Annotated in this window: 49 protein-coding genes and 2 pseudogenes (1 of these 51 running past the window's edge); 18 read left to right on the top strand and 33 right to left on the bottom strand. The window is 59.2% G+C overall.

The window, feature by feature from the left end:
• The 5 genes in view from JN524_RS18835 to JN524_RS18815 are tightly spaced (at most 21 nt apart) and all read right to left on the bottom strand, a layout consistent with a single transcriptional unit that may run on beyond the window.
• Window positions 1–365: the 5' portion of a polysaccharide biosynthesis/export family protein gene (locus tag JN524_RS18835; RefSeq protein WP_098964572.1), read on the bottom strand. It extends 661 nt beyond the left edge of the window; only the first 365 of its 1026 coding nucleotides appear in the window; its start codon is at window positions 363–365; the stop codon falls past the left edge of the window.
• 21 nt (window positions 366–386) lie between these two features.
• Entirely contained in the window at window positions 387–1034 is a 648-nt protein-coding gene (locus JN524_RS18830; protein ID WP_007961335.1) for a CpsD/CapB family tyrosine-protein kinase, read from the bottom strand.
• Entirely contained in the window at window positions 1034–1780 is a 747-nt protein-coding gene (locus JN524_RS18825) for a sugar transferase (protein ID WP_135296168.1), read from the bottom strand. The genes JN524_RS18830 and JN524_RS18825 overlap by 1 nt, the downstream gene beginning before the upstream one ends.
• 18 nt (window positions 1781–1798) lie before the next feature.
• Window positions 1799–2836, bottom strand: coding sequence for an NAD-dependent epimerase (locus JN524_RS18820; protein WP_041066280.1), 1038 nt, complete (start codon window positions 2834–2836; stop codon window positions 1799–1801).
• Complete coding sequence (locus JN524_RS18815) at window positions 2833–4185, bottom strand: UDP-glucose dehydrogenase family protein (protein ID WP_096796216.1); 1353 nt, start codon at window positions 4183–4185, stop codon at window positions 2833–2835. The genes JN524_RS18820 and JN524_RS18815 overlap by 4 nt, the downstream gene beginning before the upstream one ends.
• A 389-nt stretch (window positions 4186–4574) precedes the next feature.
• Between JN524_RS18815 and JN524_RS18810 the strand changes: the two genes are divergently transcribed.
• The 7 genes from JN524_RS18810 (at window position 4575) to JN524_RS18780 (ending at window position 11912) form a co-directional block, all read left to right on the top strand.
• Window positions 4575–6272, top strand: coding sequence for a sulfatase-like hydrolase/transferase (locus JN524_RS18810; RefSeq protein ID WP_202370309.1), 1698 nt, complete (start codon window positions 4575–4577; stop codon window positions 6270–6272).
• A gap of 195 nt (window positions 6273–6467) precedes the next feature.
• Complete coding sequence (locus JN524_RS18805) at window positions 6468–7121, top strand: ABC transporter ATP-binding protein (RefSeq protein WP_202370308.1); 654 nt, start codon at window positions 6468–6470, stop codon at window positions 7119–7121.
• On the top strand, window positions 7118–9589 hold the full coding sequence (locus JN524_RS18800; protein WP_202370307.1) for an FtsX-like permease family protein: 2472 nt from the start codon (window positions 7118–7120) through the stop codon (window positions 9587–9589). The genes JN524_RS18805 and JN524_RS18800 overlap by 4 nt, the downstream gene beginning before the upstream one ends.
• Window positions 9579–10649, top strand: a complete 1071-nt coding sequence (locus tag JN524_RS18795; protein WP_202370306.1) for a lipocalin-like domain-containing protein — start codon at window positions 9579–9581, stop codon at window positions 10647–10649. The genes JN524_RS18800 and JN524_RS18795 overlap by 11 nt, the downstream gene beginning before the upstream one ends.
• Before the next feature lie 156 nt (window positions 10650–10805).
• Window positions 10806–11048, top strand: a complete 243-nt coding sequence (locus tag JN524_RS18790; RefSeq protein ID WP_097088770.1) for a hypothetical protein — start codon at window positions 10806–10808, stop codon at window positions 11046–11048.
• Window positions 11049–11059: 11 nt separating this feature from the next.
• Window positions 11060–11242 carry a hypothetical protein gene (locus JN524_RS18785; protein WP_202370305.1) on the top strand — a complete coding sequence of 61 codons (183 nt, stop codon included), beginning with the start codon at window positions 11060–11062 and terminating at the stop codon, window positions 11240–11242.
• Window positions 11243–11327: 85 nt separating this feature from the next.
• Complete coding sequence (locus JN524_RS18780; protein ID WP_202370304.1) at window positions 11328–11912, top strand: hypothetical protein; 585 nt, start codon at window positions 11328–11330, stop codon at window positions 11910–11912.
• A gap of 329 nt (window positions 11913–12241) precedes the next feature.
• Here the strand turns inward: JN524_RS18780 and JN524_RS18775 are convergent, their stop codons facing one another.
• Window positions 12242–13048, bottom strand: coding sequence for a glycosyltransferase family 2 protein (locus JN524_RS18775; RefSeq protein WP_202370303.1), 807 nt, complete (start codon window positions 13046–13048; stop codon window positions 12242–12244).
• A gap of 205 nt (window positions 13049–13253) precedes the next feature.
• On the opposite strand from JN524_RS18775, the gene JN524_RS18770 reads away from it, so the two are divergent.
• Window positions 13254–14066, top strand: coding sequence for a VanW family protein (locus JN524_RS18770; protein WP_202370302.1), 813 nt, complete (start codon window positions 13254–13256; stop codon window positions 14064–14066).
• Between the two features lie 38 nt (window positions 14067–14104).
• Here the strand turns inward: JN524_RS18770 and JN524_RS18765 are convergent, their stop codons facing one another.
• The 10 genes and pseudogenes from JN524_RS18765 to JN524_RS18720 all read right to left on the bottom strand — a co-directional run bounded on the left by JN524_RS18765 (window position 14105) and on the right by JN524_RS18720 (window position 28725).
• On the bottom strand, window positions 14105–14602 hold the full coding sequence (locus tag JN524_RS18765; protein ID WP_202370301.1) for a hypothetical protein: 498 nt from the start codon (window positions 14600–14602) through the stop codon (window positions 14105–14107).
• Window positions 14595–14987 (bottom strand): Imm50 family immunity protein, encoded by a 393-nt coding sequence (locus JN524_RS18760; protein WP_202370300.1) that lies wholly within the window; start codon window positions 14985–14987, stop codon window positions 14595–14597. Before JN524_RS18760 ends, JN524_RS18765 begins: the two co-directional genes overlap by 8 nt.
• A gap of 958 nt (window positions 14988–15945) precedes the next feature.
• The gene (locus tag JN524_RS18755; protein ID WP_202370299.1) at window positions 15946–16257 is read right to left on the bottom strand and encodes a hypothetical protein; all 312 of its coding nucleotides are present in this window, start codon (window positions 16255–16257) and stop codon (window positions 15946–15948) included.
• A 321-nt stretch (window positions 16258–16578) separates the two neighbouring features.
• Entirely contained in the window at window positions 16579–16965 is a 387-nt protein-coding gene (locus JN524_RS18750; RefSeq protein WP_202370298.1) for a hypothetical protein, read from the bottom strand.
• 401 nt (window positions 16966–17366) lie between these two features.
• Window positions 17367–19761, bottom strand: a pseudogene (locus JN524_RS18745) (RHS repeat-associated core domain-containing protein); the annotation flags it as partial.
• Window positions 19762–19988: 227 nt separating this feature from the next.
• The gene (locus JN524_RS18740) at window positions 19989–20396 is read right to left on the bottom strand and encodes a hypothetical protein (RefSeq protein WP_202370297.1); all 408 of its coding nucleotides are present in this window, start codon (window positions 20394–20396) and stop codon (window positions 19989–19991) included.
• Complete coding sequence (locus tag JN524_RS18735) at window positions 20393–25309, bottom strand: RHS repeat-associated core domain-containing protein (protein ID WP_237403119.1); 4917 nt, start codon at window positions 25307–25309, stop codon at window positions 20393–20395. Before JN524_RS18735 ends, JN524_RS18740 begins: the two co-directional genes overlap by 4 nt.
• Window positions 25306–26046: a DUF4123 domain-containing protein gene (locus JN524_RS18730; RefSeq protein ID WP_202370296.1), complete on the bottom strand. Its 741-nt coding sequence runs from the start codon at window positions 26044–26046 to the stop codon at window positions 25306–25308. Before JN524_RS18730 ends, JN524_RS18735 begins: the two co-directional genes overlap by 4 nt.
• Window positions 26036–28078 carry a type VI secretion system Vgr family protein gene (gene tssI / locus JN524_RS18725; RefSeq protein WP_202370295.1) on the bottom strand — a complete coding sequence of 681 codons (2043 nt, stop codon included), beginning with the start codon at window positions 28076–28078 and terminating at the stop codon, window positions 26036–26038. Before tssI ends, JN524_RS18730 begins: the two co-directional genes overlap by 11 nt.
• Before the next feature lie 131 nt (window positions 28079–28209).
• Window positions 28210–28725: an Hcp family type VI secretion system effector gene (locus JN524_RS18720; protein ID WP_003226246.1), complete on the bottom strand. Its 516-nt coding sequence runs from the start codon at window positions 28723–28725 to the stop codon at window positions 28210–28212.
• A 407-nt stretch (window positions 28726–29132) separates the two neighbouring features.
• Between JN524_RS18720 and JN524_RS18715 the strand changes: the two genes are divergently transcribed.
• Window positions 29133–29810 carry a type 1 glutamine amidotransferase domain-containing protein gene (locus JN524_RS18715; protein WP_202370294.1) on the top strand — a complete coding sequence of 226 codons (678 nt, stop codon included), beginning with the start codon at window positions 29133–29135 and terminating at the stop codon, window positions 29808–29810.
• Between the two features lie 93 nt (window positions 29811–29903).
• On the opposite strand, the gene hglS is transcribed toward JN524_RS18715, so the two are convergent.
• The 6 genes from hglS to JN524_RS18685 all read right to left on the bottom strand — a co-directional run bounded on the left by hglS (window position 29904) and on the right by JN524_RS18685 (window position 37750).
• Window positions 29904–31283, bottom strand: a complete 1380-nt coding sequence (hglS, locus tag JN524_RS18710) for a 2-oxoadipate dioxygenase/decarboxylase HglS (RefSeq protein ID WP_202370293.1) — start codon at window positions 31281–31283, stop codon at window positions 29904–29906.
• Between the two features lie 88 nt (window positions 31284–31371).
• The gene (gene glcF / locus JN524_RS18705) at window positions 31372–32592 is read right to left on the bottom strand and encodes a glycolate oxidase subunit GlcF (protein WP_202370292.1); all 1221 of its coding nucleotides are present in this window, start codon (window positions 32590–32592) and stop codon (window positions 31372–31374) included.
• 2 nt (window positions 32593–32594) lie between these two features.
• Window positions 32595–33644, bottom strand: coding sequence for a glycolate oxidase subunit GlcE (gene glcE / locus JN524_RS18700; RefSeq protein ID WP_202370291.1), 1050 nt, complete (start codon window positions 33642–33644; stop codon window positions 32595–32597).
• Window positions 33644–35143 (bottom strand): glycolate oxidase subunit GlcD, encoded by a 1500-nt coding sequence (glcD, locus tag JN524_RS18695; RefSeq protein ID WP_202370290.1) that lies wholly within the window; start codon window positions 35141–35143, stop codon window positions 33644–33646. Before glcD ends, glcE begins: the two co-directional genes overlap by 1 nt.
• A gap of 207 nt (window positions 35144–35350) precedes the next feature.
• A complete protein-coding gene (locus JN524_RS18690; protein ID WP_027611631.1) occupies window positions 35351–36277 on the bottom strand; it encodes an alpha/beta fold hydrolase in 927 nt (308 codons plus the stop codon).
• 21 nt (window positions 36278–36298) lie between these two features.
• Window positions 36299–37750, bottom strand: a complete 1452-nt coding sequence (locus tag JN524_RS18685) for a flavin-containing monooxygenase (protein WP_202370289.1) — start codon at window positions 37748–37750, stop codon at window positions 36299–36301.
• 190 nt (window positions 37751–37940) lie between these two features.
• Between JN524_RS18685 and JN524_RS18680 the strand changes: the two genes are divergently transcribed.
• Both JN524_RS18680 and JN524_RS18675 read left to right on the top strand, forming a co-directional pair.
• Window positions 37941–39014, top strand: a complete 1074-nt coding sequence (locus JN524_RS18680) for a diguanylate cyclase (RefSeq protein ID WP_202370288.1) — start codon at window positions 37941–37943, stop codon at window positions 39012–39014.
• 126 nt (window positions 39015–39140) lie between these two features.
• Window positions 39141–40376 (top strand): M20/M25/M40 family metallo-hydrolase, encoded by a 1236-nt coding sequence (locus JN524_RS18675; RefSeq protein ID WP_202370287.1) that lies wholly within the window; start codon window positions 39141–39143, stop codon window positions 40374–40376.
• 282 nt (window positions 40377–40658) lie between these two features.
• Here the strand turns inward: JN524_RS18675 and JN524_RS18670 are convergent, their stop codons facing one another.
• The 8 genes from JN524_RS18670 to JN524_RS18635 all read right to left on the bottom strand — a co-directional run bounded on the left by JN524_RS18670 (window position 40659) and on the right by JN524_RS18635 (window position 48947).
• Window positions 40659–41528: an isocitrate lyase/PEP mutase family protein gene (locus tag JN524_RS18670; protein WP_007968750.1), complete on the bottom strand. Its 870-nt coding sequence runs from the start codon at window positions 41526–41528 to the stop codon at window positions 40659–40661.
• A gap of 185 nt (window positions 41529–41713) precedes the next feature.
• On the bottom strand, window positions 41714–42748 hold the full coding sequence (gene astA, locus JN524_RS18665) for an arginine N-succinyltransferase (protein ID WP_202370286.1): 1035 nt from the start codon (window positions 42746–42748) through the stop codon (window positions 41714–41716).
• 61 nt (window positions 42749–42809) lie between these two features.
• The gene (locus JN524_RS18660; protein WP_202370285.1) at window positions 42810–43826 is read right to left on the bottom strand and encodes an arginine N-succinyltransferase; all 1017 of its coding nucleotides are present in this window, start codon (window positions 43824–43826) and stop codon (window positions 42810–42812) included.
• 119 nt (window positions 43827–43945) lie between these two features.
• Complete coding sequence (locus JN524_RS18655) at window positions 43946–45295, bottom strand: APC family permease (protein WP_027611637.1); 1350 nt, start codon at window positions 45293–45295, stop codon at window positions 43946–43948.
• A gap of 86 nt (window positions 45296–45381) precedes the next feature.
• Entirely contained in the window at window positions 45382–46134 is a 753-nt protein-coding gene (locus JN524_RS18650; RefSeq protein ID WP_134786759.1) for an N-formylglutamate amidohydrolase, read from the bottom strand.
• Window positions 46118–47449 carry a glutamine synthetase gene (locus JN524_RS18645; RefSeq protein WP_202370284.1) on the bottom strand — a complete coding sequence of 444 codons (1332 nt, stop codon included), beginning with the start codon at window positions 47447–47449 and terminating at the stop codon, window positions 46118–46120. Before JN524_RS18645 ends, JN524_RS18650 begins: the two co-directional genes overlap by 17 nt.
• Window positions 47446–48090 (bottom strand): isochorismatase family cysteine hydrolase, encoded by a 645-nt coding sequence (locus JN524_RS18640; protein WP_202370283.1) that lies wholly within the window; start codon window positions 48088–48090, stop codon window positions 47446–47448. Before JN524_RS18640 ends, JN524_RS18645 begins: the two co-directional genes overlap by 4 nt.
• Before the next feature lie 2 nt (window positions 48091–48092).
• On the bottom strand, window positions 48093–48947 hold the full coding sequence (locus JN524_RS18635; RefSeq protein WP_202370282.1) for a MurR/RpiR family transcriptional regulator: 855 nt from the start codon (window positions 48945–48947) through the stop codon (window positions 48093–48095).
• Window positions 48948–49259: 312 nt separating this feature from the next.
• On the opposite strand from JN524_RS18635, the gene JN524_RS18630 reads away from it, so the two are divergent.
• Both JN524_RS18630 and cobF read left to right on the top strand, forming a co-directional pair.
• Window positions 49260–49850 (top strand): histidine phosphatase family protein, encoded by a 591-nt coding sequence (locus tag JN524_RS18630; RefSeq protein WP_202370486.1) that lies wholly within the window; start codon window positions 49260–49262, stop codon window positions 49848–49850.
• Window positions 49850–50605 (top strand): precorrin-6A synthase (deacetylating), encoded by a 756-nt coding sequence (cobF, locus tag JN524_RS18625; protein WP_202370281.1) that lies wholly within the window; start codon window positions 49850–49852, stop codon window positions 50603–50605. The genes JN524_RS18630 and cobF overlap by 1 nt, the downstream gene beginning before the upstream one ends.
• Window positions 50606–50739: 134 nt before the next feature.
• Here cobF and ftrA read toward each other — a convergent pair whose 3' ends face one another.
• Window positions 50740–51714: a transcriptional regulator FtrA gene (gene ftrA, locus JN524_RS18620; RefSeq protein WP_202370280.1), complete on the bottom strand. Its 975-nt coding sequence runs from the start codon at window positions 51712–51714 to the stop codon at window positions 50740–50742.
• A 102-nt stretch (window positions 51715–51816) separates the two neighbouring features.
• Here ftrA and JN524_RS18615 point away from each other — a divergent pair, with 102 nt between their 5' ends.
• From JN524_RS18615 to JN524_RS18600, 4 genes and pseudogenes are all read left to right on the top strand, one after another.
• Window positions 51817–52245: a rhodanese-like domain-containing protein gene (locus tag JN524_RS18615; protein ID WP_134786754.1), complete on the top strand. Its 429-nt coding sequence runs from the start codon at window positions 51817–51819 to the stop codon at window positions 52243–52245.
• A gap of 317 nt (window positions 52246–52562) precedes the next feature.
• Entirely contained in the window at window positions 52563–53342 is a 780-nt protein-coding gene (locus JN524_RS18610; protein WP_003226194.1) for an ABC transporter substrate-binding protein, read from the top strand.
• A 199-nt stretch (window positions 53343–53541) separates the two neighbouring features.
• Window positions 53542–54654: a M14 family metallopeptidase gene (locus tag JN524_RS18605; RefSeq protein WP_202370279.1), complete on the top strand. Its 1113-nt coding sequence runs from the start codon at window positions 53542–53544 to the stop codon at window positions 54652–54654.
• Window positions 54655–54827: 173 nt separating this feature from the next.
• Window positions 54828–55545: pseudogene (locus JN524_RS18600) on the top strand (alpha/beta hydrolase).
• A 3-nt stretch (window positions 55546–55548) separates the two neighbouring features.
• On the opposite strand, the gene JN524_RS18595 reads toward JN524_RS18600, so the two are convergent.
• A complete protein-coding gene (locus JN524_RS18595; protein WP_027611648.1) occupies window positions 55549–56115 on the bottom strand; it encodes a hypothetical protein in 567 nt (188 codons plus the stop codon).
• Window positions 56116–56200: 85 nt separating this feature from the next.
• Window positions 56201–56983, bottom strand: coding sequence for a hypothetical protein (locus JN524_RS18590; protein WP_202370278.1), 783 nt, complete (start codon window positions 56981–56983; stop codon window positions 56201–56203).
• Between the two features lie 131 nt (window positions 56984–57114).
• On the opposite strand from JN524_RS18590, the gene JN524_RS18585 reads away from it, so the two are divergent.
• Window positions 57115–57651 (top strand): chalcone isomerase family protein, encoded by a 537-nt coding sequence (locus JN524_RS18585; protein WP_202370277.1) that lies wholly within the window; start codon window positions 57115–57117, stop codon window positions 57649–57651.
• Window positions 57652–57671: the final 20 nt, after the last annotated feature.

Below are 57671 nucleotides of genomic sequence, written 5' to 3'. Positions count from 1 at the left end.
ATTTCATCGCGTGCCTCGTCGGCAGTCAGACCGGCGATTTTCACCGAGGTGTTGGCGCCTGGCAGGTTGATGGTGCCGTCGGGCAGCACCAACTGGTTGCCGTTGAGCTGGCTGGCGGCGGTGAAGTTCAGGCCGATCTGGTCACCCGACTGCACGCGGTAGGCGTCCGAACCGCTGGTGCTGATGTGGAAGATCACATCCAGCACGTCTTGCGGACGCAGGGTCTGTTCGACCTTGGGCATGTCGGTGGCCTGGGCATTGGCCGGGGTGGCGGTGAGAATGTTCACCGGCATGTTCTGGGTTTCGGAAGTGCTGGAGCAGCCTGCAAGCGGCAGCATCAGCAGAACCAGTATCTTGGCGTTCATGGCGTCATCCTTCGCGTTTGCTTACAGGTTTTTGTAGAGCCACTTGGGCATGTAGTACTTGCGCCGGTTGAATACGCTGCCGACCACTTTCGCGCCGGCCTGGGTCAGGCGTTGCACGGCGGCCTGGGCGACTTCCCAGCGGGTGTCTTCGGCGCGGACCACGAACACCACGCCATCGACCTGAGTGGCGAGCACCAGCGTGTCGGCGGCGGAATACACCGCGTCGCCGTCGATCACCACGAAACGGTACTGGGTGCCCAAGCGGTCGAGCAGCGGGCTCAGGCGCTCGGCGGTCAGGTGTTCGAGGGTGCGGATCGGTCGGCCATTGGGCAGCACATGAAACGGCAGGCTCGAGACCTGCACCACGCAGTCCTGCAACAGCGGCGGGTTGTCCGGGTTGAACAGCAGGTCGCGCAGGCCACGCTCCTTGCCCAGGTTCAATTGCTGCGTGAGGTTGCCTGCCGACTGACTGGCATCGACCAGCAACACCTGGCCGCTGCTCATCTGCGCCAGTTGGCTGGCAAGCGCCAGCGCGCTGGTGGTGGTGCCCGCGCCGGGGTTGGCGGCGGTCAGGAACAGGATCCGCAGATCCAGATCCAGCACGGTCGAAATCAGGTTCGATTCGCTGGGGTTGGCAATGCTCAGGCTTTTGTTGGTTGAACCGTCCATTAGCTTGCTCCGTGGCCGCTGAATACTTTGAAGGGGGTTTTCAACAAGATCTTCAGATCAAGCAAAAGGCTTTGCTCGGCGATATAGCTGAGGTCCAACTCAACGCGCTGGTCGAAGTCGATGTTGCTGCGCCCGGAGATCTGCCACAGGCCGGTCATGCCGGGGTAGATGCTCAGGCGCGCAAGGTGGTTGTCCTTGTAGCGGTAGGCGTTGAACGAGGTCGGCCGCGGGCCGACCAGGCGCATGTCCCCGCTGACCACGTTGAACAGGTTGGGCAGTTCATCGAGGCTGGTACGCCGCAGGAAACCGCCGATGCCGGTGATGCGTGGATCCTTGTCGATCTTGAAGTCGATGGCGTCGACCCCGTGCTTGTTGAGGTGGCGCAGCGATTCCTTCAGCTCTTCGGCGTTGCAGACCATGGTGCGGAACTTGTACATGCCGAAGGTGCGGCCGCGATAACCGGTGCGTTTCTGCACGAACATCACCGGTCCCGGGCTGGTGAATTTGATGGCCAGCGCCAGGCCCAGCAGCAGCGGCGAAAACACCACCAGAATCAGCAGCGCACCGAAGCAGGCCAATACCCGGTTGGTGCGTGACAGCGTCCATGGCCGGCCACCGTCGCGGCCGGTCAACCAGCCACGGCCCTGCATGTGGATGGCGGAATCGAGGCGCATTCGGTGCTCGGGATCCATGCGCTTGTCGCGGCGCATCTGATTGATCGGTACACCTTGTTCATGTCCAGTCATGGGGTCCTCCGCTGATGTTCAGCCGCGAGCGGCGCGTGGGCGATAGGCAGTGGGGTAGTAGTCGCGAAACCAGGCGATGAAACGCCCCAGTCCTTCATCCAGCTCGATCCGGGGCTGGAACCCGGTGGCCTGGGCCAGATCATCGGTCTCGGCACAGGTGTTGAGCACATCGCCCGGTTGCAGGGGCAAAAGCTCGACAATGGCTTTCTGGCCGAGGTGTTTTTCCATCAGTGCCAGATAGGTTTTCAGCTCCACCGGGTGGTGGCCGCCGATGTTGAACAGGCACCACGGCGCCATGCTGCTGCCCGCGTCGGGATGTTCACGATCCCACTCCGGGTGGTTGTGCGGCGGATGGTCGGTGAGGCGCGCGATGCTTTCGACGATGTCGTCTATATAAGTGAAATCGCGCTGGTGCTCGCCGTAGTTGAACAGCTTCAGCGGCGTGCCTTCGGTGATCGCCCGAGCGAACTGGATCGGCGACATGTCGGGCCGACCCCATGGCCCGTACACGGTGAAAAAGCGCAGACCGGTGCAGGGAATGCCGAACAGATGGCTGTAACTGTGGGCCATCAGCTCGTTGGCTTTTTTGGTCGCGGCGTACAGCGACAGCGGATGATTCACCCCGTCATGCACCGAGTACGGCGTGTGCTGGTTGGCGCCATACACCGAGCTCGACGAGGCGTAGATCAAGTGCTCCACCGGATGGTGCCGGCAGCCTTCGAGAATATTCAGGAAACCGCAGAGGTTACTGTCGAGGTAGGCCTTCGGATTTTCCAGCGAGTAGCGCACCCCGGCCTGCGCCGCGAGGTGGATCACCACTTGCGGTTGCTCGCGGACAAACAGCGCTTCAATCGCGGCGGCATCGGCCAGATCGATCCGCGCCAGCGGGAAATGCCCGACCTGATCGCGCACCCATTGCACCCGATCGTGTTTCAGTTGCGGGTCGTAATAGCCGTTGAAGTTATCCAGGCCGACCACCGCATGCCCGTCGCGCATCAGCCGCAACACGCAATGGGCGCCAATGAAGCCGGCTGCGCCGGTGACCAGGATTTTCATGGGCGCAGTCCTTCCGGAGCGATGTGGCGCAGGCCGATGCCGCTGTAATGCAAACCGGCGGCGGCCACGTGTTCCGGGTTGTAGAGGTTGCGACCGTCGACAATCACTTTCGAGCGCAGCTTGCTCGCCAGCAACTCGAAATCCACCACGCGAAAATTTTTCCATTCGGTGCAGATCACCAGCGCATCGGCATCTTCCAGGGTGTCGTCGCGGGTGGCGCACAGGTGCAGGTCGTTGCGATAGCCGTACAGGCGCCGGCATTCTGACATGGCTTCCGGATCGTAGGCCTGCACGCTGGCGCCTTCGGCCCACAGCGCGTCCATCAGGTAGCGGCTGGGGGCTTCGCGCATGTCATCGGTATTGGGTTTGAACGCCAGGCCCCAAATCGCAATCGACTTGCCGGCCAGACCCTGCGGAAACTGCGCCTTGAGTTTGCCGAAGAGGATGTGCCGCTGGCTGTCGTTGACGTCGGTGACGCTGCGCAGCAATTTCAGCGGCATGCCGTTGTGTTCGGCGGTGTGCAGCAGGGCGCGCAGATCCTTGGGGAAGCATGAACCGCCGAAGCCGCAACCGGGATAAATGAAGTGGTAGCCGATGCGCGGGTCGGAGCCGATGCCTTTGCGCACCGCTTCGATGTCGGCGCCGAGCAGTTCGGTGAGGTTGGCCAGTTCGTTCATGAAGCTGATGCGCGTGGCGAGCATCGCGTTGGCCGCGTACTTCGTCAGCTCGGCGCTGCGGTTGTCCATGAACATCAGTTTTTCGTGGTTACGGCAGAACGGCGCGTACAGCTCGCTCATCTGCTCGCGGGCTTCGTCATCGCGGGTGCCGACGATGATCCGGTCCGGGCGCATGCAATCGGCGAGGGCGCTGCCTTCCTTGAGGAATTCGGGGTTGGACACCACGCGGACCTTGAGGGCACTTTTGCCGCGACGCAGCAACTCTTCGCTGGCCTTGGCGGCGACCTGGTCCGCTGTGCCGACCGGCACCGTGGACTTGATGATCAGGGTGCGATCGGCCTCCATGTGCGAGGCGATCTCCCGAGCCACGTTCAGCACGTGGGTCAGGTCGGCGGAACCGTCTTCATCGGCCGGCGTGCCCACGGCGATGAAAATCAGCTCGGCATGCTCCACCGCGTCGCTGGCCTGGGTGCTAAAGAGCAAGCGGCCGGCCTTGATGTTTTCTTCGAGGGTGCTGGAAAGACCTGGCTCACTAATAGGTGGCACAGCTTGTTGCAGTTGCTTGATCTTGTTGGGGTCAATATCGACACATAAAACCCGATGCCCTACATCTGCAAGTGCGGCGGCTTGAATTAATCCGACATAGCCGGTGCCAAATACGCTCACGTCCATCTGCGCACCCTCGATAGAGCGAAAAGAAGAAGTTCGGAAGAAGACTGTAAAAGGGGTATAGCGCAGGGTTTGGAAAGCGTGTCAGCAAAATGACATGTTGCACCTGTATAACACTTGAGCGCTTTTTGGCGATTGGCCATCAAGTCATTGCTGCGATTGGATTTGTTGTTTTTTTGCAGATTTGTTCAGATTTCAAATAAGCGATAAACGGTTGTAAGTCTTTAATTTAAAGGCTTCTAGCGTTTTGTGTGTGTCAGATTTGAGTCACCGGTTTTTTGACGCTTTCTAAAGAAAACAGTCAATTCTTGCGCTTTGATGGCTGGGTGCTAGTGTCAGGTTCTGACCGACAAACCTTTGACTCCCTGCCGTTTTGCACGAGCGGTATCGCCATGTTCAGATATGCCAAAGAAGTACTTTTAATTGTTTATTTGCTGCTTTATTCCGAATATTACGTTGATCGGTTAAATGCTATCGGCGTCGGTTTTGCTGTACTTCTTTTTGGCGCGATGTTTTTGGCGCTTACTTTAGCGTTATATCTAACGGCTTATATTCGTCAGGCTCTCATTCGCCACTTATTCGCAATAACACTGTTTGTCTCGGCGGTGTTTTTCGATGTCTATACCCGGGTCACCGCGGATTACCTGAGCTACAGCAGTTTTGTCTCGCTGGTGTACTCCGGCGGCTTCATTCAGGAGGCCGCCTACCAGTATCGCGACGCGATCATTCATGGCGCGCTCAGTGGTCTGCTGTTGCTGTTCGGCATCGGTCTGAAACCGCGCCATGCACTGGTGGTGCCCAACGCGTTGCGTGTGGCGGCGCCGGTGTGTGGTGTGCTGCTATTGAGCGCGGTGTTGTTCCTGCGGGCGGGCGAGGGCGCGCGCGGTTTGCCGATCATGTACACGCCGCTGGCCTATCTGAACCTGTTCGCTTATGAAGCGCTGCACAACACGGTCGGCCCGCGCGAGCCGGTGACGCTGGCGCGCAACGCAGTGGCGATCAATCACGACATCGTGCTGATCATCGACGAAAGCATTTCCGGCAATTACCTGGACATCAACGCGCCGTTCGGAGTGCACAGCAACCTTAATCAGGCGCATCCGGGCGTCGACATTTTCAACTACGGCTACGCCGCATCCATCGCCAATTGCAGCGCCGACACCAACGTCACGTTGCGCTACGGCGGCACCCGCGACGATTACATGCGCATCAACAGCACGCTGCCGTCGATCTGGCAGTACGCGAAAAAGGCCGGGTTGCGCACGGTGTACATCGACGCTCAGCGCACCGGCGGCAATCTGCAGAACCTGATGACCGACACCGAGAAAAAAGACATCGACGAATTCGTCCAGTTTGACCAGACCAGCGTGCGTGACCGCGACATGGCTGCCGCCGCCAAGCTGATCGAATTGCTCAACGATGATCAGCCGGAGTTGGTGGTGATCAACAAGGTCGGCGCGCATTTCCCGGTGCACGACAAATACCCCGACGCCTTCATGGCCTACCGTCCGACCTTGCCGCGCGGGCAATTCACCGAAGTCGCCGACACCGGCAAACGCGACGGTTTCAACGGCCAGCCGGATGACTGGGTGCTGTACCGCAACGCCTACAAGAACACCGTGCTGTGGAATGTCGGCGAGTTCTTCGCCCGGGTATTTGCCCAGGCCAATTTGCACAACGCGCTGCTGATCTACACCTCCGATCACGGCCAGGACCTGCATGAACGCGGCAACCCCGGGCTTAATACCCACTGCGGTGGCGATCCGGTGGAGGAAGAAGGGCTGGTGCCACTGGTGGTGATTCAGGGCGATCAGCTGCACGGGCCGGACTGGGCGCAAGCGTTGCCGGCGAACAAGGACCGCTCCAGCCACTACAACATTTTTCCGACGCTGCTGCAGTTGATGGGTTATGACCTGGCGGGAGTCGAGGCGCTGTACGGCAAACCGTTGACGCTGCCGACAGCGGACGACTTCACCTTCAACTACCGCTTCAATGCGCGGCTGGGGGCCAAGCCTGAGTGGAAGCACATTGATCTGAAGACCATCGTCACGCCGGGTGCGGCGGCGACCAGTGTGGCGACCGGGGAGTGAGATTTGTGCCGGTTTCACTGGCCTCATCGCTGGCAAGCCAGCTCCCACAGTGTTTTGGGGTGTATTCAGTATTTGTGGACAACCTCAATCCCTGTGGGAGCTGGCTTGCCAGCGATGGGGCCAGTGCAAACACCACTGATCTGCTGAGGCCGGTATCCGCTATCCTTGCCCCACACTGACCCAACGGATGGCGGCATGCTTCAGGTTCAAGGCGTGTTCAAAAGTTACCTCACCCCCCAAGGCCCGCTCCCGGTGCTGCAAGGCGTCGACCTAACGCTCGAAGCCGGCAGCAGTCTGGCGCTGATGGGCGAATCCGGCAGCGGCAAAAGCACCTTGCTGCACCTGATTGCCGGCCTCGACAAGGTTGATCGCGGCAGCATCCACAGCGGCGAGCATCGGCTGGAGCAGATGAACGAAGCGCAACTGGCCGACTGGCGCCGCACGGAAATCGGTCTGGTGTTCCAGCAGTTCAACCTGATCGGCAGCCTGCGGGTCGAGGACAATCTGGCGTTCCAGGCGCGCCTGGCCGGGCGCCATGAGCCGCGCTGGCAAGCGCATCTGGTGCAGCGTCTGGGGCTGGGCGAGTTGCTCAAGCGTTATCCCGAACAACTGTCGGGCGGCCAGCAGCAGCGGGTCGCGCTGGCCCGGGCCTTGGCGTCGCGGCCGAAACTGCTGCTGGCCGACGAACCCACCGGCAGCCTCGACGAAGCCACCAGCGACGAAGTGCTGCGCCTGTTGCTGGAACTGCTCGACGACACGCCGACCACGCTGCTGATGGTCACGCACAGCCCACGCGTGGCGGCGCGACTGGTGCAGCGGGTGGTGTTGTCCAGCGGCCGTCTGACGTGAACGTATTCTGGCAAACCCTGCGTGCGTTGCTCAGCCACTGGCGGCGGCATCCGGTGCAGTTCTTCAGTGTGCTGACCGGGTTGTGGCTGGCGACCAGTCTGCTGACCGGGGTCGAGGCACTGAACAGTCAGGCCCGCGACAGTTACGCCCGGGCCAGTCAGATGATCGGCGGCGAACCCCAGGCCAGTCTGGCCACACCGAGCGGTGCGACGTTCACCGAGCAGTGGTTCATCGATCTGCGCCGCGCAGGCTGGCCGGTGTCGCCGCTGCTGCAGGGCCGTTTGGTTCTCAAGGATCACCCGGATCAGCGCCTGCAACTGATGGGCATCGAACCGGTGTCGCTGCCGACGGACGCTGCGGTGGCCGGGCAGGCGATGCCGATCGAGCGCATCGTCGCGTTCTTCTCGCCGCCGGGCAGCACGTGGATTTCACCGGAAACCCTGCACGCCTTGGGCCTGACCGAAGGCGCCACGCCGCAAACCGCCAGCGGCCAGACGCTGCCGCCGCTGCACGCGCAAAAGGACATGGCGCCTGGCGTGTTGCTGGTCGACATCGGCGTCGCGCAAACCCTGCTCGATCAGCCCGGACAACTGTCACGCCTGTTATTGCCCAAGGATTTTCATGCCGAACTGCCGGCCGCGTTCAATGGTCGGTTGCAGCTTAAAAGCAGCGCCGAGGAAAACAATCTTTCGCGCCTGACCGAGAGCTTTCACCTCAACCTCGACGCCTTGGGCTTTCTCTCGTTTCTGGTCGGACTGTTCATCGTGCACGCGGCCATCGGTCTGGCGCTGGAGCAGCGTCGTGGCCTGCTGCGCACCTTGCGTGCCTGTGGGGTCAGTGCACGGATGCTGATCGGCAGTCTGATCGTCGAACTGGGTGTGCTGGCGCTGGTTGGCGGCGTGTTCGGGGTCATCAGTGGTTACTGGCTGGCGAGCGTGTTGCTGCCGGATGTCGCCGCCAGTCTGCGCGGTCTGTATGGCGCGGAAGTGGCGGGGCAGTTGCGCCTGAGTCCGTGGTGGTGGTTCAGCGGTATCGGTTTGAGCCTGTTCGGCGCGTTGCTGGCCGGTGCCAACAGTCTGCTGCGGGCGGTACGCTTGCCGCTGTTGGCGGTGGCGGATCCGCAGGCCTGGCATCAGCAACATGCGCGCTGGTTGCGCCGTCAGGGTTGGCTGGCGGCGGTGCTGGGACTGATCGCGCTGCTGGCGCTGGTCTGGGGCGACAGTCTGAGCAGTGGTTTTGTGTTGATGGCCGGGTTGCTGCTCGGCGCTGCGCTGGCGTTGCCGGTGGTGCTCAGCGCAGTGCTTACTCCTTTGCTCGGGCGCAGTCGTTCGGTGCTCGGTCAGTGGTTTCTCGCCGATTGCCGCCAGCAACTGCCGGCACTCAGCCTGGCGCTGATGGCGTTGCTGCTGGCGCTGTCGGCCAATATCGGCGCCGGCAGCATGACCGCCGGTTTTCGCCAGACCTTCGACGACTGGCTCGAACAACGCCTCAGTGCCGAGCTGTACCTCAACCCGGTCAATCCGGCGCAATCGCGCGAGATGTACACCTGGCTCAAACAACAGCCGAACGTCAGGGCGGTGCTGCCCAACTGGCAAGTCGCGGTCACCCTGCAAGGCTGGCCGGCGGATGTCTTCGGGGTGATCGATCATCCTTATTACCGGCAGCACTGGCCGTTGCTCGAGGCGATTGCCGGAGATCCGTGGGCGCATCTGGCGAACGACGATTCAGTGATGCTCAGCGAACAACTGGCACGACGGCTGAAGGTGCGGGCGGGGGATCATTTGAACGTGCCGACACCGGGCGGGGCGTGGTCACCGCGGATCGTCGGGATCTACGCCGACTACGGCAATCCCAAGGGGCACGTGTTGGTCAACAGCAATCATTTGCTGCGGTTGTGGCCGTCACTGACGCCGAACCGTTTCAACCTGCGCATCGCGCCGCCCGATATCCCGCCGTTTTTGTCTGCGCTGCAAACGCGCTTTCAGCTCGACGACAGCCGCATCGTCGATCAGGCGAGGCTCAAGGTTTGGTCGGTGCAGGTTTTCGAGCGCACTTTTGCCGCCACTGCCGCGCTCAACAGCCTGACTTTGGCGGTGGCCGGTGTGGCGCTGTTCATCAGCCTGCTGACCCAGAGCCAGAGCCGCCTCGGGCAATTGGCGCCGCTGTGGGCCTTGGGCGTGACGCGCCGCCAGTTGATGCTGCTTAACCTCGGCCAGACCTGGCTGCTGGCGGTGCTGACGCTGGTGCTGGCGTTGCCGCTGGGGATCGCGCTGGCGTGGTGTCTGGACGCGGTGATCAATGTGCAGGCATTCGGCTGGCGTTTGCCGTTGCGGGTTTTCCCGCTGCAACTGCTGCAGTTGCTCGGGCTGGCGTTGCTGGCGACTCTGTTGGCCTCGGCGTGGCCGCTGTATTCGTTGTACCGCACGCAACCGGCGGATCTGCTGAGGACGTTTGCTCATGAGGATTAACCGGGTTGCGCTGCTGTTCGCGCTGCTGCTGTTGGGCAGTTGCGATCAGCCTGTGCCTGAGCAAAGGGGCTTCGCCGGGCTTGGCGATCAGGCTGCGCAGTTCACCGCTGTGGTGCCGGGGCGGGTATTCAGCTTTCCGGCGGATCACGGCGCGCATGACGGTTTTCGTATCGAGTGGTGGTACGTCACCGCCAATCTCAAGGACCGGCAGGGCCACGATTTCGGTGTGCAGTGGACGCTGTTTCGCAGTGCGTTAAAGCCTGCGGCAGAGCAGCCGGGCTGGGGCAATCAGACGATCTGGCTCGGGCATGCCGCGGTGACGTCGGCCACCGCGCACCATGCCGCCGAGCGCTATGCCCGGGGCGGAGTGGGGCAGGCCGGGGTGAACGTGGCGCCATTCGAGGCGTGGATCGATGATTGGCGTTTCGCCAGTCAGGCGCAGGATCCGCTGACCGATCTGCAACTCAGCGCCAGCGACAAAGTCTTCAGCTATCAACTGCACCTCACCTCCAGTCGGCCGCTGGTGTTGCAGGGTGACAAGGGTTTCAGCCGCAAATCCGAACAGGGCCAGGCCTCGTACTACTACAGTCAGCCGTTCTTTCAGGCCAGCGGCACCCTGCAAATCGACGGCCAGACCTACACCGTCAGCGGCCCGGCGTGGCTGGATCGTGAATGGAGCAGCCAGCCACTGGCAGCCAATCAGACCGGGTGGGACTGGTTTTCCCTGCACCTGGACAGTGGTGAGTCGCTGATGCTGTTTCGCACCCGGCAAACCGATGGCGCGCCGTATCTGACCGGCACCTGGATCAACGCCGACGGCCAGACCGAAACCCTGAGGGGCGAGCAGATCAAACTCACGCCTCAGGACACCGCCAAAGTCGCCGGACGCAAGATACCGGTGCGCTGGTCGATCAGCATTCCCGACAAACACCTCGACATCAGCCTCGACGCACTCAATCCCAATGCCTGGATGAACCTGCGCATCCCTTACTGGGAAGGGCCGGTGCGGATCAGCGGCAGCCATGGCGGGCGCGGCTATCTGGAAATGACCGGGTACTGACCGCTGATTGCCATTCATGTAGGAGCTGCCGCAGGCTGCGATCTTTTGACTTTGATCTTTAAAAAGATCGCAGCCTGCGGCAGCTCCTACAGGGATTGGGTTGAACTCCGTTTCGTCGCGCAGCCTCTACAACGTAATACCCGCGGAGGATTGACCATGAGCGACGACCTGCAACCCCCAGACCTCACCACCTGGCAGCGCCTGTTCGACGATCAGACCTACTGGCAGCAATCCCCCGACGCTCATTATTTCGACCTGCAACGCATTGCCGACGATCTGCTCGGCCAGGGCGCGATCGATCTGGAGCAGTGGCAGATCCTGCGCGCCAAGGCCGATGACCTGCACAAGGATTCGCCTGCCGTGAACGTTACCAATGAACTGGATGACCCTGACGCCTGAGGAGAACCACCATGAAACCCGTATCCCCCAGCGAACACCCCGACGAACCCCGGCCACCGGGAGAAACCGAGCGCGACAACGACGCCCTGCGCCCGACTGACCCCAAGCAACGCAAGGACAGCGGCAAGGGCACCACCAGTGGCGAAACCACCGCGCAGGAGACCGCCGCGGCAGAAACGAAAGCCAAGCCCTGAACAGCGACTATGCTCAGTGGCACATTCGGCGCCAATCACACGTTGGCGCCGGTTGCTGCCATTCATTACAGGGAAAGTACCGCTTATGAAGCTCCACGCTCTGGCCAAGGCCATCACCCTCGCAACCGTCCTGTCCGCCACCAGCTTCGGCGTAATGGCGGCCGATATACCGCTGTCTGCCACCGTCGAGGCCGATCAAGTCACCACCAAAGTGCTGGCCGTCGATGCGGCCAACCATCAGGTGGTGCTGGAAGGCGCCGAAGGTCGTCAAGTTCACGTTCAGCTCAGCGACAAGGCGAAAAACCTCGCCAATCTTCAGGTCGGCGATCTGGTAAAAGTCGAAGTACAACGCTCGGTGGCGGCTTACCTCGATACCGATGTAGAAAAAGGCCTGCCTGGCACCGTCGAGCGTAGCGGCGAGCTGCGCAAGGCGCCGGGCAGCGAAAACCCGGGCGGCGAGGCTTACCGGCAGATTCAGGTGCAACTGAAAATCACCAAAATTGATTTGAAGAATAATCAGGTGACCCTGGAAAACCCTCAAGGTAAGTCGAAAATCCTCGATGTCAAAAAGCCTGAAATTCAGGCCAAGCTGAAAGATCTGAAAGTCGGGCAGAGCGTAGTTGTCACTTATACCGATGTATTAAAAGTGACCAGTCAGCATGAAAGCTGAGTATTAACTCTACAAGATGGTTGTTCTTGTACAGATTATTGTATGAGAACAATCATCTGAAATGAGCTGAGCCGTGCTTTGAAAGTTTCACGAAAGGATTTCGTCGATAAATATCTATTAACTTCTTCGTACATAAAATTTACCTTTGTGTATGACGACATATCCGCCAACTTCTATTAAAATCCTTCCCGTTCGCCCAGTGTCAGGGCTCTTTACCGGTGCATGGATTGCCAGGCCATTACACTGGGCGAACACCTCTTCGGAGCGGATGTATACAATTTCAGATAAAAAAAGGGCGACTTTGCAGTCGCCCTTTTTTGTGTTCGCAATTATGCCGACACCTGCCCCGCAAAGCGTTTGAGGGTGGCTTCATACATCTTGGTGCGGCGGTGGTTTTTGCCGTACGTGCCGGCGGCGGCGACGGTTCCTGCCTGGATGTGATCCAGATAGCGGAAAATCTTGCGTGGTGACAGCAGCTTGATGCCATAGCCCAGACCGACCATTCGATCCTGCAGGGTATAACCGGGCACTCGGTCATCCATGCAAAAGTGCAGTCCCTGGGACTTCATCAACTTGGCGTTCCACAAGGTGCAAAAACTCTTGAGGTGAGTTTCCCGATAAGGTTTCGGCTCTTTACTGCGCAAACCCAACGCAGTTTTCGCCCGGCGAATATAGTGTTTGCAAAACCGCGAAGTTAGTCGCCAGGTGTCTCTGACAATCCCACGATTGATTTGCTCGACACACCCGACTGCGGCGATGTCCGCAGACTTTGTACACTCACGCAGCATCATCGCGAAGACTTCCTTGTCGTAGACAAAGGTGTCGGTGTGCAGCAGAAACAGATAGTCGGTTTCAACTTTTTCCAGCGCCAGATCCAGCGCCTTGCCATGCGCAATATGTCCCGCTTCTTTGCCGGGGGAGGGACGTTCGATCAGATTGATCCAGTCCAGCGAGCGCAAGTAATCCAGGCTGGCATCCGCCGAATCATTGTCCACCACCCAAACCGGAATGCGCTGCGCCTGAACATGCTGGCGCAACAACTCCAGGCACATCCGGGTGATGTCCGGGGTTTTGTAATTTACCAATACAAGACTGAAATTCGGCTGCGTAACGGCTGGCAAATCAAACTGGCTCATTCGGGAAGCTCATCCGCGGTTGATCGGCGACAGGTGTCTCTCGGGCCGGGATGCTAGCGACGCAAGCTTAGTTGAAGCTTAATTCGGCGTTCAGCAAACACGTCAAAGTGTGTCGAGCCAAGACACCTCGCGCGCGACGTACGCTAAACTGCGCACCCCTTTTGCACGCTTGAAGGAACAAACGGCGCCCGCCGTAGACTCACGGATGAAACCACTTTCCCTCTACCACCCGGCCCTGTACTGGCTGCGCGTGTGGCAAAAAAGACTGTTCCGCCAGATCGCCTGGCACTGCTCCAGCAAACGCTACGCACGCCTTGTGGCCGGCGCTGACCGTCTGCCATTCCGCTACCTCAAACACACCTCGAAACTCATCCGCAAATTGGGCAACTCCGACCTCGCCCTGCAACACAACAAAGTCATCAACCTCAAACTCGCCGTCGCCGCCATCGACGGCCTCATCATCGCCCCCGGCGAACACTTCTCCTTCTGCCGCCTCGTCGGCCGCCCAACCCGCAAACGCGGCTACGTCGAAGGCATGGAACTGTCCTTCGGCGAAGCACGCAGCGGTATCGGCGGCGGAATCTGCCAACTGAGCAACCTGATCCACTGGATGGCGATCCACTCACCGCTGATAGTCGTTGAACGCTCCAACCACAGCTTCGACCCATTCCCGGACGAAGGCCGAGTACTGCCATTCGGTTCCGGCGCGGCGATTTTCTACAACTACGTTGACCTGGTACTGCACAACCCGACGGATCGGAGTTTTCAGTTGAGTTTGAATGTGGGGGACACGCAGCTGGAGGGCGAGTTGTTGTGCGATCAGGTGCGGGAGTATCGGTATCACGTGTTTCAGGAAGGGCACCGGTTTGTACGGGAGGGAGAGCGGGTGTATCGGGAGAATGAGATTTGGCGGGAAGTGCGGGAGAAGGGGCAGGTGGGGGAGTTGGTGGAGCGGGTGAGGTTGTATCGGAATCGGGTGGTGGTTAAGTATGAGGTGATGGACGAGTTGATCGGGTAGGGCGCACAAATAGCTACGATGATATTGGCGCCCACTGATCAGTTTCTGAAATAGAGTTCATCCAGTTGGCGTTTGCGTATGGATAGATACTCTTCCCATACCTTGGGGAAATCTTCATCTTTGGTCAGCGGGAAGGTCAGATAGATGTACCTTCCAACCACACTGATGTATTGCCTCACACGCTTGAAGGCGGGTTGTTCGTAAGCTGCCACGCTTTCGTCATAGGCGTCATGGTAGTGATGGATGCTCACTCGGTGCGGGGCGATCATGCACCGCGAAAAATCGATGACCCAGCAGCTATCAACGGCTGTGCTCAAATAACCGTAGATACCATCGCTGGATAGACGAATGCACGAATTAGCCTGGGTGCCGTCGTCATCGTTGACCAATATGACCTTGTCCGAAAAGTATTTGATATTTCTGCCGTCAGATCCTTCCAGGAGCAAGCTCCAGCCTTCGGCTCCCATGCGGAACTCACCGTTGTTTTCGAAGGTGGCGGTCCAGTTGTTGGCGAGTGTGATTTGATGTTTATTCATGGGTGCTCATGTAAACCGAAGGGCCGCAAAGTAATGGGTATTTTGTTTTGAACTCCAATAGAGAGTTTTCATTTTCTGCACGGATTAAAAAATACTCGTCAATTTTCTCTATTTTGATAGTGAGGCTCTCTTGAGTAGGTATGTTTTTTAAGAATAATTCCTTGACTCCGTTGCAGCTCAAGCCAATGCGGCAAGTGTTGAATCCCATCTTTATCCATTTTTCAGGTGCGGAGTCGGGGATTTCTGGGATATCGAATTCGAAGGTTATGTTAGGTCTGTTGTTGTCGATTGTTATTTGGAATAACTTTATCGTGCTAATTTTAATAGGTTTGGTGAACACTCTATTGAATAAGGTGTTGCCATCATGTTCATTCCAGGTTTTCATTTTTTTTCCTTGAAGGGGTAGTGTTCATTGGTGCCGGGGACCTTTCCGGTCCTAGTGTCATCGAAGGCAAAAGAGGCAAAAGGTAACAGATTTATTTTGATTACTTTTTTGGGCTGCCTACACAAAAAATCTGTGCCCTTTATTCGTTTTTCTATCGTGTCGGTGGTCGCTGATATTAATGCGATATTTTTATGGGATTAGCAGAGTTTTTAGACTTTGAATTCTTTAAATGTCTATCATCAGCTGTGCCGAAGTCGTGATCTGCATGCTTTTTCAAAGCTGTTCAAGATTAAGAGTGCATCCCTTGAGCTTTAATCGTTTGATTTCCTCATCGGAAGTGTACTTTGGAAGATCTTTGTTTTTTAAATCGTACTGTTGCCTAAGCAAACGAAATAGTTTTCCTATATTTTTCTTGCTTCTCTCGCCAAGACTTTCGATTAAGTCGTGACTATTGCTTGATAAAAAGGCTATTTTATTTTTAAGTGTGTAGTAGGCGCTTATATTGGAGAATAATACTTCGGCATCTGAATAATCTTCCTTAAAATATTTTGCGTAATCTTCAAATATCGATGTGAGTAAATTTTGTGCGGCTTTCTAATTCTTTAAAACGCTGCACATTTCCTGCCAGTTGCTGATAAAAAAATGGTCTCCCCAGTCGGAGTCTCGAGCAAAATATTGTCCATTTCCTTTAAAGAAATCAGATATTTCGTGAAGGACTAAAGCAGTTTCAAAAGTGGTCTTCATTGAAGCTTTTCCCAGTCATCGAATTTTTTCAATGAAAAAAGGGGCGGATTTATTTTCTGAAAAGAGGGCTGGCCAAGGGGAGTCTTTCAACCTCTATTGATTAGAAAGGGCAGGCTGGAAAATAAAATCATCCCCTTTTGCCGAGATTTATTTTTTAATTTTTTTGGTTTTAAGTGTTTAATTGAATTTTTTCTTAGTTTTTCTAGTGTTATATCTAGATTAAGCTCTTCCACCTGTTTTTGTGTAGCGCACCAAGAAATGATAAAAACTTAAATGGCAATGTGACGTGGCTATCCATAAATTCAAAAGCAATTCCATCTTCCAGGTATTCAGGGATGTTTTCTGGATCTTCGTCCGTGCTTATATATATCCCAGACATTTCTATGCCAAAGCCATGCGATTTAATTAGGCTTTCTAAAGCTTTTGGCAAAAAACTAGAGTTGTGTAAAGATGATGACTCCAGTAAGTCTAGTAGGCAATTGTTGACTATGTCGCGTTGCTTTTCTGAAAGCTGTTCTATGGTCATCAGCTATTTCATCGGTGGGTGAAAGTTTGTGACGGTTGTTAGTGTTTCATCTAGGTAGATCCTAAATGTTATACCGTCGTGAGATGCGCTATACACTCGATTACCACTAGCTCGCGCCTGCTTGGTGGGAAAGGGGACGGATTTATTTTATGAAAAGAGGCTTTACAAAAGGAATGTTTTCAATCTCTATTGATTAAAAAGGGGCGGGCTGCAAAATAAATATTTCCTCTTTAATTGGTTCGCTTTAATCACGTTAACCTAGAGTAGGGATTCAAAGGGTGGGTAATATTAGATGAAAGCTTTTGGTGTTTTTCCGCTTGCTCATATGTTGGTTGGGTGGATGGAGATTTCTTTTGCAATAATATCTACGAATATGGGCAGGATAATTTTTTTTTGCTCAATAGAAATTAATATTATCGCATCCCCAATTCTTAATACACCGCAACCGTCGTCCTCAATAGCGATTAACTCTCCTGTGATGTATGTGAATCCTAGATCGAAGGATATGGAAGGTGCGTTTTTTGTGGAGGGAATCAAGTTTTCACCCCAAATGAACTCATCATCTATATTAATTTCGACATCAAGTTTTTGATTTGCTTTAGGGGGTGAGCCTGTAAATACTGACAAGCTTTTTCCATAGGGTGTTGAATACTCGACAAGTATTTTATTGTTCGTGCTTTTAACTATGCTTGCTATCGTAATATTCATTTATTTTGTTCCTAGTGGTACTCGTATTACGGTGTTGTCGACGTTCATTACATTGTTTATTAGATCTAGTGTCCACGTCTCTTCATGATAATGATGCTTGTTCGGTTTGCTACTCATTTCGTGGTGGCCATACCGAATACTTCTCTTGCCGTCGGCAGACACAATTCTATCGTTGTCTGGTAATCCAGTCCTAGGATGAATATTTGTATACGGCCCCTCACCTAGGAAATCTTCCCATCGTTTTACAGCGTCTTGTGGTTTTACTGGTTTACTTCCATAAACCTCATTGTGATATCCCTGACCAATAGGTGGTGGTTCTGGGGGCGCGGAAGGTCCTGCGTCTTTGACTGAATTCCCCGAAGTAGACCCAGGGGTTGCTTGCGGTAGTTTCTTATCCGCATCAGGGCAGTTACCGCTCAAGCCCAACGGATCTACCCATCCCGTAGGATTAGGCACGTACTGGTAGTTGTTCAACCCACCCGCAAGCTTGATTGGATCCGGCGTCAAAAACCGTCCAGTGCCCGGATTGTAGTAGCGGTGCCGGTTGTAATGTAACCCCGTCTCGGCGTCGAAATACTGACCCTGGAAGCGCAGCGGGTTATCGATTTCGCTGACGTCCAGCGCAGCGAGGTTACCGTAGGCGCGGTACTTCGCGGACCACATGATCTCACCGCTGTAATCAGTGAGTTCCTGCGGTGTGCCGAGGTGGTCGAGTTGGTAGTAAAACGGCGTGGCCCTGCGCGGGCCTTCGCCATCGAGCATCGCTAATGGACGGAAGCTGCCCGGTTCATAGATGTAGCTGCGGTAACGGTCGTCGGCGCTTTCAGCGATCAGTCGTTCGCCTTGCCACAGAAACTCGGTGGTCTGGCCATCGACGGTTTTCTCGATACGGCGGCCGAAAACGTCGTATTTGTAGGACGCGGTGCTCCCACCCGGCAGGCTTACGCCGATTAGGCGATGTTGGCAGTCGTAGCGGTATTCGGTAACGAGTTTCTGGCCGGTGCCGCGACGTTCGCGGATCAAGTTGCCATAGGCGTCATAGTCGTAATGACGGTCGCCCTGCATCAGCAGACGGTTGCCTTTGACGTTGGCGAGGTTGGCCGTGCCTTCGTTGTTCTGACCGAGCAGGTTGCCCGCCGGGTCGTGGGCGAAGCTCTCCGGTGTAGCGCCGCGCACGCTGATGAGTCGGTCGAGCGGGTCATAGTGATAGCTGCGATTGCCTTTGCGGCTGTCGTCGATGCCGGCGAGGTTGCCGTTGGCGTCGTAGTTGTAGCGACGCTGGAACAGGTTTTTATCACGCTGGCCGACGGTGTGTGCTTGCAGGCGGCCTTGTTCGTCGTATTGGTATTGGCTGAGCAGCAGGCCTTGTTGACGCTGTTGTTCGCGACCGGCGCTGAACTGGTGAGCGGTGAGACGTGAGCCGTTGAGGTCGATGCTGCTCAGGCGTCCGCCGGAGAGGTGGCGATAGTCGAGTTTGCTGCCATCCGGGAGGCGGCAGTGGCTAAGCTGGCCAACGCTGTCGTACTCGTAGCGCAGGGTGCCCCAGCCTTGGTGTTCCTCGATGAGGCGGTCTTGCAGGTCGTACTTGTAGGCGAGCGGCCAGTGGCCGTCGTCAACGTTTACGAGGCGACCGAGGGCGTCGTAGCTGTAGTGAATTTCTTCGCCGTCGGGCAGGGTTTTGACTAGCAAACGGCCAGCGGCATCGCGTTGATACTCGGTAACGAGTTCGCTGCCGTCATCACCGAATTCGGTTTTCTTCAGCAACTGGCCGTTGAGGTCGTATTCGTAGGCGGTGCGGCGACCGTCGAAGCCGGTTTCCTGCTGGATCAGGCCGTTCGAGTAGTAATCGAGTTGGTAATGTTCGCCGCGCTCGTTTTCGATGTCAGTGAGCAACAGACGCGAGTTGTCGTAGCGGTAGCGCAGTTGGCTGCCGTCCGGATTGATGCGGCGGCTGACCAGGTGCAGGTTGTCGGCGTATTCATAGCGAGTGATGCGGCCGAGTTCGTCACGTTCGGCGGTGACGTTGCCATAGGCGTTGTAGGTGAAGGCACGTGATGCGCCGCCCGGCAGCGTGACTTGTGCCAGGCGGTTGGCCGCATCCCATTGGTAGTGGGTGATGGCGCCGGATTCTTCCTGGCGGGTAATCTGCCGACCCAGTGCGTCGTAGCGATACTTGCGTTGACCGCCGTCCGGCAGGCGTTCTTCCAGTAACTGTCCGAGGTTGTTCCAGCCGAGTTGATGGCGGCTGCCGTCGGGGTGGCGGATCTCCAGCAGGCGACCCTGGGCGTCGTAGCTGTATAGCGTGGCATTGCCGTCCGGGTCGATTTGCTGGGTGATGTCGCCCTGACGGTTGCGTTGGTACTTCCAACTGGCTTTGCCGCGATGAACATCGCTGACGAAACCATTGATGTATTCATACGTGGTCGCTTCGTCTTCCGGCGGGATGACGGCAGTCATCAGTCCGTTGTCGTCGTACCGGTATTCGGTGACGGCACCCAAAGGATCCTTTTCCGCGATCAACTGACCCTTGTCGTTGTACGCCTTGAGGTGTTCGGCGCCGTCCGGGTCGATCTTGCTGATCAGTCGCGCCTGGTCGTCGTGGGTGTAGACCTCTTCGCTGCCATCGGCATTGGTTACCGTTACGCTGCTTTTATCGTCCCAGGCGTAATGCGCTTCCATCTGCGAGAAATTGGCCCAGTGACGGATGCAACGAGACAGTTTGCCTTCGTTCTCCCACTCCCAGTAGAAGGCCGCGCCGCCTGCCAGTTGGCGCTCCAGAATCACGTGCTGATCGTTTGCTAGCCCGTGCCGCTCGCGGATCGGGTTGCCGTAGGCGTCGCGGTCGTAGTAGCGGTCGCCCTGCATCAGCAGGGATTTGCATTGAGCTAATACTAAGGAATCACTGACTAGACTTATTTTGACTCGCCTAGTGTTCGAGCAATATCTGCTTTATGCCAAGCGCAGTCATGGAGTATCAAGAGGAGCGTCAGCAGGTACACGATTTGTCGATATTATTGCGTTCTTCAGTTCAAAGCAGCTGCCTTTTTTTCAACTAGACCAGCTCCCATTACCAGCATTTCAGGCAAGCTTTTTCTATCTTCGTCTGATGCAGCGCCAATATGAATATCGCCTTTCCATAGCTCCCCAGCTACCACTCTAAGATCTAGGTCTGTCTGGGTGGTTCTTAAATCCTCATGCCCGACGTAGTGCCAGCGTTTTTTTTGAATAGGTACTTTTGATGTATAAAGCAGAAGGTCAAATCTGTCAGGCAATTCGTCGGGAAGTCTTTGCTCAGTAATCAGTTTTTTATATATTCCAAGCAAAATCGTGTCTTTGTATCGTTCTGATACATACAGAACCTTAGCTGGTGTAAAACCTCTTTCTACAGGGATCAATACGATGTCACCAACTGTCGTTTTCTTGAGCTTCACAGTCCGAGCCTCTTCAAAGTTTCATTAAATAACTGATCGGTCCCCGACTGCTCATAAAGTGGTGCATTCGGGTTCTCCGGGCGATAGGAGCGAATTTCGTTTTGTAGTGGAGTATGACGGTTCTGAGTTCTAGCACCACCAAAGAAATCCATGATCCGTTGCTCGAGTCCTTTCGCTTGAGCCTTACTCAGATTGTTTTCCCATAGGATTTGACCTATAAGCTCGTCCTTTCCTTCGGTGTCTGCATGCTTGGCGATCCTGGTAGGGGCATCACCTCGGCCAACATATTTTACGTTTCCTGCTTCGTCTTTCAAAACATATAGACCTTGTCCGTTAACCTTGTCATAAGACGCCCCTGTACCCCCAACTCCAGAGGGCATAGGAGGATTTGGTTCGCCTTGATTAACATGAGCATTACTCGCAGGATCTTCCACACCCACAGGAGGTGAGCAGGTTTCACCGCCCGGGCATTCACCGTTAAGTCCCAACGGATCCACCCACCCCGTAGGATTTGGCACGTACTGGTAGTTATTCAATCCACCCGCAAGCTTGATCGGATCCGGCGTCAAAAACCGTCCAGTGCCCGGATTGTAGTAGCGGTGCCGGTTGTAATGTAACCCCGTCTCGGTATCGAAATACTGACCCTGAAAGCGCAGAGGGTTGTCGATTTCTGCGACGTCCAGGGTTGCCAGATTGCCATATGCACGGTATTTCGCCGACCACATAATTTCGCCGCTGTAGTCGGTGAGTTCTTGAGGTGTGCCGAGGTGGTCGAGTTGGTAATAGAACGGCGTAGCCTTAAGGGGGCCTTCACCATCGAGCATCGCCAGTGGCCGGAAGCTGCCTGGTTCGTAAATGTAGGTGCGATAGCGATTCTCAGCGCTTTCGGCGATCAGGCGTTCACCTTGCCAGAGAAACTCTGTGGTTTGGCCATCAACGGTCTTCTCAATGCGGCGGCCAAAAGCGTCGTACTTGTAGCTTGCGGTGCTGCCACCGGGAAGGGTGACGCCGATCAAGCGATGCTGGCAGTCATAGCGGTATTCGGTGACCAGTTGCTGTCCGGCCCCACGACGTTCGCGGCTCAGATTACCGTAGGCGTCGTATTCGTAATGTCGGTCGCCTTGCATAAGCAGGCGATTACCTTTGACGTTGGCGAGGTTCGCAGACGGCAGATCGTTTTGACCGAGCAAGTTGCCTGCCGGGTCATGAGCGAATGTTTCGGGTGTAGCGCCGCGAACGCTGACCAGACGATCCAGTGGGTCGTAGTGGTAACTGCGGTTTCCTTTGCGACTGTCATCAATGCCGGCCAGGTTACCGTTGGCGTCGTAGGCGTAGCGGCGCTGGAACAGATTGCGCTCTTGCTGACCTACTGTGTGTGCTTGAAGCCTTCCCTGTTCATCGTATTGATATTGGCTAAGCAATACGCCTTGTTGGCGCTGCTGCTCGCGGCCAGCGTCGAACTGGTGCGTAGTCAGGCGCGAACCATTGAGGTCGATGCTGCTCAGCCGACCACCGGAGAGGTGGCGATAATCGAGTGTACTGCCATCAGGGAGTCGGCATTGGTTCAGTTGGCCAATGCTGTCGTACTCGTAACGCGTGGTGCCCCAACCTTGGTGCTCAGTGATCAGACGATCTTGTACGTCGTACTCATAGGCGAGGGGCCAGTGGCCGTCGTCGACGTTTACCAGGCGACCCAAAGCATCGTAGCTGTAATGGATTTCTTCGCCATCAGCGAGGGTTTTGACCAGCAAGCGGCCAGAGGTATCGCGCTGATACCCGGTCACCAGCTCACTACCGTCGTCACCAAACTCGGTTTTCTTCAACAGTTTGCCGTTGAGGTCGTACTCATAGGCGGTACGGCGCCCGTCGAAACCGGTTTCCTGCTGAATCAGCCCATTTGAGTAGTAATCGAGTTGATAGTGTTCGCCGCGTTCGTTTTCGATGTCGGTGAGCAGCAGGCGCGCGTTGTCGTAACGGTAGCGCAGTTGGCTACCGTCCGGATTGATACGACGGCTGACCAGATGAAGGTCGTCGGCGTATTCATAGCGAGTGATGCGCCCCAGTTCGTCGCGTTCTGCAGTGACGCGGCCGTATGGGTTGTAAGTGAACGCACGGGTAGCGCCGCCCGGCAGCGTGATTTGTGCCAGTCGATTGGCGGCATCCCATTGGTAATGGGTGATTGCTCCGGTTTCTGCCTGGCGGGTGATTTGTCTGCCGAGCGCATCGTAGCGGTACTTGCGCTGGCCGCCGTCCGGCAGGCACTCCTCCAGCAATTGGCCGAGGTTGTTCCAGACCAGTTGGTGGCGGCTGCCGTCGGGATGGCGGATCTCCAACAGGCGTCCTTGGCGATCATAGGTGTAGTGCGTCGAGTTGCCGTCCGGGTCGATTTGTTCAGTGATATCGCCCTGGTCGTTACGCCAGTAGATCCATTTGGCTGTACCACGATTCACCACACGGACAACGCCCTTGTAGTACTCGTAGGTGGTCGGCGCGTCTTCTGGCGGGATCACCGCGATCAAACGGCCGGCTTCGTTGTACTGATACTCCGTGACTGCCCCCATTGGGTCTTTTTCGGCGATCAGTCGGCCTTTGTCGTCATAGGCTTTTAAGTGCTCGGCACCATCCGGATCAACTTTGGCGACGAGTCGCGCCTTGTCATCGTGGGTATAAACCTCTTCGCTGCCATCGGCGTTGGTAACGGTGACGCTGCCTTTGTCATCCCACGCATAGCGCGCATCCATCTGAGAGAAGCTGGCCCAGTGATGGATGCAACGTGCGGACTTGCCTTCCTTTTCCCACTCCCAATAGAAGCTTGCGCCCCCGGCGAGTTGTCGCTCAAGGATGACGTTTTGCTCGTTGTAGGCATAACGCTCGGACTCTCCGAGAGCGTTTGTGGCTTTCACCAACCGATGATGAATATCGTATTCATAGGTGGTCAGCGTCTGAACGGTGTTCCAGGCGTCTTCGAGATTGTCCGCCGGTAGGAATTGCTGATAGTCGATGGCAACAATGTGCTTTCGGTCGTACCGGACAAGCAATGCACGACCAGCACCGTTATCCACGCGCTTGATTCGACCATGGATGTCACGGGTGATATGCAGGCGGTTGTCGTAGTTGTCGCTGATAGCGATCAGCGTTGCGCCTTTACTGTTGAAGCGGAAGTGATAGAACAGCGGCTTTTCGCCGGCCTGAGTCAGTACCAGCTCGGACGGATCGTCGCCAAGGAAGATGGCTGCTTCTGAAAGGCTATTGGTGATTGCCGGACGCTGTACGCTGGGCAGGGGAAATGTGGTGACCCGGTTTTCGTGATCGGTCCACACCACCTCGTCGCCATTGATGTCCACCCTTTGAGCGAGAGCGTGACTCCAGCCATAGCCTAGACCGCAGTCGATTTCAGCCGCGCTGGTTCGGTAGAGTCGAGTCCAACTGAATGGCAGCAGGCCACCGAGTTCACCGTCGGTAATGGTTAGCAGCTCTTCACCGGTGACCATCGAGACCGGGCAGCCGTTGGTGCAGGTCTTCTTCGCGCAAGTGGCGCTTTTGTCATCGGGTGTCTTGGACTGATCAGGAACGTCGTCGACTTTTTCTTTAGGTTGCAGAGTGGACTGGTTCTTTTTCTTGTCCCTAGGGAACGAAGAGGCGTCTTTGACTTCCTGTTTCGGAGTATCTGCAGTTTTAGGCAGTTGTTTTTTGGGCGGCAGCCCCTCTACATGGCTTTTGGGTTCAGCTTTCCGTGAGCCAGCTTTCGGCGCTTCGGTGGTGGCTTCATCGATTTTCAGCGCTGCGGTTTTGGCGGGCTTCATCGGCACATTCTTAGCGCTGGCGATGATGGGCTTCGACACTTCCGCGTGGGCGGGCAGGGCGTGTTTGTTGCTGAGTGTCATCAAAGTAGACGCAAGGTCTTCAAGGTACTTGACCGCTTCTCCCGATTTGACGGTGGACAGGACTTTGGTGCCCGCTCTCACGGCCAGTCCGGCGCCACCGGTCAGGCAGATGCCCACCAGTACGTTGATCAGGAATTCCGAGGCGATGGCAGTCATCACGTCGACAACCACCTGCGGCGGTAGCATGCCGACCCACGCCACAATAGCCGAGACGTAGACGAACATCAGCGGCTCGTCGCTTAGGATCAGCAACCCTGAAGCGATGGACTCTTTCGACGCAGCATAGAGCTTGTCGATTTCGATGTCCGAGAGATATTTTTTGAGTTTCGCGTAGTTTTTTTGCGGATTAGCGAGCAGCTCGAACAGGCTTTTGATGTCGTCCCACAGACGAAGCAGAGCTTTCTCAAAACCATCCAGTGCCCGTTTGAGCAAAATGACCGAACGCCCGGCACGGTCTGCCGCCGAGTAGCTGGCCCATTGCGGCTGAAACTTGCTCGACCATTCGCTTTGCAGCCAGCTGTCAAGTTTGCCGATAACGCCTTGATAGGAGTCATAGAGCGCTTTGACGTCGTTCTGCGAGACATTGGGAAAGAATGTGATGCGATAGGTCTGACCCTTCTTGCAGCCTTCAACCACCTTGATGCCGCTTGGACCGATCATGGTTTCGATAACCGGTCCGGTAACGTCGTCGTAGAAGGTGCCCTTGGTCACAGGCTCGAGTTTCACCGGAGTATTGCCGATAGGGACAAATCGCGCAGACTCAAACATATGGATCAGTGTGAAATCACCCACCAGTGGGCAGGTCGCATAGGTTTCCACGGCGCCGGTTTTAGTCTTGCGCTTAGTCACGCTGACTTCATTGCCGACCTTGAAAGTCTGGTCGACATCTAGCGCCCAGCCTGTCCAGAAACCGTCAGCCCAGTCCTTGTAATCGCTCAGGCAGTTTTTGAAGTCTTTGAGAATCAGGCTCACGTCAGGTGTTTTGGCATCCAGCACGCGCAGGACCAATGTACCAATCGGGGTATTCATGACGTGACTTCCTTTGTCAGCTCAGCGGCAAGACGCTCTGCCATTTCTTCTGTATTTGGGTTTTGGCGTACGAAGCGCTCGACCTTTCTACGCAGGTTGGCTTCGGGGAATTCGAAGTACAACTCCGGACAATCCTCTGATAGCCACTGCATCAGGTTCTCGACGACAGTGGTGTGATCCTTTTTAGCGAGGGCATCCAATAGCGTTTGGGGAATCTCCCACCAGGGCCACTCTTTTGCGGGAGGTACCGCTCTTCGGCCGACTTCGAGAGTCTGTCCGTTAATCAGGTAACGTTGGAACACGGGCAGCAACTCACCTGCGGTAGCACCTAAACCTTCGATGATCGGATGAAAATGTCGACCATCCCAGAACCTGAAAAACACTTCAGTAGCGTCCGGCATTTTTACCTGAGTCAGGCTGCGCAAATGCTCCAGCACCGTTTCCGGCGCGCAGGTAGATACCGCTAGCCAACCCCAATCCAAGGCATCGGTTTCAGTAATCCATTGCAGAAAACTGGCATTGGGGCTGATCTCGGCGAGATACGGCATTACGGGAAGCCAATCGGCGTAAGGCGTTCCACTCCAAATAGGCTGCAGTTGTGGTGCGGCATCTTGCTGATAGAAGGGCTTGAGCGGCTCGGCATCGCTCGCTGCGCTGACGATCAGGTACAGGCGCTCGCCAGTCTGCAGCGGCTGTTGCGCCAGCCAATCCTTGGGTGTCAGTCGATCAGATGGCACAGGCACCTGCCTTGCATTTTTCGCATTCTTCGCAGAACGGCGCGTTACGTTTGAGGGTGTTGATCTGGGCCGGTGTCAGGACCTGACCGGCCTTGTCGGCGTCGGCCTGTTTCAGCACGCCGGGCATCAGCGGGGCGGCGCCGGTGCCGCTGCCGGGGCTGCCGCCGGAGTTCATGTTGATCACCGGGCCGCTCATGGTCACGCCGCCGGCGTCGATCTTGATGAAGCTGCCGCCGCCGACCAGGGTCAGCTCGGCGCCGGCCTCCATCACCACTTTCATGCCGCTGCTGAGGTGGATTTCCTGGCCGGCGTCGATGAACTGGCCGGTGCCGATCTTGATGTGCTGGTTCACGCCAACGGTCAGGTGGTCGTTGGCGCGGGCTTCGACTTTGCGGTCGGCGTAGACAGTGTGGTGTTCTTCGGCCTTGAATTCGGTGTAGCTGTTTTGCTCGACGGTGTCGTGGCGTTCGTTGCCGACGCGGATCTTCTGGTCGTGCTCGATGTTCTCGTCCCAGTCGCGCTGGGCGTGCAGGTAGATCTGCTCCTGACCTTTCTTGTCTTCGATGCGTAGTTCGTTGTAGCCGCCACCGCCCATGGAACTCAGGGTCTTGAAGGTGCTGCGGGTCTTGTTTGCCGGCAGCTCATACGGGACGGTGTTTTCTTTGTGGTACAGGCAGCCGCTGATCAGCGGTTGATCGGGGTCGCCTTCAAGGAAGGTCACCAGCACTTCCATGCCGATGCGCGGGATGGCGATGCCGCCGTACTGGGCGCCGGCCCAGGCGCTGGAGACGCGCAGCCAGCAACTGGTCTTGTCGTCGGCCTGGCCTTCGCGGTCCCAGTGGAACTGGACTTTGACCCGGCCGTACTCGTCGCAGTGAATCTCTTCACCTTTGGGGCCGGTAACCACGGCGCTCTGGCTGCCGAGGATGCGCGGTTTAGGGTGGCGCAGCGGTGGACGGTTCGGCACGTCCCATGGGGTCGCCTGAAAGCGGTTGCGATAGCCCTGATGGAAATCGTCTTTGAGGGCAGTGGTGTCGCTGGTCACCGACTCTTCCAGCACTTGCGGCTGCTTGCCTTCGTGCAGGACTTCGGTCAGCAGCCACAGGTCATTCCATTTGGCTTTCGGGTGCTCGGTCAGGGCGAGGAAATGACCGCTGACCAGAAGTGGCTGATCACTCTTGCCTTCGGCGAGCTGGAAGTCGCTGCGGTGACGTTCGAGGGCGCGTTTGGCCAGGTGCTTGCCGCGCTCGCGGTCGATGAAGCGGCCCGGGTAGTCGTAGTCTTCGAGATCGGGCAGGGCGTCGCCGCGGTTTTCGCTTTCCAGCGTCAGGCGTGGTTTTTCGAAGTCGTAGTCACGGCGGGTGGTGCGGCTGGTGCGGGTTTCCAGGCGCAGGTCGAAGCGCTTGATCACCGGGTTGCTGGCGACCATGCCGGAGTCTTGCTGGTAGGCCACAGGCTGAAGTTTCGGGAACACTGTCTGGTCATCGCCGAACACCAGCTTGTGCGCCGTGGCACTGTGCTGGAAGTGGTAGTGAATACCTTCTTCCTCGCACAGGCGCTGGATGAAATGCAGGTCCGATTCATCGTATTGCACGCAGTAGATGCGCTCGGGATAGAAGGAACCGGTCTTGAATTCGTAGGCGTTGCTTTGAATGCCGTGCTCTTCGAGAACCATGCCGATGATTTTCGGCACTGTGAGGTTCTGGAAGATGCGTTGGTTGACGCGATGCGCCAGGTACGACAGTTGCGGGCGCAGGGTTACCGAATAACGGGTCAGGCGCTTGCCCGAGTCACCTTGCGCGGCGCGGTAGATCTGGCCGTGGATGCCGCTGCCATCGGGCGACAGCTGCAGAAAGGCCGGTTTGTGCAGCAGGGTTTCGAGGTCCAGCGACGGCTGCTCACTGACCAGCTCCACCTCAAAGACAAAAGGTTGGCTGATGGCTTCCCGGCCGGTCAGGGTAAACACCTGAAAATCGGCGGAGAGCCCTTCGATGGTCAGGGCAAAGTGGGTTTCATTGGCCGGCGCGAACATCCCTTGTTCCTCGTGCTGTACAGCGGCGTTCGTCGACAACCGCAAGGCGGTTCAACGCACGCGAAATTCTGGAGGGGCGTAAACAACATCGACCAGCAGGGCTGGTCGATGCTTGTAACGATCAGCCGTAATTAAACGACTGGAGCACGCCAGTCATCGGAACCCGAAGTACCGGATACTTCGTGGGTCCAGGTGATTTTACGGTAGGTGAACTGCACTTCTTCCAGGTGGGTGAAGTGCGAGTTGCCTGGATCCTGGCAGTTGTGCATTTTGTTGTTGATGGCGACGATGATCGCGTCTTCCAGTTTGGTGGTGTAGTAGTGCTCTTGAGTACCTTGAGCCGAAGTACGGTACCACTGGATAACGATTTCGCTCATGCGCTCGCCGGAGGTCAGAGCCGCTTGCAGCAGAGGCGAAGCCTTGTCGTAGACCTTGGTGATGATCACTGGCTTGTGAACGCGCTGACCGGTTGGCTGACCGGATTGTGGGTCACGCGGGATGATCACGTCGTGGCTGAAAGCCTGAACCATGACCTGGTCTTCGTGGCCTTCCTGGTAGGTGTTGCCAACGGAGTCGGCGGTGAAAGCGCCGGCAGTGATCAGGCCTTGTTTTTCGCCGGTAACCGACATGTACGCTGGTGTTGCCATGGGGTGCTCTCCTTGCGGATAAATTTAGGGTGCCCGGGAGGCGAAATCGCCCGGTGGGTGCCTGACTGTTATCAAGGAGCGTGCCAGGTTTGTCGAAGGGCCCGGCAGCCGGGGGTGAAGCGGCTCTAGCCTGCGTTATGACCGATGTTTTTTGCTGAATCGAGAGGGAAAGTGCGCAACTTCTTGCGCAGTACTGCGCAAGAAGTTGCGCACTTGGCTGTAAGCCACGCCAGTCAAGGCCTGCAGCGCGATGAATCGCCTTTTTCACCGAACGAGTGCGCAAGAAGTTGCGCAGTAAGGCCAAGTGCCAGCGTCGAGCGCTTGAAACGATTCGCCCTGCGCGACGGTCAATCACTCACGACCGCGCCAACGGCGTCTGCACCTTCCCCACAGCGAGTGAGAACGATATGAAAATCCTGATGGTTTTAACGTCCCACGATCAATTGGGTGATACCGGTAAGAAAACCGGCTTCTGGCTGGAAGAATTCGCCGCGCCGTATTACGTGTTCAAGGATGCCGGCGCGCAACTGACGCTGGCCTCGCCCAAGGGCGGCCAGCCACCACTGGATCCGAAGAGTGACGAGCCGGACGCACAGACTGCCGCCACCGATCGCTTTCGCAAGGACTCTGCTGCGCAGTCGGCACTGTCTTCCACGGTCAAGCTGGACACGATAAAAGCTGCGGATTTCGATGCGGTGTTCTATCCCGGCGGTCACGGCCCGCTGTGGGATCTGGCTGAAGACCGTCATTCGATTGCGCTGATCGAAGCGTTTTACAACGGAGGCAAGCCAGTCGCAGCGGTGTGCCATGCGCCCGGCGTGTTGCGCCATGCCAAAGGTGCGGACGCTCAGCCGCTGGTCAAGGGTAAGCAGGTGACGGGGTTTACCAACAGTGAAGAGGAAGCGGTAGGGCTGACCGATGTGGTGCCGTTTCTGGTGGAGGATGAGCTCAAGGCCAAGGGCGGGATTTTCTCCAAGGGCACGGACTGGTCGAGCTACACCCGTGAAGATGGATTGTTGCTGACGGGGCAGAATCCGGCGTCGTCGGAGGAGACCGCGTTCGCGTTGTTGTCGCGGTTGCGCTAGAGGTAAAAGCAAAGATCGCAGCCTGCGGCAGCTCCTACAGGGGAAACACATTCCATCTGTAGGAGCTGCCGCAGGCTGCGATCTTTTGATCTTTCAGCGCGAAAGCGCTGCCAGACACTCCTCAATCGAACGCCGCTGCGTCTCGGCATACAACCCCAGCTCATCAATGGTCGCGCGGCCCAAGGCCTGTTCGAATGCCTGGCGGTTAGAGTGTTCGCCATAGTGCGTCTGCGCTGTATCCCCAAGGTTCGATTGAAAAATCCCCGCCGCACTCACCGGCAGGAAATCTTCGTACACCAACGGTTCAGCTTTCACATGGCCCTCGCGGAGCAATTCCTCCAGCGATGCCGACGTTAGGCTACCCGCTGCCAGGCCTTTTTCCGTAGGGAAGTAGCGAAAATACGCCAGCTCCTGTTCGCGCATGCCGTCGACGCTGTCAGGAAATTCGCCAAAGTGCTGGGTCATCAGCGCGTTGTAGCGTGCGGCGTTGCCTTCGTTGGGGAAGTCACCGAGTTCATCGCGCGCGGCATTCAACAGGCGGTCATACAGCGCCCGGCCCTTGGACGTCAGCGCCGCGCCGCGTTGTTCGATCTCGCCGAAGCGCGCGCTGTGGCTGCCACGGGTGTTGTGCTGGTCGGTGAAAGTGATCGGCTCGTCGAGCGCCTTGAAACTGGTCTGGCGCAGGAGGATCGGACATTGCCGGCGCGGCGGGCCTTCGATCACCGCTTTCGGGGTGATGCCATGTAGCGGCATCTGCGCCTGGACGATGTCGATGTCCAGCGTGCGCGGGGTCAGGTGATTGATATGCGGGCCTTTGAACGCCACCACATCGGCGATCAGACGGTGCTGGGCGCTAAGGGTCTGGTACTGCGCGGCGGTGACGGTGGCGCTGTGATGCCAGCGAAAGGTCTCCAGGGCCTGCAGGACAAATTCCTCCGCTTCAGGCTCATTCAGCCCACCCGCTGACTCAGCCTGCTTGATCAGGTGCAAGGCGGTAGGGGTAAAGATCGAACGCTGGTTCAGCACCGATTCGGCAAACGCGCGCAGCTCGGGATCCTCGATCAGTTCCAGGCGCAGCAACGACGTGAATACTCGAAACGGACTGACCTGCAGCGCCGCTTCATGCACCGCGCGAAACGCCGTGGAGTGCACCGGCACACCCGCCGGGGTCAGGTCGTAATAACCCACCGGTTGCATGCCCATCACCGCGAACAGCCGGGCGAGGGTCGCCAGCTCTGTAGCCGTGCCGACGCGGATGGCGCCGTGGCGCTCCATGTCCAGCCGTTCGATTTCACCGGTACTGTCGAGCTGCCGTGCGATGTCCGGCTGAGCCGCCAGCACTTCGCGGTTGGTCTGTTCCACCAGTTCCATCAGCGCGCCGTACAACGGCACTTCTTCGCGGTACATGTCGGACATCGCTTTGGAGAAGCGTTGGCGGATCAGGTCGGGGCTGACGAAAGGCTGCACGGTCATGAAAAAAATTCCTGCCACGGTCACGGTTTGGATGGAGGAAAAGATCGCAGCCTTCGCCGACGGCGGCAAACGAAGAATCCTACGAACTTCATTCTGCCAACGACTGATCCACCAGTTCGATCCAGTGCACAACCTGCGTGCGTCCGGCGCCGGCCAGATGATTCTGGCAGCCGATGTTGGAGGTGACGATCAAGTCCGGGCGATCGCTTTCCAAGGCGTTGAGGCGGTTGTCGCGCAGTTGTCGGGCAAGGGTCGGTTGGGTCAGCGAATAGGTGCCGGCCGAACCGCAACACAAATGCCCATCCGGTACCGCCGTGAGGTTGAAACCCAGCCGGGTCAGCAGCGCTTCCACCGCGCCGCCGAGTTTCAGCGCATGTTGCAAGGTGCAGGGGCAATGCACGGCGATCCGGCGTTGGCTGGCGGCGCACAGTTTCTCCAGGGGCTCCCGGGCCAGGATCTGTACCAGATCCAGCGTCCGTTCGCTGATCTGCCGCGCCTTGTCGGCGTAGCGCGGATCCTGTGCCAGCAAATGCCCGTAATCCTTGATGAACGCGCCGCAACCGCTGGCCGTCTGCACGATGGCTTCCGCGCCGTTTTCCAGGTGCGGCCACCACGCGTCGATGTTCTGCCGCGCGCGGTCGAGGCCCTTGGCCTGGGCGTCGAGGTGATAGTCCAGCGCGCCGCAGCAACCTGCCTCGGCCACCGGCGTCACGCTGATCCCCAACCGATCGAGCACCCGCGCCGTCGCATCATTGGTGTTCGGCGACAGGCCCGGTTGCACGCAACCTTCGAGCAGCAGCACCCGCCGTGCGTGGCGCGGAGCAGGGCGTGTGCCGGACGTAGATGCGCGTTGCGGCAATTTGCTTTCAAAGATTTGCGGTAACAGCGGCCGGAACGTCGTGCCGACCCGCAACAAGCCCTTGAACACCCCGGGATTCGGCGCCAGTGCGCGCAGACCCTCGCGCAACAAACGCTGGGCGGCTGAACGCGGCACTGCTTGATCGACCACCGCCCGCCCGATATCCAGCAGGTTGTGATAGTCGACGCCGGAAGGGCAGGTAGTTTCGCAGTTGCGGCAGGACAGGCAGCGATCCAGATGCAGTTGTGTCTGCTCGGTAGCGGGAGCGCCTTCAAGCACTTGCTTGATCAGATAGATGCGTCCGCGCGGTCCGTCAAGTTCATCGCCGAGTAACTGATAGGTCGGGCAGGTGGCGTTGCAAAAACCGCAATGCACGCAGGTACGGAGGATTTTTTCCGCCTCGGCCGCACGCGGCAGTTGTCGGGACTCTTCGCTGAGGGTGGTTTGCATGGCTAGAACTCCGCGTACATCCGGCCGGGGTTGAATAGCCCTTGCGGGTCGAGTTGCGCCTTGAGTTGCCGGTGATAACGCATGAGCGCCGGGGCTAGCGGCTGGAACGGTGTGTCGCTGGCGCCATGGGTAAAGCAGGTGGCGTGGCCGCCGAGTTCCTGGGCGAGGATCTGAATGTGCTCGTGATCGGACTTCAGCCAGCGTTGCGCGCCGGCCCAGTCGATCAGTTGCTGGCCGGGCAAGTCCTGCGGCCCGAGATTGTTCGGCAGCGACAGGCGCCACAGCGGCAGGCCTTCGTCGAAAAAATTCAGGCGTTGCTCGTTCAGGTCGCGCCAGAACGTCGAATCCAGTGGTTCGCCGCCGAGCCGTTGATGCGCGGCGGTGACCGAACCTTCGCCGCCCTCAAGGCGCAGATACAGGCTTTGCCCGTCATGGCAGGCGCCGCTGATCGGCAGCGGTTGCTGGCCCCACTCGGCCAATCTGGCCAGCGCCCGCGCGCAGTCGATATCGAGACGGATGCTCAGGCATTGACGCGGTTTCGGCAGGACTTTTAGCGAGACTTCGGTCAGCACACCGAGGCAGCCGTAACTGCCGGTCAACAGGCGCGACAGGTCGTAGCCGGCAACGTTTTTCATCACCTCGCCACCGAACCGCAAGTGCTCGCCGAGGCCAGTGATGACCCGGGTGCCGAGGACAAAATCGCGCACCGAACCTGACCATGGCCGCCGTGGCCCGGACAGCCCGCTGGCGATCATCCCGCCCACCGTGGCGCTGTCGCCGAAGGCTGGCGGCTCGCAGGGCAGCATCTGCCCGGCCTCGTCGAGCGCCGCGAGCAACTCGCGCAGCGGCGTGCCGGCGCGCACGCTGACCACCAGCTCGGTCGGTTCATAGCGCACGATGCCGCGATGCGCGCGGACGTCGAGCACTTCACCGGCCACCTCGCGGCCGAGAAACGCCTTGCTGTTACCGCCCTGTATCTTCAGCGGCGTGGCGTTGGCCCGGGCCTGGTTGACCTGCTCGAGCAGCGCGCTGCTGGCGTCGGAATCAGCCATCAGAAACGCTCCAGTTCGGGGAATGGCAGTTGCCCGGCATGAATGTGCATGGCGCCAAATTCCGCACAGCGATGCAGAGTCGGGATGTTCTTGCCAGGATTGAGCAGGCCTTGCGGGTCGAACGCGGCTTTTATCGCGTGGAACAGCGTCAGTTCAGCGCTGTTGAACTGCGCGCACATCTGATTGATTTTCTCGCGGCCGACTCCGTGTTCACCGGTGATGCTGCCGCCAACCTGCACGCACAGTTCGAGAATCTTCCCGCCTAACGCTTCGGCGCGATGCAGTTCGCCGGGCTGGTTGGCGTCGAACAGAATCAGCGGGTGCATGTTGCCGTCGCCGGCATGAAACACGTTGGCCACGCGCAAGCCGTATTCGGCGCCGAGGCGGGCGATGCCGTGCAACACGCCGGGCAATTCGCGGCGCGGGATGGTGCCGTCCATGCAGTAGTAGTCCGGCGACAAGCGGCCAATCGCCGGAAAGGCGTTTTTGCGCCCGGCCCAGAAGCGCATGCGCTCGGCTTCATCGCGGGCCTGCCGCACTTCGCTGGCGCCGGCCTGGAGCATGACCTCGCGCACTCGCAGGCAATCGTCGTGGACATCGGCTTCGACGCCATCGAGTTCGCACAACAGGATTGCCTCGGCATCGACCGGGTAACCGGCGTGAATGAAGTCTTCAGCGGCGCGGATCGCCAGGTTGTCCATCATTTCCAGGCCCCCGGGAATGATCCCTGCGGCGATGATGTCGGCCACGGCGCGGCCAGCCTTTTCCACCGAGTCGAAACTGGCCAGCAAGACCTTGGCGAGCTGCGGTTTGGGCAGCAGTTTGACCGTGACTTCGGTGATGATCCCGAGCAATCCTTCGGAGCCGGTAAACAGCGCCAGCAAATCGAAACCCGGCGAGTCGAGGGCCTCGCTGCCCAGTGTCAGACGTTCGCCCTCGATGGTCAGCACTTCGATTTTCAGCAGGTTGTGCACGGTCAGGCCGTACTTGAGGCAATGCACGCCACCGGCGTTTTCCGCGACGTTGCCGCCGATCGAGCAGGCGATCTGCGACGACGGATCCGGCGCGTAATACAGGCCGTACGGCGCGGCGGCCTGGGAGATCGCCAGATTGCGCACCCCGGGCTGAACCCGCGCGGTACGGGCCGCCGGGTCGATGTGCAGGATGTTGTTGAAGCGCGCCATCACCAGCAACAGACCTTTTTCCAGCGGCAGCGCGCCCCCCGACAATCCGGTGCCGGCACCCCGGGCCACCACCGGCACGTTGTGTTGATGGCAGAGCTTGAGCAGGGTCTGCACCTGATCGAGTCGCCGGGGCAGGGCGACCAGCATCGGCGTGGTGCGATAGGCCGAGAGGCCGTCGCATTCGTAAGGCTTGAGTTCGTCTTCGCGCCAGAGCAGGTCGAGGTCCGGGAGGGCGCGCTGCAGGGTTTTCAGCAACTCGGCCTTGTTCACTTCCGGCAGCGGGCCGTCGAGGCGTTCGTCGTAGAGAATGTTCATTTCGACCCCATCGGCGGACGTGATTACCTGTGGTGAGGGGATTTATCCCCGATGGCTGCGCAGCAGCCCCAACCCAGAGAATGCGGTGTGTCTGATTCAGCTTAGTGCTGGAACTGGGGCTGCTGCGCAACCCATCGGGGCGGTGCGACGTTTCGCTGAATCCCCTCACCACAATAAATTCCCTCATCACAAGGATAGTGTTGGGACTCATCGCTGATTGCCCAGAAACTCCCGATACAACCGCGCGGTGTTCCCCGGTTGTTCGACCATCGGCATGTGTCCGACACCGTCCCACACTTCGACCCGCAGATTGGCGATGCCCTTGCTCCACACCGGCACGCTGCTGACGTCGATCAAGCGATCCTTGCGCCCCCAAAGCAGCAGCGCCGGGCATTTGATATCGGCCAGTTTCGGCTCCATCGGCGGGCTGGCGCGGAAGTCGCGGAAGATCTCTTCCAGTTCATCACGCTGGCGTTCGTATCGCTGAGCGATGGCGTCCAGCACCAGCCCGGGCACCCAGGGTGGCGAGGCCATGGTCATTGCGTAAAACTGGCGGAATTCTTCCCGGGAGTTGATCAGGAACGGGTTATGCCCACGGGCCAGATGACGCTCCATGTCGCTGGCCTGCGGCGCGGTGACGCCAGCCGGGTCGATCAGTGCCACCGAGGCAATCCGCTCCGGGTAAGTTGCGGCCAGCCATGCCGCGATGTAGCCACCCATGGAGTTGCCGATCACGTGGACTTTCTCCACGCCGCAGACGTCCAGCAGCTGGATCATGCGCTTGGCCTGCAGCGCAATGTCGTAGCCGCCGCCGGCCTTGAACCCGGTTTCCCCATGGCCGGCGATGTCCGGAATGATCACCCGGTACTGGCGGACAAAATGCCTGGCAAAGCGCAGCCACAGATTCTTCTCGGCGCTGTAGCCGTGCAGCATCAGGATCGCGCTGGCCGCTTCATAGGGACCACCCTGCCAGGTCGAGACGGTCATTTCGGCAATCGGCACCTCGATTTTGTGCAACTTGTACAACTTGGCCTCGAGCGCCGTGCTCAGGTCGTACAACCAATGGCCGATCGCTGGATAACTCAACCAGCTCCAGGCCACGAAAACCGCGAGAGCGACAAACAGCACAAGCATCGACGTCTTCCTTTTACGTGTTCAGGACAGAATGTGGTCAGCCGGTTTCAGCGTCCGGGTCAACCGGTAGTAGCTGAAACTGAAGCCCGGAAATATCGCGATCACATGACCGCTCTTGCTCTGATACCAACTGTGACAGCCGCCGGACTTCCACACCGTGCGTTCCATCTCACGGTGGATCATTGCAGTGTAGGTACGTTCCGCCTCGGGGCGCACTTCGATGCTGTGCAGGCCTTTTGACTGCAGGGTGTCAATGCAGTCGAGGATGTAGTTCATCTGCGCTTCGATGATGAACAGCGCCGAGGTATGTCCGATGCCGGTGTTGGGCCCGGTGACGATAAACAGGTTGGGAAAGTCCGGCAGGCTGGTGCCCAGATAGGCGCGTGGGTATTGCGCCCAGACGTCCTTGAGCTGCACGCCGTGCTTGCCAGTCACCGGGTAGGAGACCACGCCGTCGGTGGCGTCATAGCCGGTCGACCAGACGATCAGATCGACGTCGATGTGCTGGCCGTCCGTGGTGGTGATCCCGGTTTCATCGATTTCGGCGATGCCTTGTTCGCGGCTGTGCAACGTGACGTTGGGCCGGGTCAGCGCCGGGTAATAGGTGCTGGACAGCAGGATGCGCTTGCAGCCGATGGTGAAGTCCGGGGTGAGTTTTGCGCGCAATACCGGGTCCGGCACCTGTTGCTTGAGAAAGCGCAGGGCCTGACGCTGAACCAGGTGAATCGCCGGTTTCGAGTATTTGAAGGCGATCACCCGGGTTTCGAATTGCCAGTAGAGCAGCCAGCGCAGCAGCTTGTACGCCGGTTTGACACCCAGCAGCCAGCGCTGGAAAGGCCCGAACGTGCGATCGGCGCGCGGCAGCACCCAATGTGGCGTGCGCTGGAACACGTGCAATTGCTCGACTTCGGCAGCAATCGCCGGAATCACCTGGGCGGCACTGGCGCCGCTGCCGACGATGGCCACGCGTTTACCGCGGTAGTCGTAGCTGTGATCCCAATTGTTGGTATGAAAAGTCTTGCCCTCAAAGCGATCCTGGCCGGGGAAGGGCGGGATCACCGGTTGGCTCAACGGCCCGGAGGCGTTGATCACGAACTGCGCGTAAAAAATCCCCTTGCTGGTATGCAACGCCCAGCGCTTTTCGGCGTCGTCCCATTCGATGCGTTCGACGTTGGTTTGCAGCGCCACGCGCTCGCGCAGGCCGAAGCGCTCGATGACGTGTTCGGTGTATTGGTGCAGTTCAGCCTGGGCGGCGAACATCTGCGTCCAAGGAAATGGCGCAAACGACAACGAGTACAGCGGTGACGGCACATCCACCGCCGCGCCGGGGTAGGTGTTCTGGCACCAGGTGCCGCCGAAAAAGTCCCTTCTTTCCAGCAAGCGAAAATCGTCGATTCCGGCCTTGAGCAAGTTGACCGCCGCGCATTGGCCGCCAAATCCGCTGCCGATGATCAACACTCGGTAGGTCTGCATGGGCCTCCTTCTTATAGTCGTTTTTCCGTTTTCGTCCTTTCAGGTATAGCTAAAAATTTGCCCTGTGCGCGACGGCGATGGCGCGGTATTCAGCGGCTGGCCGGTGATAGCTATTTAACGGCTGCCTGTTAGACTTCCAGCACATCCGTCTGACGGTGTTCGCAGGTTCCGTTGAGTGGTCGAGGCCCTTATGCGAAACAAGGGGGGAAAGGGACTTTCATTGGCCAGGAGGCTTTATACATCGCGAACCCTCGGGCTGGTGCTGGGGCTGTTGTGCGTGAGCGCGGCGATGTACCCGCTAGACCCGCCGCTGTGGGTCTGGGCGTTGATGCTGTTCAATGGTCTGCTCTGGCCGCACCTGGCGTTTCAATGGGCCCGTCGTGCCAGCGTTCCTTACCATGCGGAACACCGCAATCTGTTGGTTGATGCCTTTATGGGCGGCTTCTGGGTCGCCGCCATGCAGTTCAATCCGCTGCCCAGTGCCACGACCATTTCGATGATGGCGATGAATAACGTCGCCATCGGCGGATTACGTTTTCTCGCGGCGGGTCTTGCCGCGCAGGTTCTTGGTATCGGCGTCGGCCTGGTGGTTTTCGCCCCGGCGTTCATCCCGCAAACCTCGCCTCTGCAGCTTTATGCCTGCCTTCCGTTGCTGATGCTGTACCCGCTGGCGCTGGGCTGGATCTGCTTTCGCCAGGCCTACACGCTGGGTCTGCACAAGCGTGAGCTACTGGCCCTGAGTCGCACCGACAGCCTCACCGGACTGCTCAATCACGGCGCGTGGAAGGATCAACTGGAAATCGCCTTTCAACGTTGCCGCCGGCAGCAGCAGGGCGCAGCGATCGCGTTGATCGACATCGATCACTTCAAGGCGATCAACGACACCTACGGGCATGTGGCGGGTGACATCGTGCTGCGCCAGTTGAGCAAAATGCTCAAGCAGAACCTGCGCGCTGCGGACGTCGCCGGGCGCTATGGCGGGGACGAGTTTTGCGTGATCCTGCCTGACCTGCCGCTGTTCAATGCCGCGCAGGCCATGGAAGCCTTGCGCGAGCGTTTCGCCACCCTGGGTTACGAGCAGAACCCGGCGCTCAAGGTCAGTCTGAGCATTGGTCTGGCGGCTTACGAACCGGCACACGGCGACGCGACCCGTTGGCTCAATGATGCGGATCAGGCGCTGTACGAGGCCAAGGCGACCGGGCGCAATCGGGTGATCTGCAACAGTGATGATCTGCCGAAGCAGGAACTGCTCGATTCGGTCTGACTGCCCAGCACAATTTCCTCCTACAGGTGTTCGGTGTCGGCCGCAGAGATGTCGCATCCGGTGTAGAGCCTTGCGTCGATGTCAGGTACGGTTCAATACCCCCCGACGCGAAACAAGGATCGATTCATGACGTTCTCATTTTCCCGCTCGCTGCTGGCCGCCAGCCTCGGCCTGTCCCTCGCCTTCAGCGCTGCCGGTGCCTTTGCCGAACCGCACAAGCAAGTGCTGACGGATGCCGAGCAATATCAACCCGAAGCCCTCAAACTACTGGAACGGCTGGTCAACATCGACTCAGGTTCCGGTTATGAACCGGGCCTGAAACAAGTCAGCGAGATCGCCATCGATGAGCTTAAGAAGCTAGGCGCCACCATCGAGCTGGTACCCAATACCCCGGAAAAATCCAACCACGTGTTGGCGACCTTCAAGGGCACCGGCAAGGCAAAAATCCTCTTGATGGCGCACATGGACACGGTGTTCAAGGAAGGCTCCGCCGCCGAGCGCCCGTTCCACATCAAGGACGGTCGCGCCTACGGGCCGGGGGTGATGGACGACAAGGGCGGCATCGTCGCCGGGATCTACGCGCTGAAGATTCTGAAGAACCTCGACTTCAAGGACTACGCGCAAATCACCTTCCTGCTCGACGCCAGCGAGGAAACCGGCTCCGACGTTGCCACCGACCTGATCAAGAAAACCGCCAAGGCTCACGACGTGACCCTCAACCTTGAACCTGGGCGTCCGGCCGATGGGTTGGTGGTATGGCGCAAAGGTAGTGCGACGGCGCTGGTCGAGGTCAAAGGCAAGGCGGCGCACGCCGGAGTCGCGCCGGAACTGGGGCGGAACGCGGCGATGGAAGCGGCGCACCAGATTCTGCAACTGGGCAAACTCGGCGACGAAGCGAAGAAAACCACGATCAACTTCACCGTGCTCCAGGCCGGTGATCGCACCAACGTGATCCCGGATCACGCTACTGCCAAGGCTGACGTGCGTGCGGCGGTGCCGGAAGAGTTCGACCGGATCGAGAAAGACCTGGCGCGAGTGTCGCAGGACAAGCTGATCGCTGAAACCGAAGTCACCACCAGCCTCAAACGCGGGTTGCCGCCGATGCCGCAGACGGCAGAGTCGGATCGCTTGATGGCCATGGCGCAAGCGATTTACGGCGAGATCGGCCGCAAGCTGACCGAAGAGGGCAGTGGTGGCGCGGCGGATGCCAGCCTGTCCGCCGGGGTGGGTACGCCGACGCTGGACGGTTTCGGAATTGTCGGCGGCAATATCCACACGCCTGAGGAATACGCCGAAGTGGCGAGCGTGACACCGCGGATTTATCTGTTGTCGCGGATGATCATGGAACTGGCCAAGCGCTGACTCCCTCGGATTGGCGGTGCTGCAACTGACGCCTTCGCGAGCAAGCTCGCTCCCACAATGGATCTGCGCCGAACACCACTGCTGTGTTCACTGAAGATCCACTGTGGGAGCGGGCTTGCTCGCGAAGGCGGCGGGTCAGGCTAAATGGGTGTTGAATGTGCCGACGTCATCGCGAGCAGGCTCACTCCTACATGGGATCTGTGTTCAACACCACTGCTGTGTTCACTGAAGATCCACTGTGGGAGCGAGCCTGCTCGCGAAGAGGCCAGTCCTGACCGCAGCTTATTCCTTGACGCTCATGTATTCCTTCGCCCACAGAATGTAATCCTCAGGCTGGGTATAGGTGTGCGTCAGCTCGGTGGCGCTCAGGTCCGAGGCCTGGGTGAAGATCTGGCGTTGTTCGCGCAGGCTGTCGTAGGTCGCCTTGATCGCGGCGAAGTAGGCGCCGTGGCCGTCGATGGTCACGCGCACCCCGAGTTCGGCCAGGCGCTTGTCGTCGCGCAGCGCCGGGTTGCCGTAGGTCACCAGCATCAGCGGGACCGTCAGGTGTTCGGCGATTTGCTCAAGCTGATCGAAGTCCTGCACCCCGACCATGCAGATGCCGTCGGCACCAGCGGCCTGATATTGCTTGGTGCGGCTGATGATTTCCTGATTCGGCAGAATCCCGGCATTGGTGCGGGCGATGATTGCCATTTCCGAATCAACCCGGGCTTCCAGCGCCGCGCGGATCTTGCCGACGCCTTCGGCGACCGAGATCAGGTCAGTGGATTTACGGCCGAATTGCGCCGGCAGCAGGGTGTCTTCGATGGTCAGGGCGGCGACGCCGGCGCGTTCCAGTTCAACGATGGTGCGCATCACGTTGAGGGCGTTGCCATAGCCGTGGTCGGCGTCGGCGATCACTGGCAACTGGGCGACGCGGCCGATGCGGGTGGCCTGTTCGGCGAACTCGCTGAGGGTGATCAGGGCAAAGTCGGGGGCGCCCAGCACCTGCAACGAGGCCACGGAGCCGCCGAGGATCCCCACTTCAAAACCCAGGTCAGCGGCAATGCGCGCGGACATCGGGTCGAACACCGAGGCGGTGTGGTAGCAGGTGTCGGAAGCCAGCAATTGACGGAAGTTACGGCGCAAATCTTGATGGGAAAGCCTGGTCATACGAGTTCCACCAATACAAAGGAATGGAACGGCTTGAGCAAAGGTGTCAACGCCGAAGAATGAAAAGGCTATCACGCGAATGGGTCAAGGTTCATGACGAATTTGCGAGTGAGGCGTTGATAAAGGATCCAGCAGCTGAAAGGTTTCATCTGCAATCAGCGGATTTTCACTGGCAAAACCGCGGATCAGGCGGCTACCGCCTGCTGCTGTTGCCTGGGCAGCAGCACCGCGCGCACCGAATTGCCCGGTTGCAACTGCAAGCGCTTGGCGGTGAGGCGATCGACCACCAGGCTATTGCCGACCAGACGACCGGGGGCCACGGTGATGCGGCAGTTCTCCAGGCGCCGGTTATGGATCAGCCACAACGGTGCCTGTTCGTCCGGCGTGCCGAGGCTCAGGGTCAGCGCGAGGCTGTCGCGCACGGTGCGGATGTTGCCGATCGGGGCCTCGATCACCGGGCCGCCATCGAAGATGTCGATGTAGCCCTTATGCGTAAAGCCTTCTTCGCGCAGGATCTTCAGCGCCGGTTCGGTGTTGGGGTGCGGCTGGCCGATGACGGCTTGTGCCTGCTCGGTGAGCATGCAGGTGTACAACGGCTGGCGCGGCATCAGTTCGGCGATGAATGACTTGTTGCCCAGCCCCGACAGGTGGTCGGCATGGCTGAAGTCCATCTTGAAAAAATGTCGGCCCAGGCTGTCCCAGAACGGCGAGCAGCCGCGTTCATCGGCACTGCCACGCAGTTCGGCGATCATCTTCTCGCCAAACAGCTGTGGAAATTCGGCCACGAACAGCAGGCGCCCCAACGACAGCAATCGACCGTTGCTGCCATGGCGATGCTGCGGATGCAGGAAAAGCGAACACAGCTCCGACTGGCCGGTCAGCTCATTATTGAGAAACAGCGTGGGGATCTGCCGCGAAATACCGAGATCCGGTGCCGAACTTACGGTCAGGCCCACCCGATAGTTGTACCACGGCTCCCGCAGGCCTACCGCGCCGGTCAGGGCGCTGACGCCGACCACACGCAGGTCGTCGTCTTCGAGCACGAACAGATAGTCGGCGTCGGCCCGTTCAACCTGTTCGGCGAACGCGCGCTGAGCCCAGCGCACCCGGTGGGCGAGGCGATCCTCATTGGCCGGCAGGGTGGTGAACCCCGGCCCGGCCTGTTGCACCAGGGTCATCAGCGCTGGCAGGTCGCTGACTTTGACCGGACGGACGATCATGCGGTAACTCCTTGTACGCGCCTGTTCGGGCACTGTCGTTGGGTGTGCAACCGGGCGCGGTTCACAGCGCTGTGAGCCTGATCGTGCTGCCAGCGGTGACCTTCAGCGCCGCGCACAGGGCTGGCGTCAGCGACAGCGGTTGATCGGGCTGGTAATCCAGTTCGGCGACGATGGCCCGGAAACCGTGCAGCGCGTCGTTGCTCAGCAGGTAATGGCCGCGGGCGTCGATCTTTGCCTGTTCGCGCACGCTAGCGGTCTGGCTGCGGACGATCGAACGGATGTTCGCGGTGCGCGCATACAGGGTCGGGCCGGCGTCGAACAAATCGATGTAGCTGTTGGTTTCAAAGCCTTCGCGCTCGAGGATGTCGAACGCTTCCTGGCCGTCCGGGTGAATCCGGCCGATGCATTCCTGCGCTGCCGGAGGCAGCATCGGTACGTAAATCGGGTATTGCGGCATCAGTTCGGCGAGAAACGTGCGGCTTTGCAGACCGCACAGGCGTTCGGCCTCGACGTAGGGCAGGTCGAAGAAGTGTTTGCCCAGTGCGTCCCAGAACGGCGAATGACCGTTCTCATCGCTATAGCCGACGATCTCGGTGATCACCGCATCGGCAAAGCGTTGTGCGTGAGCGGCGATGAACAGCAGCCGTGCCCGCGACAGCAATTCGGAAAAGGCGCTGCGCACCAGTGCGTTGTCGATGTGAAACCCGCGCAATAGCGTGTGTCCGCTGAGGTCGTGACACAGTGACAACGCCGGCACCCCGTGCTCGATGTTCAGTTCCCGCGAAGCACTGGTGAAGTGGCGATTGCGCAAGCTGTAGAACGGTTCGTTGAAACCGGCCGTGGCGAGGATCTCCGAGCAACCGACCAGCCGTTGAGTGTCGAGGTCTTCCAGCACGAAGAAGTAGTTCTCCGGGCCTTGCGCCTGAATGTCGTTGTCGAACGAGGCACAGGAGCCGGCGATTTTTTCGCGCAGGCGTTCGCTGTCGTCAGGCAGCGACTTGACGCCGACCAGACTGTCGCGGGCCAGTTGCTGCAATTGCGGCAGGTCGGTTGGCTCGACTGGGCGTAAGACCAGCATGGATGCACTCCTGTATCAAAGGGTCCGGTGATCCCCACCGAACCTGACTATCACTGTCGGTTGCCACGCTTTAAAGCGGCGGTCGCCTGATTTGATGTCAGACGCCGCTCTTTTTCTTGTCAGCCATTGCTCGGGTCAGGCAGCGCTGTGCTGGCGCCGAGCTTGTTCAGGAAGAACAGGTACACCAGACCCAGCGCAATCCAGATCAGGCCGAGTTTCTGCGCATCGACGCCCATGTTGTACATGATGGCGGCGACGATGATGAAGCCGATCACCGGGCAGATCAGATGGCGTACGACCTGACCGGACTTCTGCCGACGCCAGTAGTAGTTGATCACTGTCAGGTGCAGCAGCATGAAACCGCTGAGTGCACCGAAGTTGACCAGCGAAGTCAGGGTGTCGACCGAATTGATGAACAGGTAGCAGATCACCAGCGACAGCACCGCCACCAGATAAATGCTCAGGTACGGGGTGTTGTGCTTCGGGTGCACCTTGGCCAGCACTTTCGGCAACTTGCCATCGCGGGCCATGCCGAACAGCAGGCGCGACACTGCCGCTTGCGAGGTGATCGCCACCGCGACGCCCCAGGCCAGCGCCGTGGCGACACCGGTCAGGGTGGCCAGCCAGCTGCCAGCGGCGATTTCGGCGATTTCATAGAATGCGGTGTCGGCGGACTTGAAACCCATGCCAGCAGCCAGATCGGTGGCGATCCAGGTCTGTACGACGAAAATCACGCCCATCACCACCAGAGTGATCAGCGCTGCGCGGCCGACGCTGCGGCCCGGATCGCCCTTGATTTCTTCGGCGAGGGTCGAGATCGCATCGAAGCCGAGGAATGACAGCACCGCAATCGACACCGCTTGCATCAGCAGGGCGAAGTTGAACGTTTCCGGGTGATACAGCGGCGCCAGGGTCAGCTCGCCGTTGCCGCCGCCGTTGTGCAGGGCGTTCCAGGCGTAGAACAGGAAGATTCCCAGTACCACCAGCTGCGCCAGCAGGAAGATGATGTTCATCCGTGCGGTGAAGGTGATCCCGCGCAGGTTGACGAACGTCGCGCTGACCAGAAACGCCAGAATGAAGCCGACCTTCGGAATGTCCGGGTACAGATGGTTCAGGGCCATCGCCGCGTAGACGTACAGCAGCGGTGGAATCAGCAGGTAGTCGAGCAGCATCAGCCAGCCGGCGATGAAGCCGACGTGTTGATTGAGGCCGCGTTGCGCGTAGGAATACACCGAACCGGCGACCGGAAACGCCTTGGCCATGCTGCCGTAGCTCAGCGCGGTGAACAGCATCGCGACCATGCCGATGATGTAGGCCAGCGGCACCATCCCGGGCGCCTCGGCATTCACGTAGCCATACACGCCGAAGGGGGCGATGGGGATCATGAAGATCATCCCGTACACCACCAGGTCGGTCAGTGTCAGGCTACGTTTCAACTCCTGTTTGTAGCCGAACTCTTCTATTTCCATGAAGCGCAACTCCTTGTCAGCCTATCCAGCGTTTTTAGTTGTTATGTCGATCCATCGTTACAGCGTCAGCAGTCTTGCAGCATTCTTTACAGCAGCGGCGCCAGGCGCTCGGCCCACAGCGAAACCGCCTCTGGACTGCGCAGCAGATCGTTGCGCACCTCGATCAACACCGATTCCAGCCCCCGGGCATCGCCGTGCACCGGAACGGTCATGTCACCCAGCGGATCAACCCGGTACGGCTGGTTGCCCGCGACTTTCAGCGGGTGCTGGCCGAGGCCGTCGATTAACCGTTGCGCATAGGCGCCGGCCTGTCCGAACAGCACGCCGACTTCCAGTGGGCGCGGCTGGCCGTAATACACCGGAGTAAAACTGTGAATCCCGACCACCCGCACCGCCTGGCCTTGTGCGACGCGCTGGTCGATCAGGGTCTGCAGCCGCGCGTGAAACGGTTTGAACAGGGTCTGGCGCCGGTATTCGCGAGTGGCTTCGTCCAGTTCGCGGTTACCGGGCACCTGATAAATCTCGCTCTGCGCCGGAATGCTGTCGGGGGCATGTCGGGGCCGGTTGAGGTCGATCAGCAGCCGTGAATAGTTGGCGCTCAACAGCGTTGCGCCGAGTGTCTCCGACAGCTTTTCAGCCAGTTGCAGTGCGCCGATGTCCCAGGCGATGTGCTCGCGCGCGGCTGCATCGTCCAGGCCCAGATTGTTCAGGGCCTCGGGGATGTAGCGGCTGGCGTGCTCGCACACCAGGATCAACGGATGCGATGAATCTTCGCGGCTCAGGTTGTAGACCGGGCGGGTGTACAACCCCAGCTCGGCGGATTCAGTACAGGCGTGCATAGTGCTCACACAGGTCAGCGGGCGAGAGCTGTTCCGTCAGCGCCAGTTCCTCGGTTTTAAGGGCGTGGTAAGTGTCGAGCAACGGCTTGGGCAGCCATTGATTGAAGGCTGCACTGTCACGCAGGCAATCCAGCGCCTGGGCCAGCGAGGCGGGCAGGGCCACAATGCCCCGGGCCTTGCGTTGCTCGTCGTTGAGTGAATCGGGAATTTCATCGGTGATCGCGTTCAGCGCCAGACGCTGTTCAATGCCCAGCCGTCCGGCGATCAGCAGTGCGGCCATCGCCAGATGCGGCGAGGCGGTGGCGTCCATGGCGCGAAATTCCAGGTTGTACTGCGCCGCCACGGATTTGCCGCCCAGGCTCACGGTCGGACAAATGCGCAGCGCCGCTTCACGGTTCTGCAGCCCCAGACACGCATAGGACGCGCTCCAGTGGTGTGGCTGCAAACGCTCGTAGGACACCGGTGTCGGCGCGGTGAACGCACACAGCGCCGGCAGGTAATGCAGGATCCCTGCGGCCCAATGCTGGCCGAGGGTCGACAGACCGTTGCTGGTGCCGGCGTCGTACAGCAGCGGCAGACCTTGCAGGTCGAGCAGGCTGACGTGCAGGTGCACACCGTTGCACACCGCGTCGGCCTTGGTTTTCGGCGCGAAGCTGACGTCGACGCCCATTTGTCGGGCGATTTCGCGGGTGATCTCGCGCACGTTGACCGCACGATCCGCCGCCGCCACGCCGAGGGTTGGCCGGCAGGTGATTTCGTATTGGTGCTTGCCGTATTCGGGCAGGAACATTTCCGGCTCGACACCGCCGGCGCGCAGGGCGCTCAGCAGCCAGCCGCCGAATTCGGCACCCTGACGCTGGGCTTCAAGGGAAAACGCCAGGTGTTCGGCGAAGCCGGTATGCAGGTTGAATTCGTGTTCGAACGCCGCGTTGACCCGCAAGCCGAGGTCGTCGCGATAGCGCTCGATTTCATCGCGCAACAACGTGCGCGGGCAAGCGCTCCACGGCCGGCCATCGGTCTCGCGGATGTCGCCGTGGATGAAGTCCAGCGCCGGTGCTGCGGCGTCCGGGCCATTACCGACCGTCACGCGACTGGCCAAATCGGGAATCAACCGCAAATCACCGTAGGCGCCCCACGGGTTGGTCGAGGCGATGATGTCTTGCGGGGTCAACGCGCTGTTGGCCGGTACCCAGCCGCACCCGGCCGCTTGATAATGCTCCAGCTGATCGGTGGGAAACGAGCGGCCACGGGTGATGCCGATCAGGTCGGTGGTGACGATGGTGGTCATCGGCAACGGCGTCAGGCGCTCGCTCATGGACGCATCTCCTGCAAGCGGCCGAGCACGGTTTGCGTGTCGCTGATCCAGCAGTAGCCTTTGATCGCGTTGAGGCAGGCGTCATGCCGCGCCGGGGTGTAAGTGGCGCAGGCGTCTTCGACCAGCGTCACCAGATAGCCACGGTCGGCGGCATCCCGCACGGCCATGTCGACGCACTGGTCGGTGACGATGCCAGCGATGATCAGGTGACGGGTTTCGAGGTTGCGCAGCACGTAATCGATGTTGGTCGAGTTGAACACCCCGGATGAGGTTTTCGGCAACACGATTTCGTTTTCCACCGGGGTCAGGTCGTCGATGATCCGCGCCTGGGTGCTGCCCTTGGGCAGGTGCATGTCCGACAGTTTGTGATCCAGCGAGCGGTCGCGACCGTCGGCGGTCAGGCTTTCGATAATCGTGTGCAGCACGTTCTGCCGCGCTTCGCGAAAGGCACTGAGCAAACGGCGCTGGTTGGGCACCACCTGCATGTGCGCGCGGGTCAGGAAATACTCGGCGTCCGGGCCGTTCAGGTGCGGGTCGAACTGCGGTTCGAGCCAGGCACGCTGCATGTCCACAAGCAGCAATGCGGTGTGGTCGGTGACGAACGGCAAATCGCGCGGCGAGCGGTGGGGAAGACTGAACATCCTTATTTATCCTCCAGCAGATGGGTGTTGAAGTCGTTGCGCAGGGCGTCGATGCCTTCCAGGCGATCGGCCAGATCGGGGCTGCGCAGGGTCAGGCAGGCAATCAGCGCCTCGACCTGGGCCAGCGCCGGCACCATGGTGTCGAACGGCGAGGCCGATTCCACTGGGGCGCTGATGATCAGGTCCGCCAGTTCGCGCAGCGGCGAGGCATAGATGTCGGTGAACAACACCACCCGCGCGTTGTGGTTCTTCGCCGCCGAGGCAACCCGCAGGGCCTGGGACTGGTAGCGCCGATAGTCAAACAGCAGCACCACGTCCTGGCGTTGCAGATCGAACAGGCGGTCGGGCAGTTGCGCGTTGTCTTCCAGCGCAAAGCAGCCGGGTCGCAGCAGGCGCAAGTGATTGAGCAGGTAGTTGGCCATCAGGCTGCTGAAGCGCCCGCCGAAGCAGTAGATCTGGTGCCGGGTGTCGAGCAGCCAATCGAGCAGAATGCGCACGTCTTCAGGTTGCGTCAGGGCCTGGGTTTCCACCATCAGGCGTTGGCTGTCGGCCAGATAATGGCCCCAGGCATCATCCTTGTTCAGGTGCGAACGCGGCTGCAACAGGGTGCGCGGCGAACGCAGGCGGTGGTCCATGTCGCTGAGCAGGGCATCCTGAAACTCGGCATAACCACCGAATCCGAGCTTCTTCACCAGCCGCACGATAGTCGGATCGCTGACGCCGGCGTGTTCGGCCAGACGCGCCATCGGTCCCAGGCCATTGCGTGGATACTGGTCGAGCAGGGCGCGAATCACTTTGCGCTCAGACGGCGTCAGCTCCAGGCCGGGATCGGTGATCAAGTCTCTGAGAGGGGGCATCCGGGCTCCTGCTGGATGAAGGGGGGTGTTGAATTCGTTTCACAATCCGTTAAAACAGTATTTATGTAACTCAGGTTACATGTCTAGTGAATTTTTAGTGGTAGCGATTAAGCGTTTAAATAACGTGATAACCCCGTGTAACAAGGCCTACACAGATGTCGCCGTTCCTTGTAGTCCATTGCCCACTGACGTGTCAGACATTGACGTTTTTTTACCTTCAGAATTTCGGGCGAGAAGGTAGCAGGATCCCCTCTGGCTCCCGGTTTACGGCACAATTGCCCCAGGAACGGCCGTTTGCCGCCGATTTACCGGATGTCCATCGAGTGCAATACAGTGCAATCCACCCGTTTGACTTTGATTTGCCACGCTCGAACCGTCGCACAGAAATTGTCGCGTTTTCCTACGAACGAGCCTGTTGAAAATCCGCCATTGGCGATCGGCGGGTTGGCCGCGAAATTCGCCAGCGTTAACCGTTTGTTGTGCGGGCCGGAACTGCGTACCCGTCAGACCGCCGAGTGGTTCGGTGCGGCGCCGCAAGTGGACGAAGCGTTGCGCGATTGCGATTTGGGGCGCTGGCACGGGCAAGCGATCAAGGATCTGCAAGTGCGCGAGGCCGATGCATTGCAGGCGTGGATCGATGATCCGCAGGCGGCACCCCATGGTGGCGAGTCGGTAATGCAGTTGAGCGAACGCGTGGCGGCATGGCTGACCAGTCTGCAAGGCGTACCGGGGCACATCGTCGCCGTCACCCATCCGTTTGTGATACGTGCGGCACTGATGCGGGTGTTACAGGGCGCGGCGTTCAACGCCATTGATGTTGAACAGCTGTCCGTGGTTGAACTGCGGTTCAACGGCATCTGGCGGCTACGCTTGGCGGGTATCGATCTTGCGGGAGCACAGTGATGAAACGACTGCTGGTCATCGGCATCGGCGCCGGAAACCCCGACTACATCACGATGCAGGCGGTAAAGGCGCTGAATCAGGTCGACGTGTTCTTTCTGATGGACAAAGGCCCGAGCAAGGACAAACTGATCGATCTGCGGCGCGACATCTGTGCGCGCTACATCACCGACCCTGGGTATCGCTTCGTCGAAGCCCACAGCCCGGAGCGCGCGCGCGGCGACGTGGACTACACCCGCGCGGTCGATGATCTGAATCGCGCCAAGCAAGAAACCTTCGAACAACTGATCAATGAAGAATTGGCTGACGAGCAGTGCGGCGGATTCCTCGTGTGGGGCGACCCGGCGCTGTACGACAGCACCGTTCGTATCCTGCAGGCGATTCTGGCGTCAGGCCGCTGTGCTTTCGAGTTTGAAGTGATCCCGGGGATTACCAGCGTTCAGGCGTTGGCGGCGCAGCATAAGGTGCCATTGAACAGCATTGGTCGGTCAATCGAAATCACCACGGGCCGGCGTCTGGCGGCGGGGCAGGTGAGTGACACCGACAGCCTGGTGGTGATGCTCGACGCTGAAGATTCCTACCACCATGTGGCGGATCAGCAGACAGAGATTTATTGGGGGGCCTACTTGGGCACGCCGGATGAGATTCTGATCAGCGGCAAGCTCAACGATGTGGCAGCTGAGATCGAGCGCACGCGCAAAGCGGCGCGGGCCGAGCATGGGTGGATCATGGATACCTATCTGTTGCGCAAGCCTTGATTTGTAGGCGGTCGGTGCAGGCCTCATCGCGGGCAAGCCCGGCTCCCACAGGTTTCTGAGTTGAAACAAGGTGGTGTGTACCACGCAAAACCTGTGGGAGCTGGCTTGCCAGCGATGGCGTCCGGAAATTCAACTCAGGAAATCGCTTTGACCCCACGTCCAAACCGCTCCCGATACACCGACGGCGGCACCCCGACCACGCTGCGAAACGCCACGCGAAAACTTTCCACCGAGCGATAACCGCAGCGCTGGGCGATCTGCTCGGTGTTGTGCACGGTGCTCTCCAGTAACTCCCGCGCCCGAGCCAGTCGCTCGTGTTGCAGCCACGCTTTGGGCGATTGCCCGGTGGCCTCGGTGAAACGGCGCAGAAAGGTGCGCTCGCTCATCGCCGCTTCGCTGGCCAGATCGCGCACTTCCAGCGGTTGGTGCAAGCGCTCGCGGGCCCACTGAATCACCCGCGACAAGTCGTTGCGGGGTGTCGCGCTGACCGGCGTCGGGATGAACTGCGCCTGACCGCCAGTGCGTTGCGGCGACATCACCAGCCGCCGGGCCACTGAGTTGGCAACCTGGGTACCGAAGTCCCGTGCCAGCAGATGCAAGCAGGCATCGATCCCGGCAGCACTTCCCGCCGAGGTGATCAACTGGCCGGAGTCGACGTAAAGCACATCCGGATTGACCGCGATCGCCGGGTAGCGTCGCGCCAGTTCATCGGTGTAGCGCCAGTGGGTGGTCGCACCGTGGCCGTCGAGCAAGCCACTGGCGGCCAGCACAAACACCCCGGAGCAGATCGACAACAGCCGCGCACCTTGGGTGTGGGCCTGTCGCAAGGCGTCGATCAATGCCGGTGGTACGGGGCCCGCGCGGTCGCGCCAACCGGGAATGATGATGGTGCGCGCCTGCGCCAGCAGCTCCAGGCCGCCGTCGGCCAATACGTGAATCCCGCCCATGGCGCGCATCGGCCCTTGATCGACGGCGACGATGCGGTGCTCGTACCACGGGAAATCGAACTCCGGCCGGGGCAGGCCGAAAATCTCCACGGCAATTCCGAATTCGAAGGTACAGAGACCGTCGTAGGCCAGAATCGCAACCAATCCAGGTGAGTCAGGCATTTGGCGGAAAATTCCCGATGAGTGTCTTGCCCGCCACTGTAGCGCCAAGTGCCGGCCCGATAAAGTCTGCTCAGACCCCAACAGATGAAGGAGCCACACAACATGACCAGCCTGGTTCGCGATATTCCTGCCGCACCGTCGGCGATTGCCCTGATGCATTTCAGCAACCGTCTGACGTTTGAAACCGATTGTTCTGACGTGTACAGCAGCCAGGAGGCCGGTGAAGTCGATTTTGTCCTGGTCGATGTGCGCGGTCCTCTGGCGTTCGAGCGCGGTCACGTACCGGGCGCGATCAACATTCCGACCCGCTTGCTGACCGCCGAAGGCCTGGCGGAGTATTCGACGAGCACGTTGTTTGTGGTCTATTGCGCCGGCCCGCACTGCAACGGCGCCAACAAGGCTGCGGTGAAACTGGCGGCGTTGGGTTACCCGGTCAAGGAGATGATTGGCGGCGTGACCGGCTGGCTGGATGAGGGCTTCAGCTTGAGTGCTACTCAAGCCGCCAAGGCGCCTATTGGATGTGAATGCTGAATGCTTTTGTAGGAGCTGCCGCAGGCTGCGATCTTTTGACTTTTAAAGAGCAAAAGATCGCAGCCTGCGGCAGCTCCTACAAAGGCAATTTTTGTCGTTTTCAAAGATTTGTCCTACAGCCTTTGCACCATGTCGGCGCACCGTTGATCCCGGTCAACGCGTGCGCCGATTTTCTGTAAGTATTTGTCGCCTAAACACAATTTGCCCTGTGCGCGCCGCCATAGACTGCCGTCCACTTCGGTTTTTGCTGCTCAACGGCCCTGACCGAACGCCAATCGAAAGCTGCCAATAAAAGCCTCCGCACACAGGAGTAATAAATGAAGAAGCTAGTGATGTTCGGTGCCCTGGCACTGTCGATGTTGTCCCTGACCGCAGTGGCCGAAGACGCCAAACCGATTCGTCTGGGGATCGAAGCCGCTTACCCGCCATTCTCGATGAAAACCGCTGATGGCAAACTCACCGGGTTCGACGTCGATATCGGCGACGCCCTGTGCAAACAGATGGACGTCAAATGCGTGTGGGTCGAGCAGGAGTTCGACGGCCTGATCCCGGCACTCAAAGTGAAGAAGATCGACGCGATCCTGTCCTCGATGACCATCACTGACGACCGCAAGAAAAACGTCGATTTCACCATCAAGTACTACCACACTCCGGCGCGCTTCGTGATGAAGGAAGGCTCCGGTGTCAAAGACCCGCTGACCGAGCTCAAGGGCAAGAAAGTCGGCGTGCTGCGCGCCAGTACTCACGACCGCTACGCCACCGACATGGCCAAGGACGCCGGGTTTGAAGTGGTGCGCTACGGCTCGCAACAGGAAGCCAACCTGGATATGAAATCCGGTCGTCTCGACGCGATGCTGGCCGACTCGGTCAACCTCAGCGACGGTTTCCTGAAGACCGACGCCGGCAAAGGTTTCGAATTCGTCGGCCCGACCTACGAAGACGCCAAGTACTTCGGCGGCGGCGCGGGCATCGCGGTGCGCAAGGGCGATACCGAACTGGCCGAGAAATTCAATAAGGCCATCACCGAAATCCGCGCCAATGGCGAGTACAAGAAAGTCCAGGACAAGTACTTCGACTTTGACGTGTACGGTCATTAATACGCTGTAGAAAAAAGTGGCCCCGTTTGCGCGGTGGCCACTTTTTTTGTGCTCTGATTCATAGGAGAACCCTGTAGGAGTGAGCCTGCTCGCGATAGCGGTTTAACATTCAGCCACTTTAGTGCCTGACACACCGCTATCGCGAGCAGGCTCACTCCTACAGGGGATCTGCGTGATCCAGCCATTCAGGAGTTTTCCCATGCAACGCATCGACCATGTCCTGCCCTGGAGCCATCTGGGCAGCGAACGTTCCCTCAGCGTATTTCGTTACGGCGCGGGCAGTCGCAAGGTGTACATCCAGGCCAGTCTGCACGCCGACGAACTGCCGGGCATGCGCACCGCGTGGGAACTCAAACAACGCCTCAACGCGTTGGAACAGCAGGGCCGTCTGCAAGGTGTGATCGAGCTCGTGCCGGTGGCCAACCCGATTGGCCTCGACCAGCATCTGCAAGGCAGCCACATGGGCCGCTTCGAGCTGGGTAGCGGCAAGAATTTCAACCGCTCGTTTGTCGAACTCAGCGCGCCGGTGGCGGCGCGAATCGGCGAGCAACTGGGCAGCGATGCCGAGGCCAACATCGCGCTGATCCGCCAGACCATGGGCGAGGTGCTCGATGAGTTGCCAGCCCCGGCCTCGCAACTGGAAGCACTGCACCGCTTGCTGCTGCGCCATGCCTGCGACGCCGACATCACCCTCGACCTGCATTGCGATTTCGACGCGGCGATTCACATTTACGCATTGCCGCAACACTGGCCGCGCTGGCAATCGCTGGCGGCGCGACTGAAGGCCGGCGTGGCCTTGTTGTGCGAAGACTCCGGTGGCAGTTCGTTCGATGAATCGTGCTCATCGCCGTGGCTGCGTCTGGCCCGAGCGTTTCCGAGTGCGGCGATTCCCCCGGCGAACCTCGCCACCACCCTGGAACTGGGCAGCATGGGCGACACCCGGGTCGATCAGGCGCAGGCCAATTGTGAAGCGATTCTCGGCTTTCTCGCCGAGCAGGGTTTCATCAGCGGCGAATGGCCGGCGGCGCCGAGCGAGTGCTGCGAAGGCATGCCGTTCGAAGGCACCGAATATCTGTTCGCCCCGCACCATGGCGTCGTCAGTTTCCTGCGCAATGCCGGGGAGTGGGTCGAGCAGGGGGATGCGCTGTTCGAGGTGGTGGATCCGTTGAATGACCGGCTGACCACCGTCCGCGCCGGCACCAGCGGCGTGCTGTTTGCGATTGATCGTGGGCGCTACACCCAGCCGGGGATCTGGCAGGCCAAGGTGGCGGGGCGCGAGCCGATCCGGGTGGGCAAGCTGATCAACGACTGAATCCAGACCGACGCCGTCCAATGTAGGAGCTGCCGCAGGCTGCGATCTTTTGATCTTGCTTTTAAAAATCAAAGTCAAAAGATCGCAGCCTGCGGCAGCTCCTACAGGGTGGGTGAGGCAGATCAAGCCTGTTAGGCTGCCCTCGAACCCGACACTCAGTGAAGGAAGACTTTATGTTGAAGGCGTTTGCCCTGTTAACCCTGCTGGCGTCCAGCGCCGTCCACGCGCAAACCACGCTGCAAAGCGATTTGCCACTGAAATACATTGAACAGGTCCACCCAGACGCGAACACCCGGCCGCTGGTGATTTTTCTGCACGGTTACGGCAGTAACGAAGCCGATCTGATCGGTATGAAGTTTCAGCTGCCGGCGCAGTACAACTACCTTTCGGTGCAGGCGCCGCTGGCGTTGGGCGAAGGGCGTTTCCAGTGGTTTCGCAAAAAAGGCGAAGCCGCCTACAACGGTGAGACCGATGATCTGAAGGCCAGCGGTCAGAAACTGCGGGAGTTTGTCGCCCAGGCGGCGAAGAAATATCACGCCAGCCCGGACAAGGTGTACCTGATCGGTTTCAGCCAGGGCGCGATGATGAGCTACGAGGTGGGCCTGCGTCCGCCCGTGGCGGTCGGCGGCATTGCAGCGTTGAGCGGACGCCTGTTGCCGGTGTTGAAAACTGAGCTAAGGACCGAGCAGCCACCGTTGCCGCTGCACATCTTCATTGGCCACGGCACCGCCGATGATCGGGTGCCATACCGCGACGGCACCGAAGCCAATGCGCTGCTGCAGAAGCTCGGCTACAGCCCCCGAGTTTCACGCTTATCCCGGTGTCGGCCACAGCATCAGTTCCGCCGAACTGCGCGACTTGAACGCCTGGCTGCAGCAGCTCAATCCGTAGGGATCACTTGTCCTTGAGGATGGTTTTCACCAGCGCATCGTGACCGCTCTTGTCGCTGGCCCGGGAAATCACCTGAACCAGCGCCATGCGCTTGCCGGAGGCGGCGAGCAGGGTGGTATTGAGGGTCTGGCCGCCGCCCTGAGTGGCGGTGCTGTCGACCTGACGCACCCCGAGGCCGCTGCTTTTCTGGGTCAGACTTTTTTCGCTGAGCTTGTTGAAGTCCGGCAGGGCCTTGCGCTGGTCATCGATGAAACTCGCCAGGCTGCCATCGAGAAATTCGTTGTCGTTGTCCTTGACGCTGGCGCCGCCGGCGATCTGGTTTTCCGCGGCGATGACCACAGTCTTGGTCGCCTGATTGGTGTACATCGTGCCCTTGGCACCGGTCGGCCCGGCAGGCAGCGGGTCGGCGGTAAAACCCTTGGGCAGGACGAAGGTGAACTTGCCGTCGAGCATCGATACGTTGTTGGTCGAGGCTTTTTCCTTGGGCTTGGCTGCCTGGGCGTTGAGGGCGCCGAAACCGGCGACCGCCGCCAGCAACAGGACGACGGCTTTCTTGCTGAGCAATGACATGTGAATCTCCGAGGGATGGTCGCGCCAGGGCGGCGATGATCCCACGGAGCATGCCTGGCATTCCAGCGCGGTTTGTCAGGCTGCCTCAGCCTTGAGGTTGTGGGCTTTTGGCGGGAGTCGGTCGGGCCAGCAACTTGCGGGTGACCCCGAGCATCGCCACCGACACCGCGACACCAGCGATGAATCCGCTGAGGCCCAGGGTTGGCAGGGTCAGCGCCGACACCAGGCAAAACGCCGAAAACGAGTACATGCCGGTCGCCGTCGCCCGCAGCAATGCCGCGGTAAACGCTGGGCCACGGGTCTGCTGAGAGAATACCGCCATCACACTGCCGAGCACCGGGAACACCGCGAGCAAGCCGCTCCAGCGCTCGCCCACGGTACTCGCGAGCATGGTCACCAGCAGCGTCAGCGCCGCACCGGCAATCATCCGCCAGAGCAGTTTGTCCGACTTCGGCGCCGGGCCGTTCAGTACCGGCTGCACGTCGGGAAACAGGTACGGCGCGGCGAGCAGGGCAATCGCCGCCGCCGCGACCGAGAGCGTCAGTGACGACGGAATCAGCGACAACCCCAGCGCCAGCACCGCCCACACCGACAGTGACGCCGTCAGCGCCAACGGCCAGTTCGCCCGCTGCGCCACCTGCGCGTAGGTGATGCAGAAGGCGATCATGGCGAACATCGCCGACAGCGCCGCCACCGCCGATTGCGCAGCAAACTGCGGCCCCTGTTCGATGGCGAGGAAAAACAGAATCGGCCCGACCACCACCGGCAGCCCCGACAGCCACCCGGCCACGCTCGGTCCCCAGCGCTTGCCGGCGAGGGAAATCAGCAGCAGAAAACCGGGGATCAGCAGTAATTTAAGGATCAGCACGCGGGAGGCCTCCGGGAATGGAACGGCCAAGGTAACCGATTGCTGCATTGATCGACAATTTTTGTATACAAAGTGTGCGAGTGATATCCGCTATGCTCTGAAGATCAGGGTTTACCGGAGTCGATGCCGCGATGAGCAAACCATCGAAGTTGCTGCGTGGGTGCTGTGGCATCGGCTTGTGGGCGTTGTTGCTGACGCCGACCTGGGCCAATTGGCAGGACGCCGTGCCCGGCGCGAAAATCATCGGCACCGGTGATTTCAGTGTGTTCGGCTTTGACGTCTACAACGCCCGGTTGTGGAGCGCGGCACGCCCGTTGTCCACCGAGCAGCCCTTCGCCCTGGAACTGATCTACCGGCGCAAGATCTCCCGCGATGATCTGGTGCAGGCCAGCGTCGATGAAATCAAACGCCTGGCTGGCTCGGGCGTCAGTCCCGCGCAACTGGCCAGGTGGCAAGGACAAATGCAGCAATCGTTCGTCGATGTGCAGGCCGGCACGCGGATCACGGGCGTGTATCTGCCGGGGCAGGGCGCGCGGTTTTTTGTCGGTCAGCAGTTGCAGCATGAAATCGATGATCCGCAGTTTGCCCGGGCGTTTTTCGATATCTGGCTGGATCCGCGCACCCGTAACCCCGAGTTGCGTCAGCAGTTACTGGGCATGAGCCATTAAAGTCAAAAGATCGCAGCCTT

The sequence above is a fragment of the Pseudomonas sp. MWU318 genome, from assembly GCF_016756945.1.
GTDB classification, from domain to species: domain Bacteria; phylum Pseudomonadota; class Gammaproteobacteria; order Pseudomonadales; family Pseudomonadaceae; genus Aquipseudomonas; species Aquipseudomonas putida_A.
The sequence above is the reverse complement of the archived record's forward strand: the minus strand, read 5'-3'. Positions and strand labels throughout refer to the sequence as shown.

What these genes read in the sequence shown, in the direction of transcription:
- JN524_RS18635 (WP_202370282.1), bottom strand. Translation starts at nt 48,947, where the DNA reads ATGCCCCCTCTCAGAGACTTGATCACCGATCCCGGCCTGGAGCTGACG.
- JN524_RS18795 (WP_202370306.1), top strand. Translation starts at nt 9,579, where the DNA reads ATGAGGATTAACCGGGTTGCGCTGCTGTTCGCGCTGCTGCTGTTGGGC.
- JN524_RS18775 (WP_202370303.1), bottom strand. Translation starts at nt 13,048, where the DNA reads ATGAGCCAGTTTGATTTGCCAGCCGTTACGCAGCCGAATTTCAGTCTT.
- JN524_RS18630 (WP_202370486.1), top strand. Translation starts at nt 49,260, where the DNA reads ATGTCCATCGAGTGCAATACAGTGCAATCCACCCGTTTGACTTTGATT.
- JN524_RS18675 (WP_202370287.1), top strand. Translation starts at nt 39,141, where the DNA reads ATGACGTTCTCATTTTCCCGCTCGCTGCTGGCCGCCAGCCTCGGCCTG.
- astA (WP_202370286.1), bottom strand. Translation starts at nt 42,748, where the DNA reads ATGATCGTCCGTCCGGTCAAAGTCAGCGACCTGCCAGCGCTGATGACC.
- JN524_RS18660 (WP_202370285.1), bottom strand. Translation starts at nt 43,826, where the DNA reads ATGCTGGTCTTACGCCCAGTCGAGCCAACCGACCTGCCGCAATTGCAG.
- JN524_RS18720 (WP_003226246.1), bottom strand. Translation starts at nt 28,725, where the DNA reads ATGGCAACACCAGCGTACATGTCGGTTACCGGCGAAAAACAAGGCCTG.
- JN524_RS18785 (WP_202370305.1), top strand. Translation starts at nt 11,060, where the DNA reads ATGAAACCCGTATCCCCCAGCGAACACCCCGACGAACCCCGGCCACCG.
- JN524_RS18680 (WP_202370288.1), top strand. Translation starts at nt 37,941, where the DNA reads ATGCGAAACAAGGGGGGAAAGGGACTTTCATTGGCCAGGAGGCTTTAT.
- JN524_RS18655 (WP_027611637.1), bottom strand. Translation starts at nt 45,295, where the DNA reads ATGGAAATAGAAGAGTTCGGCTACAAACAGGAGTTGAAACGTAGCCTG.
- glcF (WP_202370292.1), bottom strand. Translation starts at nt 32,592, where the DNA reads ATGCAAACCACCCTCAGCGAAGAGTCCCGACAACTGCCGCGTGCGGCC.
- JN524_RS18610 (WP_003226194.1), top strand. Translation starts at nt 52,563, where the DNA reads ATGAAGAAGCTAGTGATGTTCGGTGCCCTGGCACTGTCGATGTTGTCC.
- JN524_RS18605 (WP_202370279.1), top strand. Translation starts at nt 53,542, where the DNA reads ATGCAACGCATCGACCATGTCCTGCCCTGGAGCCATCTGGGCAGCGAA.
- JN524_RS18815 (WP_096796216.1), bottom strand. Translation starts at nt 4,185, where the DNA reads ATGGACGTGAGCGTATTTGGCACCGGCTATGTCGGATTAATTCAAGCC.
- JN524_RS18760 (WP_202370300.1), bottom strand. Translation starts at nt 14,987, where the DNA reads ATGAAAACCTGGAATGAACATGATGGCAACACCTTATTCAATAGAGTG.
- JN524_RS18780 (WP_202370304.1), top strand. Translation starts at nt 11,328, where the DNA reads ATGAAGCTCCACGCTCTGGCCAAGGCCATCACCCTCGCAACCGTCCTG.
- JN524_RS18670 (WP_007968750.1), bottom strand. Translation starts at nt 41,528, where the DNA reads ATGACCAGGCTTTCCCATCAAGATTTGCGCCGTAACTTCCGTCAATTG.
- glcD (WP_202370290.1), bottom strand. Translation starts at nt 35,143, where the DNA reads ATGAACATTCTCTACGACGAACGCCTCGACGGCCCGCTGCCGGAAGTG.
- JN524_RS18830 (WP_007961335.1), bottom strand. Translation starts at nt 1,034, where the DNA reads ATGGACGGTTCAACCAACAAAAGCCTGAGCATTGCCAACCCCAGCGAA.
- JN524_RS18615 (WP_134786754.1), top strand. Translation starts at nt 51,817, where the DNA reads ATGACCAGCCTGGTTCGCGATATTCCTGCCGCACCGTCGGCGATTGCC.
- JN524_RS18640 (WP_202370283.1), bottom strand. Translation starts at nt 48,090, where the DNA reads ATGTTCAGTCTTCCCCACCGCTCGCCGCGCGATTTGCCGTTCGTCACC.
- JN524_RS18650 (WP_134786759.1), bottom strand. Translation starts at nt 46,134, where the DNA reads ATGCACGCCTGTACTGAATCCGCCGAGCTGGGGTTGTACACCCGCCCG.
- JN524_RS18810 (WP_202370309.1), top strand. Translation starts at nt 4,575, where the DNA reads ATGTTCAGATATGCCAAAGAAGTACTTTTAATTGTTTATTTGCTGCTT.
- JN524_RS18645 (WP_202370284.1), bottom strand. Translation starts at nt 47,449, where the DNA reads ATGAGCGAGCGCCTGACGCCGTTGCCGATGACCACCATCGTCACCACC.
- JN524_RS18770 (WP_202370302.1), top strand. Translation starts at nt 13,254, where the DNA reads ATGAAACCACTTTCCCTCTACCACCCGGCCCTGTACTGGCTGCGCGTG.
- JN524_RS18805 (WP_202370308.1), top strand. Translation starts at nt 6,468, where the DNA reads ATGCTTCAGGTTCAAGGCGTGTTCAAAAGTTACCTCACCCCCCAAGGC.
- JN524_RS18735 (WP_237403119.1), bottom strand. Translation starts at nt 25,309, where the DNA reads ATGAATACCCCGATTGGTACATTGGTCCTGCGCGTGCTGGATGCCAAA.
- JN524_RS18755 (WP_202370299.1), bottom strand. Translation starts at nt 16,257, where the DNA reads ATGACCATAGAACAGCTTTCAGAAAAGCAACGCGACATAGTCAACAAT.
- ftrA (WP_202370280.1), bottom strand. Translation starts at nt 51,714, where the DNA reads ATGCCTGACTCACCTGGATTGGTTGCGATTCTGGCCTACGACGGTCTC.
- tssI (WP_202370295.1), bottom strand. Translation starts at nt 28,078, where the DNA reads ATGTTCGCGCCGGCCAATGAAACCCACTTTGCCCTGACCATCGAAGGG.
- JN524_RS18750 (WP_202370298.1), bottom strand. Translation starts at nt 16,965, where the DNA reads ATGAATATTACGATAGCAAGCATAGTTAAAAGCACGAACAATAAAATA.
- JN524_RS18685 (WP_202370289.1), bottom strand. Translation starts at nt 37,750, where the DNA reads ATGCAGACCTACCGAGTGTTGATCATCGGCAGCGGATTTGGCGGCCAA.
- JN524_RS18820 (WP_041066280.1), bottom strand. Translation starts at nt 2,836, where the DNA reads ATGAAAATCCTGGTCACCGGCGCAGCCGGCTTCATTGGCGCCCATTGC.
- JN524_RS18715 (WP_202370294.1), top strand. Translation starts at nt 29,133, where the DNA reads ATGAAAATCCTGATGGTTTTAACGTCCCACGATCAATTGGGTGATACC.
- cobF (WP_202370281.1), top strand. Translation starts at nt 49,850, where the DNA reads ATGAAACGACTGCTGGTCATCGGCATCGGCGCCGGAAACCCCGACTAC.
- JN524_RS18790 (WP_097088770.1), top strand. Translation starts at nt 10,806, where the DNA reads ATGAGCGACGACCTGCAACCCCCAGACCTCACCACCTGGCAGCGCCTG.
- JN524_RS18595 (WP_027611648.1), bottom strand. Translation starts at nt 56,115, where the DNA reads ATGTCATTGCTCAGCAAGAAAGCCGTCGTCCTGTTGCTGGCGGCGGTC.
- JN524_RS18825 (WP_135296168.1), bottom strand. Translation starts at nt 1,780, where the DNA reads ATGACTGGACATGAACAAGGTGTACCGATCAATCAGATGCGCCGCGAC.
- JN524_RS18765 (WP_202370301.1), bottom strand. Translation starts at nt 14,602, where the DNA reads ATGAATAAACATCAAATCACACTCGCCAACAACTGGACCGCCACCTTC.
- glcE (WP_202370291.1), bottom strand. Translation starts at nt 33,644, where the DNA reads ATGGCTGATTCCGACGCCAGCAGCGCGCTGCTCGAGCAGGTCAACCAG.
- JN524_RS18585 (WP_202370277.1), top strand. Translation starts at nt 57,115, where the DNA reads ATGAGCAAACCATCGAAGTTGCTGCGTGGGTGCTGTGGCATCGGCTTG.
- hglS (WP_202370293.1), bottom strand. Translation starts at nt 31,283, where the DNA reads ATGACCGTGCAGCCTTTCGTCAGCCCCGACCTGATCCGCCAACGCTTC.
- JN524_RS18690 (WP_027611631.1), bottom strand. Translation starts at nt 36,277, where the DNA reads ATGCTTGTGCTGTTTGTCGCTCTCGCGGTTTTCGTGGCCTGGAGCTGG.